This window comes from Prescottella agglutinans, from assembly GCF_004011865.1.
GTDB classification, from domain to species: domain Bacteria; phylum Actinomycetota; class Actinomycetes; order Mycobacteriales; family Mycobacteriaceae; genus Prescottella; species Prescottella agglutinans.
Genome location: NZ_RKLP01000013.1, coordinates 113,499 through 168,142, shown reverse-complemented (window position 1 = coordinate 168,142; position 54,644 = coordinate 113,499). Strand labels below are relative to the sequence as shown.

General features: G+C 68.7%; 62 protein-coding genes and 1 tRNA gene (2 of these 63 cut by a window edge). 32 read left to right on the top strand and 31 right to left on the bottom strand.

What is annotated here, in order from left to right; genetic code table 11:
- From EGT67_RS22760 to EGT67_RS22740, 5 genes are all read left to right on the top strand, one after another.
- Nucleotides 1-1,347 carry the 3' portion of a catalase gene (locus EGT67_RS22760; RefSeq protein ID WP_127918359.1) on the top strand. The gene continues 105 nt to the left of window position 1, outside the view, so the window shows 1,347 of its 1,452 coding nt (coding positions 106-1,452); its start codon lies off the left edge, out of view; the stop codon is at nucleotides 1,345-1,347.
- A 198-nt stretch (nucleotides 1,348-1,545) separates the two neighbouring features.
- A complete protein-coding gene (locus EGT67_RS22755; protein ID WP_241566194.1) occupies nucleotides 1,546-4,116 on the top strand; it encodes a sensor histidine kinase in 2,571 nt (856 codons plus the stop codon).
- 2 nt (nucleotides 4,117-4,118) lie between these two features.
- Nucleotides 4,119-4,532, top strand: a complete 414-nt coding sequence (locus EGT67_RS22750; RefSeq protein ID WP_127918413.1) for a roadblock/LC7 domain-containing protein — start codon at nucleotides 4,119-4,121, stop codon at nucleotides 4,530-4,532.
- 6 nt (nucleotides 4,533-4,538) lie between these two features.
- The gene (locus EGT67_RS22745) at nucleotides 4,539-4,928 is read left to right on the top strand and encodes a DUF742 domain-containing protein (RefSeq protein WP_127918358.1); all 390 of its coding nucleotides are present in this window, start codon (nucleotides 4,539-4,541) and stop codon (nucleotides 4,926-4,928) included.
- Nucleotides 4,929-4,935: 7 nt separating this feature from the next.
- Complete coding sequence (locus tag EGT67_RS22740; protein ID WP_127918412.1) at nucleotides 4,936-5,517, top strand: GTP-binding protein; 582 nt, start codon at nucleotides 4,936-4,938, stop codon at nucleotides 5,515-5,517.
- A 48-nt stretch (nucleotides 5,518-5,565) separates the two neighbouring features.
- Here EGT67_RS22740 and EGT67_RS22735 read toward each other — a convergent pair whose 3' ends face one another.
- From EGT67_RS22735 to EGT67_RS22705, 7 genes are read right to left on the bottom strand one after another with little or no spacing between them, the layout of a single operon-like run.
- Nucleotides 5,566-6,432 carry a DNA-3-methyladenine glycosylase family protein gene (locus EGT67_RS22735; RefSeq protein ID WP_127918357.1) on the bottom strand — a complete coding sequence of 289 codons (867 nt, stop codon included), beginning with the start codon at nucleotides 6,430-6,432 and terminating at the stop codon, nucleotides 5,566-5,568.
- Nucleotides 6,429-7,094: an alpha-ketoglutarate-dependent dioxygenase AlkB family protein gene (locus tag EGT67_RS22730; protein WP_127918356.1), complete on the bottom strand. Its 666-nt coding sequence runs from the start codon at nucleotides 7,092-7,094 to the stop codon at nucleotides 6,429-6,431. Before EGT67_RS22730 ends, EGT67_RS22735 begins: the two co-directional genes overlap by 4 nt.
- Nucleotides 7,095-7,358: an Ada metal-binding domain-containing protein gene (locus EGT67_RS22725; RefSeq protein WP_127918355.1), complete on the bottom strand. Its 264-nt coding sequence runs from the start codon at nucleotides 7,356-7,358 to the stop codon at nucleotides 7,095-7,097.
- 6 nt (nucleotides 7,359-7,364) lie between these two features.
- Nucleotides 7,365-8,078 carry a 2OG-Fe(II) oxygenase gene (locus EGT67_RS22720; protein WP_127918354.1) on the bottom strand — a complete coding sequence of 238 codons (714 nt, stop codon included), beginning with the start codon at nucleotides 8,076-8,078 and terminating at the stop codon, nucleotides 7,365-7,367.
- On the bottom strand, nucleotides 8,075-8,662 hold the full coding sequence (locus EGT67_RS22715) for a methylated-DNA--[protein]-cysteine S-methyltransferase (protein WP_127918353.1): 588 nt from the start codon (nucleotides 8,660-8,662) through the stop codon (nucleotides 8,075-8,077). Before EGT67_RS22715 ends, EGT67_RS22720 begins: the two co-directional genes overlap by 4 nt.
- Nucleotides 8,659-9,165, bottom strand: coding sequence for an RNA polymerase sigma factor (locus tag EGT67_RS22710; protein ID WP_127918352.1), 507 nt, complete (start codon nucleotides 9,163-9,165; stop codon nucleotides 8,659-8,661). The genes EGT67_RS22715 and EGT67_RS22710 overlap by 4 nt, the downstream gene beginning before the upstream one ends.
- Nucleotides 9,166-9,211: 46 nt before the next feature.
- Nucleotides 9,212-9,715 carry a methylated-DNA--[protein]-cysteine S-methyltransferase gene (locus tag EGT67_RS22705; protein ID WP_127918351.1) on the bottom strand — a complete coding sequence of 168 codons (504 nt, stop codon included), beginning with the start codon at nucleotides 9,713-9,715 and terminating at the stop codon, nucleotides 9,212-9,214.
- A gap of 151 nt (nucleotides 9,716-9,866) precedes the next feature.
- Here EGT67_RS22705 and EGT67_RS22700 point away from each other — a divergent pair, with 151 nt between their 5' ends.
- Nucleotides 9,867-10,013: a hypothetical protein gene (locus EGT67_RS22700; RefSeq protein ID WP_421958157.1), complete on the top strand. Its 147-nt coding sequence runs from the start codon at nucleotides 9,867-9,869 to the stop codon at nucleotides 10,011-10,013.
- 43 nt (nucleotides 10,014-10,056) lie between these two features.
- Nucleotides 10,057-10,560: an SRPBCC family protein gene (locus EGT67_RS22695; protein ID WP_127918350.1), complete on the top strand. Its 504-nt coding sequence runs from the start codon at nucleotides 10,057-10,059 to the stop codon at nucleotides 10,558-10,560.
- Here EGT67_RS22695 and EGT67_RS22690 read toward each other — a convergent pair.
- The 5 genes from EGT67_RS22690 to EGT67_RS22675 form a co-directional block, all read right to left on the bottom strand.
- Nucleotides 10,557-11,039, bottom strand: a complete 483-nt coding sequence (locus EGT67_RS22690; protein WP_127918349.1) for an Lrp/AsnC family transcriptional regulator — start codon at nucleotides 11,037-11,039, stop codon at nucleotides 10,557-10,559. The two genes, EGT67_RS22695 and EGT67_RS22690, sit on opposite strands and share 4 nt — an antisense overlap.
- 11 nt (nucleotides 11,040-11,050) lie before the next feature.
- A complete protein-coding gene (locus EGT67_RS22685; protein WP_127918348.1) occupies nucleotides 11,051-11,902 on the bottom strand; it encodes a universal stress protein in 852 nt (283 codons plus the stop codon).
- 113 nt (nucleotides 11,903-12,015) lie between these two features.
- Entirely contained in the window at nucleotides 12,016-13,473 is a 1,458-nt protein-coding gene (locus EGT67_RS22680; protein ID WP_127918347.1) for a wax ester/triacylglycerol synthase domain-containing protein, read from the bottom strand.
- 309 nt (nucleotides 13,474-13,782) lie between these two features.
- The gene (locus EGT67_RS25510) at nucleotides 13,783-13,908 is read right to left on the bottom strand and encodes a hypothetical protein (RefSeq protein ID WP_277750169.1); all 126 of its coding nucleotides are present in this window, start codon (nucleotides 13,906-13,908) and stop codon (nucleotides 13,783-13,785) included.
- A gap of 15 nt (nucleotides 13,909-13,923) precedes the next feature.
- Nucleotides 13,924-14,142: a hypothetical protein gene (locus EGT67_RS22675; protein WP_127918346.1), complete on the bottom strand. Its 219-nt coding sequence runs from the start codon at nucleotides 14,140-14,142 to the stop codon at nucleotides 13,924-13,926.
- Between the two features lie 885 nt (nucleotides 14,143-15,027).
- Between EGT67_RS22675 and hppD the strand changes: the two genes are divergently transcribed.
- Complete coding sequence (gene hppD / locus EGT67_RS22670) at nucleotides 15,028-16,203, top strand: 4-hydroxyphenylpyruvate dioxygenase (protein ID WP_127918345.1); 1,176 nt, start codon at nucleotides 15,028-15,030, stop codon at nucleotides 16,201-16,203.
- 68 nt (nucleotides 16,204-16,271) lie between these two features.
- Here the strand turns inward: hppD and EGT67_RS22665 are convergent, their stop codons facing one another.
- Nucleotides 16,272-17,084, bottom strand: a complete 813-nt coding sequence (locus EGT67_RS22665) for a mycofactocin-coupled SDR family oxidoreductase (RefSeq protein ID WP_127918344.1) — start codon at nucleotides 17,082-17,084, stop codon at nucleotides 16,272-16,274.
- Between the two features lie 163 nt (nucleotides 17,085-17,247).
- Between EGT67_RS22665 and EGT67_RS22660 the strand changes: the two genes are divergently transcribed.
- From EGT67_RS22660 to EGT67_RS22645, 4 genes are all read left to right on the top strand, one after another.
- Nucleotides 17,248-17,321, top strand: a tRNA-Met gene (locus EGT67_RS22660).
- 110 nt (nucleotides 17,322-17,431) lie between these two features.
- Nucleotides 17,432-17,905, top strand: a complete 474-nt coding sequence (locus tag EGT67_RS22655; RefSeq protein ID WP_127918343.1) for a DUF309 domain-containing protein — start codon at nucleotides 17,432-17,434, stop codon at nucleotides 17,903-17,905.
- Nucleotides 17,906-17,922: 17 nt separating this feature from the next.
- The gene (locus EGT67_RS22650) at nucleotides 17,923-18,567 is read left to right on the top strand and encodes an LON peptidase substrate-binding domain-containing protein (protein WP_127918342.1); all 645 of its coding nucleotides are present in this window, start codon (nucleotides 17,923-17,925) and stop codon (nucleotides 18,565-18,567) included.
- A gap of 64 nt (nucleotides 18,568-18,631) precedes the next feature.
- Complete coding sequence (locus tag EGT67_RS22645) at nucleotides 18,632-19,078, top strand: SRPBCC family protein (RefSeq protein WP_127918341.1); 447 nt, start codon at nucleotides 18,632-18,634, stop codon at nucleotides 19,076-19,078.
- 6 nt (nucleotides 19,079-19,084) lie between these two features.
- Here the strand turns inward: EGT67_RS22645 and EGT67_RS22640 are convergent, their stop codons facing one another.
- Together EGT67_RS22640 and EGT67_RS22635 are read right to left on the bottom strand one after the other, a co-directional pair.
- A complete protein-coding gene (locus EGT67_RS22640; RefSeq protein WP_127918340.1) occupies nucleotides 19,085-20,059 on the bottom strand; it encodes an alpha/beta hydrolase in 975 nt (324 codons plus the stop codon).
- Between the two features lie 92 nt (nucleotides 20,060-20,151).
- Nucleotides 20,152-20,793 carry a TetR/AcrR family transcriptional regulator gene (locus EGT67_RS22635; RefSeq protein WP_127918339.1) on the bottom strand — a complete coding sequence of 214 codons (642 nt, stop codon included), beginning with the start codon at nucleotides 20,791-20,793 and terminating at the stop codon, nucleotides 20,152-20,154.
- Between the two features lie 200 nt (nucleotides 20,794-20,993).
- On the opposite strand from EGT67_RS22635, the gene EGT67_RS22630 reads away from it, so the two are divergent.
- Nucleotides 20,994-22,184, top strand: a complete 1,191-nt coding sequence (locus tag EGT67_RS22630; RefSeq protein ID WP_127918338.1) for a phosphotransferase family protein — start codon at nucleotides 20,994-20,996, stop codon at nucleotides 22,182-22,184.
- Nucleotides 22,185-22,462: 278 nt separating this feature from the next.
- A complete protein-coding gene (locus EGT67_RS22620; protein ID WP_127918337.1) occupies nucleotides 22,463-23,443 on the top strand; it encodes a tyrosine-protein phosphatase in 981 nt (326 codons plus the stop codon).
- A gap of 60 nt (nucleotides 23,444-23,503) precedes the next feature.
- Here EGT67_RS22620 and EGT67_RS22615 read toward each other — a convergent pair whose 3' ends face one another.
- Nucleotides 23,504-24,649 (bottom strand): alkaline phosphatase family protein, encoded by a 1,146-nt coding sequence (locus EGT67_RS22615; protein WP_127918336.1) that lies wholly within the window; start codon nucleotides 24,647-24,649, stop codon nucleotides 23,504-23,506.
- Between the two features lie 118 nt (nucleotides 24,650-24,767).
- Between EGT67_RS22615 and EGT67_RS22610 the strand changes: the two genes are divergently transcribed.
- From EGT67_RS22610 to EGT67_RS22590, 5 genes are all read left to right on the top strand, one after another.
- Nucleotides 24,768-25,775 carry an NAD(P)H-dependent glycerol-3-phosphate dehydrogenase gene (locus EGT67_RS22610; RefSeq protein ID WP_127918335.1) on the top strand — a complete coding sequence of 336 codons (1,008 nt, stop codon included), beginning with the start codon at nucleotides 24,768-24,770 and terminating at the stop codon, nucleotides 25,773-25,775.
- A gap of 98 nt (nucleotides 25,776-25,873) precedes the next feature.
- Nucleotides 25,874-27,358 (top strand): flavin-containing monooxygenase, encoded by a 1,485-nt coding sequence (locus EGT67_RS22605; protein ID WP_241566193.1) that lies wholly within the window; start codon nucleotides 25,874-25,876, stop codon nucleotides 27,356-27,358.
- 62 nt (nucleotides 27,359-27,420) lie between these two features.
- On the top strand, nucleotides 27,421-28,683 hold the full coding sequence (gene aztD, locus EGT67_RS22600) for a zinc metallochaperone AztD (protein WP_127918334.1): 1,263 nt from the start codon (nucleotides 27,421-27,423) through the stop codon (nucleotides 28,681-28,683).
- 186 nt (nucleotides 28,684-28,869) lie between these two features.
- A complete protein-coding gene (locus EGT67_RS22595) occupies nucleotides 28,870-29,349 on the top strand; it encodes an alpha-isopropylmalate synthase regulatory domain-containing protein (RefSeq protein WP_127918333.1) in 480 nt (159 codons plus the stop codon).
- A 16-nt stretch (nucleotides 29,350-29,365) separates the two neighbouring features.
- The gene (locus tag EGT67_RS22590) at nucleotides 29,366-29,986 is read left to right on the top strand and encodes a lipocalin family protein (protein WP_127918332.1); all 621 of its coding nucleotides are present in this window, start codon (nucleotides 29,366-29,368) and stop codon (nucleotides 29,984-29,986) included.
- 40 nt (nucleotides 29,987-30,026) lie between these two features.
- Here EGT67_RS22590 and EGT67_RS22585 read toward each other — a convergent pair whose 3' ends face one another.
- Both EGT67_RS22585 and EGT67_RS22580 read right to left on the bottom strand, forming a co-directional pair.
- A complete protein-coding gene (locus EGT67_RS22585) occupies nucleotides 30,027-30,527 on the bottom strand; it encodes a hypothetical protein (protein WP_127918331.1) in 501 nt (166 codons plus the stop codon).
- Between the two features lie 97 nt (nucleotides 30,528-30,624).
- Complete coding sequence (locus EGT67_RS22580) at nucleotides 30,625-32,184, bottom strand: SDR family oxidoreductase (protein WP_421958156.1); 1,560 nt, start codon at nucleotides 32,182-32,184, stop codon at nucleotides 30,625-30,627.
- On the opposite strand from EGT67_RS22580, the gene EGT67_RS22575 reads away from it, so the two are divergent.
- Nucleotides 32,158-32,811, top strand: coding sequence for an alpha/beta hydrolase family protein (locus EGT67_RS22575; RefSeq protein ID WP_127918329.1), 654 nt, complete (start codon nucleotides 32,158-32,160; stop codon nucleotides 32,809-32,811). The two genes, EGT67_RS22580 and EGT67_RS22575, sit on opposite strands and share 27 nt — an antisense overlap.
- Here the strand turns inward: EGT67_RS22575 and EGT67_RS22570 are convergent.
- Both EGT67_RS22570 and EGT67_RS22565 read right to left on the bottom strand, forming a co-directional pair.
- On the bottom strand, nucleotides 32,801-34,267 hold the full coding sequence (locus EGT67_RS22570; protein WP_127918328.1) for a DUF4185 domain-containing protein: 1,467 nt from the start codon (nucleotides 34,265-34,267) through the stop codon (nucleotides 32,801-32,803). The genes EGT67_RS22575 and EGT67_RS22570 overlap by 11 nt on opposite strands.
- A gap of 111 nt (nucleotides 34,268-34,378) precedes the next feature.
- Nucleotides 34,379-35,212 carry a mycofactocin-coupled SDR family oxidoreductase gene (locus tag EGT67_RS22565; protein ID WP_127918327.1) on the bottom strand — a complete coding sequence of 278 codons (834 nt, stop codon included), beginning with the start codon at nucleotides 35,210-35,212 and terminating at the stop codon, nucleotides 34,379-34,381.
- A gap of 185 nt (nucleotides 35,213-35,397) precedes the next feature.
- Here EGT67_RS22565 and EGT67_RS22560 point away from each other — a divergent pair, with 185 nt between their 5' ends.
- Nucleotides 35,398-36,516: a baeRF11 domain-containing protein gene (locus tag EGT67_RS22560; RefSeq protein ID WP_127918326.1), complete on the top strand. Its 1,119-nt coding sequence runs from the start codon at nucleotides 35,398-35,400 to the stop codon at nucleotides 36,514-36,516.
- Nucleotides 36,517-36,528: 12 nt separating this feature from the next.
- Here the strand turns inward: EGT67_RS22560 and EGT67_RS22555 are convergent, their stop codons facing one another.
- Nucleotides 36,529-37,272 (bottom strand): Clp protease N-terminal domain-containing protein, encoded by a 744-nt coding sequence (locus EGT67_RS22555; protein ID WP_241566192.1) that lies wholly within the window; start codon nucleotides 37,270-37,272, stop codon nucleotides 36,529-36,531.
- A 123-nt stretch (nucleotides 37,273-37,395) separates the two neighbouring features.
- Between EGT67_RS22555 and EGT67_RS22550 the strand changes: the two genes are divergently transcribed.
- Complete coding sequence (locus tag EGT67_RS22550; protein ID WP_127918325.1) at nucleotides 37,396-38,250, top strand: LLM class flavin-dependent oxidoreductase; 855 nt, start codon at nucleotides 37,396-37,398, stop codon at nucleotides 38,248-38,250.
- A gap of 35 nt (nucleotides 38,251-38,285) precedes the next feature.
- On the opposite strand, the gene EGT67_RS22545 is transcribed toward EGT67_RS22550, so the two are convergent.
- From EGT67_RS22545 to EGT67_RS22530, 4 genes are read right to left on the bottom strand one after another with little or no spacing between them, the layout of a single operon-like run.
- Nucleotides 38,286-39,272, bottom strand: a complete 987-nt coding sequence (locus EGT67_RS22545; protein ID WP_127918324.1) for a glycine betaine ABC transporter substrate-binding protein — start codon at nucleotides 39,270-39,272, stop codon at nucleotides 38,286-38,288.
- A gap of 1 nt (nucleotide 39,273) precedes the next feature.
- On the bottom strand, nucleotides 39,274-40,035 hold the full coding sequence (locus EGT67_RS22540) for an ABC transporter permease (protein ID WP_127918323.1): 762 nt from the start codon (nucleotides 40,033-40,035) through the stop codon (nucleotides 39,274-39,276).
- A complete protein-coding gene (locus EGT67_RS22535) occupies nucleotides 40,032-41,246 on the bottom strand; it encodes an ABC transporter ATP-binding protein (RefSeq protein ID WP_127918322.1) in 1,215 nt (404 codons plus the stop codon). Before EGT67_RS22535 ends, EGT67_RS22540 begins: the two co-directional genes overlap by 4 nt.
- A complete protein-coding gene (locus EGT67_RS22530; RefSeq protein ID WP_127918321.1) occupies nucleotides 41,239-41,895 on the bottom strand; it encodes an ABC transporter permease in 657 nt (218 codons plus the stop codon). Before EGT67_RS22530 ends, EGT67_RS22535 begins: the two co-directional genes overlap by 8 nt.
- Before the next feature lie 257 nt (nucleotides 41,896-42,152).
- On the opposite strand from EGT67_RS22530, the gene EGT67_RS22525 reads away from it, so the two are divergent.
- From EGT67_RS22525 to EGT67_RS22515, 3 genes are read left to right on the top strand one after another with little or no spacing between them, the layout of a single operon-like run.
- Complete coding sequence (locus EGT67_RS22525) at nucleotides 42,153-42,620, top strand: SRPBCC family protein (protein WP_127918320.1); 468 nt, start codon at nucleotides 42,153-42,155, stop codon at nucleotides 42,618-42,620.
- The gene (locus tag EGT67_RS22520; protein WP_127918319.1) at nucleotides 42,617-42,955 is read left to right on the top strand and encodes an ArsR/SmtB family transcription factor; all 339 of its coding nucleotides are present in this window, start codon (nucleotides 42,617-42,619) and stop codon (nucleotides 42,953-42,955) included. The genes EGT67_RS22525 and EGT67_RS22520 overlap by 4 nt, the downstream gene beginning before the upstream one ends.
- Nucleotides 42,956-42,966: 11 nt before the next feature.
- On the top strand, nucleotides 42,967-43,422 hold the full coding sequence (locus tag EGT67_RS22515) for an SRPBCC family protein (RefSeq protein ID WP_241566191.1): 456 nt from the start codon (nucleotides 42,967-42,969) through the stop codon (nucleotides 43,420-43,422).
- A 119-nt stretch (nucleotides 43,423-43,541) separates the two neighbouring features.
- Here EGT67_RS22515 and EGT67_RS22510 read toward each other — a convergent pair whose 3' ends face one another.
- From EGT67_RS22510 to EGT67_RS22500, 3 genes are all read right to left on the bottom strand, one after another.
- Nucleotides 43,542-43,934 (bottom strand): RNHCP domain-containing protein, encoded by a 393-nt coding sequence (locus EGT67_RS22510; protein ID WP_206612470.1) that lies wholly within the window; start codon nucleotides 43,932-43,934, stop codon nucleotides 43,542-43,544.
- Nucleotides 43,935-43,953: 19 nt separating this feature from the next.
- Nucleotides 43,954-44,289 (bottom strand): RNHCP domain-containing protein, encoded by a 336-nt coding sequence (locus EGT67_RS22505; protein WP_127918318.1) that lies wholly within the window; start codon nucleotides 44,287-44,289, stop codon nucleotides 43,954-43,956.
- Between the two features lie 284 nt (nucleotides 44,290-44,573).
- Entirely contained in the window at nucleotides 44,574-45,167 is a 594-nt protein-coding gene (locus EGT67_RS22500; RefSeq protein WP_241566190.1) for a TetR/AcrR family transcriptional regulator, read from the bottom strand.
- A 101-nt stretch (nucleotides 45,168-45,268) separates the two neighbouring features.
- Here EGT67_RS22500 and EGT67_RS22495 point away from each other — a divergent pair, with 101 nt between their 5' ends.
- The 4 genes from EGT67_RS22495 (at nucleotide 45,269) to EGT67_RS22480 (ending at nucleotide 49,122) form a co-directional block, all read left to right on the top strand.
- Nucleotides 45,269-46,087 carry an enoyl-CoA hydratase/isomerase family protein gene (locus EGT67_RS22495; protein WP_127918317.1) on the top strand — a complete coding sequence of 273 codons (819 nt, stop codon included), beginning with the start codon at nucleotides 45,269-45,271 and terminating at the stop codon, nucleotides 46,085-46,087.
- Entirely contained in the window at nucleotides 46,084-46,854 is a 771-nt protein-coding gene (locus EGT67_RS22490; RefSeq protein WP_127918316.1) for an SDR family NAD(P)-dependent oxidoreductase, read from the top strand. Before EGT67_RS22495 ends, EGT67_RS22490 begins: the two co-directional genes overlap by 4 nt.
- A 113-nt stretch (nucleotides 46,855-46,967) precedes the next feature.
- The gene (locus tag EGT67_RS22485; protein ID WP_127918315.1) at nucleotides 46,968-47,759 is read left to right on the top strand and encodes an SDR family NAD(P)-dependent oxidoreductase; all 792 of its coding nucleotides are present in this window, start codon (nucleotides 46,968-46,970) and stop codon (nucleotides 47,757-47,759) included.
- 52 nt (nucleotides 47,760-47,811) lie between these two features.
- Nucleotides 47,812-49,122 (top strand): MFS transporter, encoded by a 1,311-nt coding sequence (locus EGT67_RS22480; protein WP_206612469.1) that lies wholly within the window; start codon nucleotides 47,812-47,814, stop codon nucleotides 49,120-49,122.
- Here EGT67_RS22480 and EGT67_RS22475 read toward each other — a convergent pair.
- On the bottom strand, nucleotides 49,119-50,048 hold the full coding sequence (locus tag EGT67_RS22475; RefSeq protein ID WP_127918313.1) for an NADP-dependent oxidoreductase: 930 nt from the start codon (nucleotides 50,046-50,048) through the stop codon (nucleotides 49,119-49,121). The two genes, EGT67_RS22480 and EGT67_RS22475, sit on opposite strands and share 4 nt — an antisense overlap.
- A 54-nt stretch (nucleotides 50,049-50,102) precedes the next feature.
- Nucleotides 50,103-51,254 carry a 3-ketosteroid-9-alpha-monooxygenase, oxygenase component gene (locus tag EGT67_RS22470; RefSeq protein ID WP_127918312.1) on the bottom strand — a complete coding sequence of 384 codons (1,152 nt, stop codon included), beginning with the start codon at nucleotides 51,252-51,254 and terminating at the stop codon, nucleotides 50,103-50,105.
- 279 nt (nucleotides 51,255-51,533) lie between these two features.
- Between EGT67_RS22470 and EGT67_RS22465 the strand changes: the two genes are divergently transcribed.
- Entirely contained in the window at nucleotides 51,534-52,346 is an 813-nt protein-coding gene (locus tag EGT67_RS22465) for an alpha/beta fold hydrolase (protein WP_127918311.1), read from the top strand.
- Between the two features lie 11 nt (nucleotides 52,347-52,357).
- Here EGT67_RS22465 and EGT67_RS22460 read toward each other — a convergent pair whose 3' ends face one another.
- Nucleotides 52,358-53,248, bottom strand: a complete 891-nt coding sequence (locus EGT67_RS22460) for a D-alanyl-D-alanine carboxypeptidase family protein (protein ID WP_127918310.1) — start codon at nucleotides 53,246-53,248, stop codon at nucleotides 52,358-52,360.
- Between the two features lie 111 nt (nucleotides 53,249-53,359).
- Between EGT67_RS22460 and EGT67_RS22455 the strand changes: the two genes are divergently transcribed.
- Entirely contained in the window at nucleotides 53,360-54,043 is a 684-nt protein-coding gene (locus EGT67_RS22455; protein ID WP_164877641.1) for a response regulator transcription factor, read from the top strand.
- Nucleotides 54,040-54,644: the start of a sensor histidine kinase gene (locus tag EGT67_RS22450; protein WP_127918309.1), read on the top strand. The gene runs 808 nt beyond the window's last position; the window shows 605 of its 1,413 coding nt (coding positions 1-605); its start codon is at nucleotides 54,040-54,042; its stop codon lies off the right edge, out of view. Before EGT67_RS22455 ends, EGT67_RS22450 begins: the two co-directional genes overlap by 4 nt.

Sequence of the window (54,644 nt, the reverse complement as noted above, 5' to 3'; positions counted from 1 at the left end):
ATCGAGAAGATGGCCCAGTTCAACCGCGAGCGCGTGCCCGAGCGTCAGCCACACGCCAAGGGCGGCGGCGCGTTCGGCACCTTCGAGGTGACGAACGACGTGAGCGCCTACACCAAGGCCGACCTGTTCCAGCCCGGCAAGAAGGTCGAGATGCTGGCGCGCTTCTCCACGGTCGCCGGCGAGCGGGGCAGCCCGGACACGTGGCGCGACCCCCGGGGCTTCGCGCTGAAGTTCTACACCGAGCAGGGCAACTTCGACATGGTCGGCAACAACACCCCGATCTTCTTCGTCCGCGACCCGATGAAGTTCCAGGACTTCATCCGGTCCCAGAAACGGCGGGCCGACAACAACCTGCGCGACCACGACATGCAGTGGGACTTCTGGACGCTCTCCCCCGAGTCGGCGCACCAGGTGACGTGGCTGATGGGTGATCGCGGCATCCCCCGCTCCTGGAGGCACATGAACGGCTACTCGAGCCACACGTACATGTGGGTCAACGCCGCGGGTGAACGATTCTGGGTGAAGTACCACTTCAAGACCGACCAGGGCGTCGATTTCCTCACCCAGGAGGAGGCCGACCGGATCGCGGCGACGGACGCCGACTTCCACATGCGCGACCTGTGGCAGTCGATCGAGCGGGGCGAGTACCCGACGTGGACGCTGAAGATGCAGATCATGCCGTACGAGGAGGCGAAGACCTACCGGTTCAACCCGTTCGACCTGACGAAGGTGTGGCCGCACGGCGACTACCCGCTGATCGATGTCGGCACCATGAAACTCGATCGCAACCCCACCGACTACCACTGCGAGATCGAGCAGGCCGCGTTCGAGCCCAGCAACTCGGTGCCCGGCACCGGGCCGAGCCCGGACAAGATGCTGCTGGGCCGGTGGTTCTCGTACCCGGACGCGCACCGGTACCGTATCGGCTCCAATTACAAGGAGCTGCCGGTCAATTCGCCGCATGCGGCGCCGCTGGCGTCGTACACCAAGGACGGTCAGTTGCGGCACCACAACCGCGGCGATCCGGTGTACGTGCCGAACTCGAAGGGCGGGCCTCACGCCGACGTCGCGGTGTCCGGCGAGTCCGCGGGCTGGTACAGCGACGGCGAGATGGTGCACCAGGCGTACACGCTCCGCAAGGACGACGACGACTGGGGGCAGGCCGGCACGATGGTGCGCAAGGTGCTCGACGACGCGGCCCGGGACCGGTTGGTGTCCAACATCGTCGGGCATCTGCTCGACGGCGTCACCGAACCGGTGCTGGTGCGGGCGTTCGACTACTGGCGCAACGTCGACAAGGACCTCGGCGACCGGGTCGAGGAGGGGGTGCGCGCCGGGCAGGAGTGATCTACAGGAACGCCGGACTCGCCCACAGATGGAAGAGGGCGGACGGAACAGCAGACGTCGCGTCACCGATTTCGCCGTTCCGCCCCTCCCGAGATCCATCTTGTGGTAGTTCCCAACAGAGCGCCGATGTCCCGAACAGGGATGTCGGCGCTGCGAGTTCCTGGGCGAGGGGCTGCGAGTCGACACCACCACCCCTAGGTGTCAAAAACCAAGGGGCCGACCGGATCGAGCGAAAATCGGGGCGGTGAGGCCGAGGTATACATCCGAAATTCGGTCAGCTATATTGCCCCGATGTTGAAAGTGCGCCTCGGCATCCGAGCCCGGATCCTGGCCATCGCATTGGTGCCTAGCGTGGCATTGCTCGGAATCGGTGTAGGAACCGCGGGTTACCTGATTCGTGAGGGTCGCGAGTCCAAGCAATGGGCGGAAGTGAACCAAGAAGCGGTGAGCCACGCTCGCGATGTGGTTGCCTTGGTAGAACAGGAGCGGATGCTGTCGCTGTGGCAGCTGTCCGGTGAACAGAGCGATCCGGCCGCGCTCGACGCAACACGGAAGAAACTCGACGCCGCGTTTGTCGAGCTGGCTCGCTACTCATCGGAGCTGCAGACCCGGTCGAAGGGCGCCATGGGTGCCGACACGGGTGGGTTCGACACCTTGAGCGCCAGCATGCCTCAGATTCGCGGTCAGATCGACGCAGGACGAATGCCGATCGAGCAAACATACGGCATCTACAACCAAATTCTCGATGCGGTTGCGCTCGGCAGCAACCAGATCACCTCCAACGCGCCCACCGCCCAGGTCGGCGTCGCACTCCTCAATGCCGTGCGCACCCTCCACGCGATGGAGGATATGTCACGGTCCGCCGCGCTCACCGCTGCCGAACTGAACGGACGGCTCAGCGGCGGTCCACTGCGTAACGACTATCGAAATCTGGTCGGGTCCTATCGGACCGCACTTCCGCAGCTCGTCGCCGATCTGGGCGCCGATCCAGCAGCTGAGAAGATCCGGGCAGCACTCGAATCTCCCGGCTGGCAGCAGGTGGCCGCGATGGAGGACTACCTCATCAATCCGCCGGAGCTGGACAAAAACGGTGACGTCCCGCCACCGCCAATGACCTTCGCCGAGTGGAGTTCCGCGCAGGAACAGTTGTCCGCGCCCGTGATCGACGCATGGAAGAGCCTGAACGACCATGCGAACCAGATCGCTGCCGACGAGGGCGAACGCACGGCGGAGAACTCACTGTGGGCGGGTGCGGCTGTGCTCGCCCTTGCGCTCGTGGCCTTCCTACTCTCGCTGTGGCTGGCCAACCGGCTGATCGGGCGGCTCAAGCGCCTACGCACGGAAACGCTGGACCTGGCGGAGGTCGAACTGCCCGAGACCATGCGCAAGCTGGCCGCGGGCGAGCAGATCGATCCCCAGGCTGCGCACCTGGACTTCGGTGACGACGAGATCGGCTCGGTGGCGAACGCATTCAACCGCGCACACACGGCCGCCGTGTCTGCCGCGGTCACCGAGGCCCGCACCCGCGAGGGTGTGCGCGCGGTGTTCCTCAATCTCGCCCACCGCAGCCAGATGGTGGTGCATCAGCAACTCGAGGTCCTCGACGAGGCGGAACAACGCCAGGAGGATCCCGCCATGCTCGACGCATTCTTCCGACTCGACCACCTGGCGACCCGTCAACGCCGCAACGCCGAGAACCTCGTCATCCTCGGTGGCAGCCAGCCCGGCCGCCAGTGGCGGAGTCCGGTGCCGCTGGTCGATCTGGTGCGTAGCGCGATCGGCGAGAGCCTCGACTACAAGCGGGTGCACAACCGCCGCATGCCTCAGGTGTTCATCGTCGGCAACGTGGTTGCCGACCTCATCCACCTGCTCGCCGAACTGCTCGACAACGCAACGGCGTTCTCCCCGCCGCAGTCGCGCGTCGAAGTGAGCGGCAACGTGGTCGGCAAGGGTGTCGTGATCGAGATCAGCGATCAGGGCATGGGAATGCCCGCCGAGGAACTCGACCGCGTCAACGAGATGCTGCGCAATCCACCGGATTTCGGAGTCGAAACACTTTCGGAAACGTCACGCCTGGGCTTGTTCATCGTTTCGCAGCTGGGGGTGCGGCACGGAATCAGTGTGCAGCTGAGCGAATCCGAGTACGGCGGCATTCGCGCCATCGTGCTGGTGCCGAACTCGGTGGTCGCCTCCGATACGACACCTGTGGTCGGCGATGTGCCGGATCGGTTCGCCGACCATCGGCCAGAGGTGCGGACTGCCGGCGTGCTGCCGGATCTCGACTCTGCCGAATCAGCTTCGACTGCGGTGGGTGTCGCAACACTGGCACCCACCACCCCGGCGCCTCCCATCGAACAGCCAGTGCAGTCGGTTGCCCCGGAGCGGGCGTGGTCACACCTCGACCGCGTCGACAGCTCGCCACAGGCCGAGTACACGGAATATTCCGCGACAACCGCATGGGACGAGGTGCCGACCCCGGCTGCCGAACCGGCGGCCTCCACCCCGCAACCGTTGCTCGACAACGGCGGTGACGGTCGCCCGAACCTGCCTCGCCGTCGCCGGCAGGCCAGTCTGGCACCGGAGTTGGCGCATGATCCTCAACCCGAGCCCGAGCCCGAGACCGAGACGCAAGCGCTGCAGCTGCAACGATCGGCGGAGCAAGCACGAGATCTGATGTCCGCCATCACGTACGGTACCCAGCAGGCTCGACACTCGGCACCCCCGCCCGAGTATGCAATCTGGGACGAAATGAAAGGTGATGGAAGGTGAACGTGACGACTTCGAACTCAGCTGATCTGAACTGGCTTCTCGACGATCTAGTCAATCGTCTCGCCGGGGTGCGCTATGCAGTCGTGCTTTCCACCGACGGGCTGCTGCTGGGCCGATGCACGACCATGAGCCGTGAGGATGCCGAGCACTTCGGTGCCATGTCGGCCACTCTGTACGGGCTGGCACGCAGCGCGGGACATCGCTTTCAAGGCGGCAGCGTTCGCCAGGCCGTCATCGAACTCGAGAAGGCGGTGCTGTTCGTGACGGCGGCCGGACGCAACGCATGTATCGCATTGCAGGCCAACGACACCGCAAATCTGGGTATGGTCGCGTACGAAATGAACATGACTGTGCAGCGTGTAGGTAGCTATCTGTCCACCGATCCTCGCCACAGCGCGACGCAGCGGGGAGCATAGGTTGCCGTGACAGGTATTGGTCAACCGTTGTTCGACGATGCGGCCGGACCTCTGGTCCGCCCGTACACCGTCACGCGGGGCCGCACGATGGGCGCGGGACACGATCTCGACATGCTCACGCTTGTCGTGACCGTGTCCCCCACTCCGCGACTGCGGCACATGGAATCGGAGTACGCGGAGATCGTTCAGCTGTGCCGTCTCGCGCAGTCGGTGGCCGAAGTCTCGGCGCACCTGAATCTGCCTCTGGCGGTGACCAAGATCCTGGTCGGCGATCTCATCGCCGAGGGAGTACTGAACTTCCGGGCTCCCGCCAGCGCTGACTCCTACAACGACATTAGCGGGATCGGCGACGTGAAAATTCTGCAAGCCGTACTCGATGGAATCCGAAAGCTGTAGACAACACATGCATGACAATGCGTCCTCAGCCGACCTGGCTGCTTCGGTCAAGATCCTCGTAGCCGGCGGATTCGGAGTCGGTAAGACCACGATGGTGTCCTCCGTCAGCGAGATCGCACCACTGCGCACCGAAGAGACGATTTCCGAATTGTCCACCGGCATCGACGATTTGTCGGGCGTAGAAGGTAAGACCACGACCACCGTGGCCCTGGACTTCGGTCGTATCACGATCGATGACAGCCTCGTGCTGTACCTGTTCGGCACGCCTGGACAGGACCGATTCTGGTTCCTTTGGGACGAACTGGTGCGTGGGGCCCTCGGCGCCGTTGTTCTCGCAGATACCCGCCGGCTCGAGAACTCGTTCGCTGCCATCGACTACTTCGAACGGCGCGGTGTCTCGTTCGCGATCGCGGTGAACTGCTTCGACAGCTCCCAGGCCTACACGATCGACGAGGTTCGCGACGCACTCGACCTCGATGCCAAGACCCCCATCGTGCTGTGCGACGCGCGTGACCGCGAATCGTGCAAGTCCGTATTGATCACGCTCCTCGAACACCTCATCTACCAAGTCAGCACCTCGGTGGCCTGAACCCACCCGACCCCGCGAGTCAACCGGGCAGTACCGGGCAGGGTTGATCTACAGGAACGCCTGACTCGCCCACAGATGGAACACGGCGTACGCCCGCCACGGCCGCCACGGCTCCGATGCCGCGGCGGCCTCGCGCGCAGTCTTCACCCCCAACGCGCGCCGCAGCACGAGGTCGCCGGACGGGTAGGCGTCACGGTCGCCGAGCACCCGCACCGCGAGATAGTCGGCGGTCCACGGGCCGATCCCCGGCAACGCCAGCAGGCGGGCGCGGAATTCGGTCGGGTCGGCGTCGGGACCGAGGTGCAGCCCGTCCGCCGCGGCCTCCGCGAGCGCCTGGACGGTGCGGGCGCGGGCCCCGGTGAGGCCGACGGCCTTCTGGACGACCAGCGGATCGAGTTGGGCGAGTTGCTCCGGATCGGGGAAGCTCACGAACCCGTCGAACTCGGTCGGGGTACCGAACGCTGTCACGAAGCGCGATCCGAATGTCCTTGCCGCCGACAGCGACACCTGCTGGCCTAGGACTGTCAGCACGGCCGTCTCGAAGCCGTCGACCGAACCGAGGATCCGCAGCCCGGGCCGCGCGGCGACGTGATCGGCGAGCAGCGGATGCGCCCCCAGCGCCGCATCGACGGTCTCGGTGTCGGCATCGAGATCCAGCCACCCGCGCACCAGCGCGTCGACATGCGAGACATCGTCCGGATGCGACGCGCGCACGGTCGCCGTGACGTGATCGGTGCCGTCGAACCGCACGCTCACCACCGCCGGCCCGTGCGGGGCCGGGACGACGCGGGTGTGGGTGCCGCTCTCCGGGTCGTGGCGCTCGAGTCCGTCGACGGCGTGCGCGGCCAGGGCGCCGAGCATCGGGGCGGTGGTGAAGGGCGGGCGGAAGGGGAGGCTGAGGGTATGGGCTCTCATCGCGTGTCCTCCAACCCGGTGACCCGCAGCGTGATGTTGAGGCGGCCGCGCGTCAGCCCGCACTCCGGATCCGCGGTGCCCGGAAACGTCTTCGGCACACCGTGGTACGCGAAGCGGGACGGACCACCGAACACGAACAGATCCCCCGAGCACAGTTCGACGTCCGTGTACGGCTTGTTCCGGGTATCGGGGTTGCCGAACCGGAACGTGCACGTGTCGCCGATGCTCAGCGACACCACCGGGGCGTCCGCCCGCTCCTCCTGGTCGCGGTGCATACCCATGCGGGCGGTGTCGTCGTAGAAGTTGATCAGCGCCGCGTCGGGGTCGTAGGACGCTCCGGCGGCGGGATCGCCGTAGGCGTCGGCGACGGCGCGTCTTCCCAACTGCGCCAGCCACTCCGGTACCGGCAGCACCCGTCCGCCGCCGGCGTCGTCGGCGATCCGGCTGTAGCGGTACGGCTGCCAGTGCCAGCCCAGGCAGACCGTCCGCACCGACATCGCGTGTCCGGTCGGCAGTCGGGCCGCCCGCATCGGCACCGGTCCGCGCGCCCACTCGCGGCACGCCCCGACCAGGTGGCGCTGTTCGTCGGTACCGAGCCAGTCCGGAACCAACACGGCACCGGGGGCGACCGCGCGACGGGGCCGGGGAATGAGCGCCGACACCTACCGACTTCCCTTCCGGCTGTAGGCCTTCCACACGTCGTACTTCCGACGCAGGCACACCGCGCACGGCCGGTAGCCGGCGGCGATCGCGGTGTCCTCGTCGGCGAAGAAGACGCGTTGCGTCACGTAGCCACCGCGGGCGATGGCACGGGCCGCGCCGGGGCAGTCCAGCGTGCCGTAGATGCGATCCTTCCGGTGACCGCCGAGCGTGCCGGGAGTGGCGCTCTCGTACGGCTTCCCGTCCCTACCGATCAGTGTGTACATGGCCGGTCACTCCGCGTCGTGCAGGACGAGGCCGAGGGTGCGCCGGGCACCGCTGCGCACCGTACTTACGCCATGCCGCATCGGGGCCGCGGACCATCCTCGCGTCGACTGCACCGGGCGGTCGTTGGTGGTGAAGGCGAAGGCGTGCCCCTGCCGCAGCACGGTCGCGGTGCCGCGGGACTGCGCCCGGGCGCGCTGCTCGACGAGCAGGAACTCGCCGCCCTCGTGGTCGACATCGGGTTCGTCGAGCCCGATCACCACCTGCAGCGGAAACACCAACTCGCCGTACAGGTCTCGGTGCAGGGCGTTCCAGTCGCCCGGTCCGTACCGCAGGATCAGCGGGGTGGGCCGCACCTGCCCGGCAGCGTGACACATCACGAGCCACTCGTCGAGAGTGTCGGGCCACGGCGCCGGGCGACCCAGGCGCCACGCCCACTCCCGCGCCACCGGAAGCAGTTTCACGTAGAACACCGACCGCAGCTCCGCGATCGACGCCGGCAGCGGGTAGTCGAAGTAGCGGTACTGGCCGGAGCCGTAGCGGTGCTGCGCCATGTCGACCGTCGACCGGAACAGGCCCGCGTCGTCGTAGAGGTCGGCGACGGCGCGGCACTCGGCGGCGGTGAGGACCGGACGCACGCTCTGCGCGCCCCCGGACCGGTCGAGTTCGTCGAGGAGGGGTGTCCAGTCGAGCGCCTCGACGCGCTCGGTGAGCGTGGTCATGCCGCCTCCAGGGTCAGCAGGGCGCGCTTGGTGTCGGCGCCGCCCGCGTACTGACCCATGCTGCCGTCGCTGCGCACCACCCGGTGGCACGGCACGAACAGCGGCAGCGGGTTGGTGGCGCACGCCGTGCCGACGGCACGGACGGCGCGGGGGCTGCCGGCGGCCTCGGCCACCTGCGCGTAGCTGGCGGTGCTGCCGTACGCGATGTCGGGCAGTCGGGTGAGCACCGCACGGCGGAAGCCGCTGGACAGCCGCAGGTCCAGCGGGACGTCGAAGCGGGTGCGCCGGTGTTCGAAGTACTCGTCGAGTTGCCGGGCGGCGGCGTCCAGCCGGGCCGGGGCCTCGAGGATGCGCGGGCTCACCCGCTCGGCCAGCATCGCCAGTACCGCGTCGTGGTCCTCGCGCGGGTACGCGACCCGGACCAGTCCGACGTCGGTGGCGGCGAGCAGCAGCCGTCCGACGGGGGTGTCGACGGACCGGTAGGCGAGGTCGAGCAGGCCGTCGCGGTCGGCGGCGGCGGCGAGGCGGGCGTGCAGGCGGCTCAGGTCCGCAGGGTCCACGCTCGGGGTGGGGAGGACACTCATCGGACGGCTCCTTCCTGTGCGAATGGTGCGGTGTCGGCCGGGTAGGTGCGGCGGAGCCGGGCGATGCCGTCGGAAGCGGCGCGGCGGGCCGCGTCGGTGCTGTTGCCGAGGATCGCCGCGACCTCCGCGTACGGGAGTCCGGCCAGGTGGTGGTAGACGACGGCGGCCCGCTGCGTGAACGGCAGGTCGGCCAGCGCGTCCCACAGTTCGTGGTTCCACGTGCCGGGCAGGTCCCGCGGCGACGCCCGGTCCGGCAGGTCGTCGGTCGGGACGGGCGTCCGCTGCCGCACCCGGTGCACGTCGACGGCCTTACGGTGCGCGATGGTCACCAGCCACGCCTCGACATTGGCGGTCGGCGCCAGGTCGGGGTACGCCCGCAGCGCCGCCAGGAACGTCTCGGACCAGGCGTCGTCGGCGTCGACGGGACCGAGCAGTGCGCGGCACACCCGCAACACCACCGGCCCGTGCTCGGTGACGATGTTCTCGAACGGTTTCAGTCCCACACCGGGTAGACGCTCCGGGGCGCCGGAACGTGAGGTTCGATCCGCGTCAGAACAGTCCATCCTGGATTCCCACGGACGCCGGGCTCTCCAGATCCAGCAGGAACTGCTTGCGCTCGAGCCCGCCGGCGTAGCCGGTGAGCGAGCCGTCGCTGCCGACCACGCGGTGGCACGGGACGATGATGCCGATCGGGTTCCGGCCGTTGGCGGCGGCGACGGCGCGGATCGCTGCCGGGTTGCCGAGATGCTCCGCGAGCTGCATATACGTCCAGGTCTCGCCGTACGGAATGGTCCGCAGCGCGGCCCACACCCGCTGCTGGAACTCGGTGCCCCGCGGCGCGAGCGGCACCGTGAACTCGGTCCGATTGCCCGCGAAGTACTCGGCCAACTGCGCGGTGACGTCGTCGAAGCCGGTGTCGACGCGCGGGCCGAACCGCCCGCTGTCGGGCAGGTGCCGCTGCAGGTGCATGTACAGCCCGCACAGGCCCTCGGGGTTGCGGACCAGTGTCAGCGGCCCGACGGGCGAATCGACGACGGTGTGTTCGGCATCCACGATTCCGATCCTCCCAGCAGGCACCGACACTCCGCGATGCTCGGGCACGATGTGCGGATGCTGCCGCGCGTGCCCGCCCCGTCGTCGTTGCTCACCCAGGTGTGGAAGGCGGCGCGGTGGTCCGTCGACACCGCCGAGTTCGTCGACGGAGGTGGTCGTCGGGTCGGCGGCGCGGTCGGCCGCCGTCGCCGACGAACTGCTCGAAGTGGTCAAGGACGTGCGGCAGGCGATCATCGGAGTTCCCGGATTCGGCTTCTTCCGCCGCCGCGGGGAGGACAAGCTGGGTGAGGGCGAGTGAAAAGGCGCGCCCACCCGGCCTCGACGTAGGGAAGGCAGAGCCGATGGATCCACAACCGCAAGGCGCCCTCGACCGCGCACTCGACGGGGTCGACCTGCGCATCACGCGTACGTTCGACGCACCGATCGCCGACGTCTGGGCCAGCATCACCGAATCGGAGAGGACCGCCACCTGGTTCGGCCCGTGGGAGGGAGAGCCGGGCGCCGGCAACACCATCCGCGTCCAGTTGGCGTTCGAGGAGGACAAGCCGTGGAGTGAGATGCTCATCGACGGATGCGAACCGCCGCGGCACCTCGCGCTGTCCGTGACCGATCCGGGCGGGTCCTGGCGCCTGTCCGCCGATCTGCGTGAGGTGGACGGGGCCACCGAGCTGAGCCTCACGCACCACGGCATCCCCGTCGACACAGTCGCCGAGGTGGGGCCCGGATGGGAGTACTACCTGGACATGCTGGTCGCGGCGCGGCAGGAGCGGGCGCTCCCCGAGTTCGGGGACTACTTCCCAGCGCAGAGCGAGTACTACCGGGCGCTGGCCGCCGACCTCGGCTAGCGCTCGACCGACTTCGCGAGCAGCGGCAGCGCCCGGAACGGCACCACCTCCGACAGCACCACCACCGACACCGACCGCGCGACCGTCGCCGAGTGGTGCAGCTCGATCAGCAGGGCCTGCAGGTCGTCGTGCGACGCCGCGGCCACCCGGCACAGGACGTCGCCGACGCCGGTGGTCGCCCACGCCTGGACCACCTCCGGGTACTCCTCGAGTTCCTTCGTGAGCTGCCCCAGCGAGCCCTGCGCGATCTCCAGCGTGACGAACGCCTGGACGGGGTATCCGGCTGTGCGCAAATCGATCTCGGGTCCGTACCCGGTGACGACACCGGCCTCCTCGAGGCGGCGCAGCCGGGCCTGCACCGTGGCCCGCGCGATGCCGGCCTGCCGCGACAGTTCGAGCATCCCGATCCGCGGTTCGGCGCGCAGCCGCGCGATCAGGTCGACGTCGAGCGCGTCGAGTCGGTGCCCACCGCGGTCCATGACACTGCCGGTCAGGGTGCGACGCGGGAGCGGGCGATGATCACCGGGCACTGTGCGTGGTAGAGCAGCGATTGGCTGGTGGACCCCAGCACCGCCGCCTCGAACCCGCCGAGTCCGCGACTGCCGACGACGATCACCCGGGCGGTCGCACTGAGCGACACCAGGTGCTTGGTGGGCCCGGCCTCCGCGATGACGGTTTCGACCTGCACCGACGGGAACTTCGCTCCCCACGTGGCGATCAACCGGTCGATTCGGCCGCGCGCCTCCTCGTCGGCCTCCTTGCTGCCGCGGCGGCGGCGCGCGTGGATCGCCATCATCTCGGCGTGCCGAATGGACGCCTCCTGCATCGCGGTCCCGACGACGATGTCGGCGCTGTCGGAATGGTCGACGCCGGCGATGACCGCGCCGGATGTGGGCGGTACGGGGCTGCCCTCGGCGCCGCGGACCACCGCGACCGTGCACTTGGCGTGGTGCGCGAGCGACAGCGCGGTCGAGCCGAGCACCATGCGGGCGAAGAATCCGGTGCCGACGGAGCCGACGACGAGCAGGCTCGCGTGTTCGGACAGATCGACGAACGCCCGGTTGACGCGGCCGCGGAGAAGTTCGACCTCGACGTCGACGGTGTAGTCCTCGACGGTGGCCGCCTCCCGGGCCGACTTCAGCGCGTCGCGCCCGAACGCCTCTTCCTCTTCGAGATCGTCGGCGACGAACGGGAAGTCGTTCTCGGTGTCGATGACGTGCACCAGTTTGAGCGGCACCTTGCGGGCGTGCGCCTCGACGGCGGCCCACTTCACGGCATGGATCGCGGCGTCGGATCCGTCGACGCCCACGATCACCGGCCTGGTCTCGTTAGCTGGTGACATCGTCCACTCCGATCAGCTCGTGTGGTGCGGCACGTTCGGTATCAGACTAGCGGCGAAGACGCGCGGGCGGCGCGAGCTCGAGCAGGCAGGTTGTGCACCTGTGGTAGATCCGGTCAAGAGGCAACCTCTTCGGACCGACTCGGTTTCGTCGTACCGGCCGCGGCCTCCTCGAGTTCGGCGAGACTCGTACGAACCAGGTCCAGGTAGTGGTCCAGGTCGGGCATCGTCGCCGAGTCGGCGACCACGGTGAGCATCAGGTTGCCACCGGCAGCCGTGACGACGAAGTGACGCAGGCCGTCTCCGTCGACAGGCGGTTGGGCACCGATCACCGCCGCGGCCGGTGCGCCGTTGAGTGTGAAGCCCTCGATCGAGAAGGGCATGTTGCTCACCATCGTGTGCTGATAACGCGGGCGGGTCAGGTCCGGGGTGATCTTCTTGCGCGAGTACGCCATCAGCCTCAGGAGCGGCGGCGGAGCGGTCGCCATCGAGGCCGCCTGTCGTCGGACTGCGATATTGGAGGTGCGGATCTTCTCCGACGTGGACGACCGGGCAACGCGGACAACCCGGTCGAGGGGATCCGTGATGTCGGTGTGCATGTCGACGCCCATGACGGCCAATTGGTTTGCCGACTCCCACGCCTCCACCTTGCGCATGGATCGTGGGACCATCGCGACGAGCGAACCCTCGTGGGGCTCGCCCTTCTCGGCCAGGTATCTCGCCAGAGCGCCCCCGACTACGGCAAGCAGAACATCGTTTGCGGTGACATCTGGAACGGATTCCCTGACAAGGCGAATCGCGCTCGCGGGCAGAGTGATCGGCGCAAGGGAGCCGAACCCGCTCACCGTGCCGTTGAACCGGATGGCGGGATGTTCGACGTTCTCCATCCACTGACCGGACTTCGCGGCGTCGTTCACTGCATGGACGGCGGCGCGGTTGCCTGGAACGTCCTTGGCGAAGCGATACAGCTGGCGGGGAAGTCCCAGCACCGACCTGGCGAACATGCGTCCCCGCAGGAAACGCGTAGCCGGCACACGGCTCGCCGGACACACCTCGTCCGAGAAGATCTTCTCGGCCAGCTCCAAGACCGCGAGCCCGTCACCCGCACTGTGGTGGGCCTTGAGCACCACAGCGGTCAGCCGACCGGGGTGTCGGTCGATCCCGGTGATGCCGGTGAGGAAGTGCAGCTCCCACGGCGGGCGGGTGAGGTCCATCCGCGAGGTCAGCAGGGTGTCGAGATGCTGTTGCACTGGCGCCCAGCCGGATTCGGTGATCACTCGTACCCGGACGTGCTCGTCCAGATCCAGGTTCGCGATCGGCTCCCAGTAGGGGTGCGCGAGGCCCAACGGCACACGGCGGATCCGGTGCGTGAACATGCGGTTGTGACCGAGTCGCGCGGCCACCCAATCGGCGGCGTCGTTCTGTGACAGTTCGGCTGCCGGCTGCTGCGATGTGTCGAAGAGATACACGGCAAGCAGGTGGCCGAGATGTCCGTCCGACTCGTTGTAGACGAAGTCGGCGTCGCGTGGATTGAACTGCTCGATCCCCGCGACCGGCCGTTCGGACGAAGGCATGGACACTCCCATCGGCTGGACTGCAATTTCCGATTTCCCCCACGCCCGGAAGAATCATTCGTTCGACAAACACGAAACCGAGGCGTCCCGCGCCCGCCATAGGGCGCGAGAGCCTCGGTTTCGCAGAGCGAGCACGAGGACACTCACCACCGTCAATGGCGGCATTATGTCTCCTACTCACGCCGATCCGGGCTACTTCTGGGGCGGATTCTTGAGAATCTTGCTTCCCATGCCGACCAATCCCAGCGCGTTGGCAACGTAGCTGAGCATCCCGTTGAGATACGTCTGCAACATATCGAATTCCTTTCGCTAGATCGGGAGGGGCGGGTACGGGTTCAGGGACAGGGCATTCAGGTACTGAGCGAACGTGGCCACGAGGTCGACGGACCCGAAACCGACCAGATCGGAACTGTAGGTGAGAGATAGATCGAACATGTTTTCCCTTCCTTCTTACTGTCCGCCGATGGAGCCGAGGACCGTTCCGACAGAGCCGAGGGCTGCGTCGAGGCTTCCGGCCACAGCCGACGAACCCGCAGGCCACAGGGCGATCACGCCACCGACGACATTGAAGATCGCATTGACGATGCCGTTGAGCCCATTACCGATGGGCGCCGCCAGAGAACCCACGTCAACACTCGTGACGAGGTCAACAAGACTTCCGGTATCCACTACGATTCACTCTCCTTACGAATTTTTCGATTTGCTGTCGTCAGCCGGCTCAGCCGGGCATATTCCAGGCGAAGTCGACCGACAGCTGCAATGGCATGAAAGCAAGATAGCCCGTGATCATCTGTACGAGTTCGTTCGTCAGAACGGGGGCAAGCGATCCCAGCTTCATTCATCCACTCCTATTCTCAGAGATTGGTGCGACGACACGCGCTGCGGTCAGCTCATTTCGAGCAGGCCACCCAGGGAACCGGTGAGGCCTACGACTCCGGGCATCCACGATCCGCTCCACACATCGGTCAGGAGACTGTTCAGCATGGTCGCTGTTGCGTTCAGAAACGACACACTCATTCGAAATCCCACCCTCTCTGTCGGTATTGAAACCATTCCTCGAACATCCGCCCGGCGTCGCCCCCCACCTTCTACAGAGCGATATCGAGCAGCACACAGAACACTCCGGAAGAACCCACACTCGGGATCCTGATCACGCCTCTCGGACCCCCTCGCGGTCGCGATTGAAAGGAAACTAGCGCAGACAGATCCACCTCGGGATGATTTTGACCGAAACATTCCGGCGGTCGCATTTCCGCATCATAACCCCAGGTCAACGGGTCATTGAGGGTCGCTCGAGGTCGCGGAAGGCTTGGCCGGCCGACTCCAGGCTCAAATTGCACTGGCGCTCAATTGGGGAAAGTGGTCGACGGAAGAAAAGAATGTACTGCAGTGCAATATCTAAGATCGACACGATGCTCCCGGTATACAAACTGCGCACTCCACGGGGCCCGTGCTGACACAGATTGCCCAGTCTGGACAGTCGAACCTGCGGATGTTGCCGACACGAGGAGGGCGCGGTGTGATCGAGACACGCCGTCAACGGGAGGTCCAGTCATGACCGTCGACCAGTCCCTCAGCCGCCTCGACGACGCGGCGCTGCGCCAGCTCCTCGGACTCGTCGAACACGATCCGTCCGCGGATCCGTTCCCGGTGGTCGGCTGGGACGCGATCGTGTGGGTGGTGGGCAACGCGACGCAGGCCGCCTCCTACTATCGCGCCGTGTTCGGGATGGACCTCGAGGCGTACTCGGGGCCCGAGACCGGCAACCGCGATCACCGCGCCTTCGTACTGCGCAGCGGCGCCGTCAGATTCGTGCTCACTGGCGGCGTCGACCCGGACAGTCCCCTGCACGACCACCACCACCGGCACGGCGACGGCGTCTACGACGTCGCGCTCGAAGTCACCGACGTCGACCGCTGCATCGCGCACGCCCGCGGCCAGGGGGCGCGCGTCCTAGTCGAACCGCACGACGTCAGCGACGAACACGGCACCGTCCGCACCGCGTCCATCGCCGCCTACGGCGAGACCCGGCACACCCTCGTCGACCGCTCCCGCTACACGGGCCCCTACCTGCCCGGCTATGTCGCGCGCACGGGCACGTCGGGATCGACGCCGCAGGTGATCCAGGCGCTCGACCACGTGGTCGGCAACGTCGAACTCGGCAAGATGAACGAGTGGGTGGACTTCTACCACCGCGTCATGGGGTTCACGGATCTCGCCGAGTTCGTGGGCGACGACATCGCCACCGAGTACTCCGCGCTGATGAGCAAGGTGGTCGCAAACGGTAACCACCGCATCAAGATTCCGCTCAACGAACCGGCCGTGGGCCGCAAGCGATCCCAGATCGACGAATTCCTCGAGTTCTATCGCGGGCCCGGATCGCAGCACCTGGCGCTGGCGACGTCGGACATCCTCGACGCCGTGGACCGGCTGTCGGCGGCGGGCGTCGAGTTCCTACAGACGCCGGCGTCGTACTACGAGGATCCGGCGCTGCGGGCCCGGATCGGGGAGGTGCGCGTGCCGATCGACGAACTCGAGCGGCGCGGCATCCTCGTCGACCGCGACGAGGACGGCTACCTGCTGCAGATCTTCACCAAGCCGATCGGCGACCGGCCGACGGTGTTCTTCGAACTCATCGAGCGGCACGGCTCGCTCGGGTTCGGCAAGGGCAACTTCCAGGCCCTGTTCCTCGCGATCGAACGCGAGCAGGAGCGGCGCGGAAACCTGTAGGCGCTCCGCGCCCGTGCGTCTTTTCGGTAGTTGGGACTACCAGAAGGGCGCACGGGCGGCGCAGCCGCCTAAATGGACGTGATGCCCAGGTCCAGCGACATCTGGGAACCGGTGACGGTGCGCGACCGGTCGCTGGCGAGGTACAGCACCGCCTCGGAGACGTCGTCGACGCTGCACTTGTCCAGCCCGGCGAGCGGCCACTTGTAGTTGTCGAGGTAGCGCGGGTACTGCATGAGGATCTTGCCAACGTTGGCGTCCTGGCCCATCGGGGTGTCCACCGCGCCCGGGTGGATCGAGTTGACGCGAATACCGAACTCGCCCAACTCGATCGCTGCGGTCTTCGTCAGGCCCACCAGGCCGTGCTTGGCGGAGGTGTAGTTCGACGTGCCCGGGCTGGCCTTGATGCCGGCCGCCGAACTGACGACGACGATCGAGCCGCCGCGGCCGCCGTCGATCATCGCGGGCACCGCCGCCTTGAGGGTGCGCCACACACCGTTGAGGTTGATGTCGATCATCGTGGTCCACTGCTCCTCGGGCATCTCCCAGAAGCGGTTCCACGTCGAGATGCCGGCGTTGGCGACCACGATGTCGAGACGACCGAAGCGCTCCACACCGGCGTCGACGGCGGCCTGCAGCGCCGCCTGGTCGCGCACGTCGCCGATCGCGGTGACGATCTCGCGGCCCTCGGCGCGCACCAGGCGGGCGGTCTCCTCGAGATCCTCGGGCGTCGCCGCCGGGTAGCCGACGTCGTCGGACACGGACGCGCAGATGTCGAGCGCGATGATGTCCGCGCCCTCGCGTGCGAAGCGCACCGCGTGGTTGCGCCCCTGTCCGCGTGCCGCGCCTGTGATGAAGGCGACCTTGTTCTCGAGCAGTGCCATGCGAATCCCTCCGGATCCCTCGTCGTGCAGTATCTCCGCAGATTAGGGCCGTGATCGAGCCGGTTCGGGGCGCTTTCCGGTGACCGGGACCACAGACGATCCGACCCCCGAACGGGCACGTGGTCAAGGCGCCCCGAAATGTCGTGTAGGCTGAACGTACCGACGCGGGGTGGAGCAGCTCGGTAGCTCGCTGGGCTCATAACCCAGAGGTCGCAGGTTCAAATCCTGTCCCCGCTACAAATGAGAGACCCGGTATCGCACCAGCGATACCGGGTCTTTTCTTTGCCCCGATGCGGGCGCCGCACTGCCCCTCCCCCGACACCCCTGTCGGCGACTAGATTGCTTCTATGGCCGACCGCGATCGGGACACCCTCGGCAAGCCGCGCAACGCCCGGCCCCGGGACCGTCTGGGCCGGCCGCTGGAGTGGGGCGAGGAAGGGTTTCCGACGATGCCCGACGACCTGGACCTGGATCCGAACGAGGCGATCACCGAGGCGCAGCGCCTGCTCGACCACGACCTGCCGTTCCACGCCCACGAGGTGCTCGAGTCCGCGTGGAAGAAGGCGCCGCAGGAGGAGCGCGGGCTGTGGCAGGGCCTGGCGCAGTTGGCGGTCGCGGTGACCCATCAGATGCGCGGCAACCCGGCCGGCGCGGTGTCGCTGCTGCGCCAGGGTCGGCACCGCATCGTCCCGTACGAGGTGGACCCGCCGCACGCCCTCGACATCACCGGCCTGGTGGCGTGGGCCGATCACCTGATCGTGGAACTGGATCGAGACACCCCGCCCGACACGGTCCCGGTTCCCCGTCTCCGGATGCCCTGATGAGCGATCCTGGTCAAATGACCGTTATGCCGATGTTTCCCCTCGGTTCCGCACTGCTGCCCGGGGAACGGCTGCCGCTGCACGTGTTCGAGCCCCGCTACCAGGCGCTCGTGCGCGACTGCCTGTCCGCGACCGCGGGGCCGCGGTTCGGCACCGTCCTCATCGCGCGCGGCCACGAGGTGGGCGGCCACGACGCCCGACACGACATCGGCACCGCGGTGCGCATCGTCTCCCACGTCGGCATCGGCGACGGCCGGTGGGCGCTGGACTGCGTCGGCGAGGAGCGGATCCGGGTGCGGCACTGGCTCGGCGACGATCCGTACCCGCAGGCGGTGGTCGAGCCGTGGCCGGTGGGCGCCGCGGGACGCGTCTCCGACGGCCAACTCCAGCACCTCACCGACAAGATCACCGAGCTGTACATCGTGCTGACCCGCATCCGCGAGCTGCGGGACACGCCGCCGCCCGCGCCGCCGCGCATGTTCGACGTGCTCGAGCAGCCCGGCGACCACCTGTACGCGCTCGCGTCGTGGGTGCCGATGGGCGCGGCCGACAAGTTCGCGGTGCTGGCCGCCGAGACCGCGGACGACCGGCACCGGGCCGTGGCCGACGCGATCGACAACGCCCGCGAGATCGCCGAATTCCGGCTTTCGGGACGCCGGTGACGGGGGTCACATCCGGGGTGTACTAACGTCCGATCTCCGGGGAGTTCACGGGAGGGAGGAACTCATGATCCACGTACGACACAAGGCGGTCGCGGTCGTTCCGGTCGATCTGGCGTTCGCGCACATCGACGACTACCGGAACGTGCCCGACTGGATGTTCGGCATCAGCCGGTTCGACCCGATCGGCGATCTCGACCAGGGGTTGGGGGCGCGCTACGACGCCGCGATGCAGATCGGCCCCAAGGCGCTGAGGTCGACGGTCGAGATCACCGAGTGGGAGCAGGACCGGCTCATCACACTGACGTCGGTCGCCGGCTTCGGCAACCGGTCGAGCTGGATGTTCGCCCCGGTCGACGACGACCGCACCGAACTGTCCGTCGATTTCGGCTACGAGCTGCCCGGCGGGCTGGCGGGCCGCGCGCTCGGCAAGCTGATCGAGCCGTTCGTCGTCACCGCGATCCGGCAGACCGAAGCGAGCCTGCGCGCCCGGATCGAGGCCCTGGGATCGTAGCGGCGCTCACGCCGAGTGCCGGCCGCGATAGCCCAGTGAGCGGCGGACGAAGTCGAGGCTGAACGCGATCGTCATCGACGCCTCGTTCAGCACCGTGCCGAACACCGGGTAGGCGTGGATCTGCCCGCTCCACACGTGGGTCTCGACGGCCTGCCCGGCGTCCTCGAGCATGGCGGTCATCGCCTCGACGTCGGGGCGCATCAGCTCGTACTGCGCGACGCTGAAGAACACCGGCGGATACAGGTGCGGGTCGGCCTCGATGGGCGAGTCGGCCCCGGCGATCGGCTCCGGACCGCCCGCCCACAGATCCTTCAGGTTCGCCACCTGACTCATCGGCAGGTACGCGTCGCGACGCATGTAGTCCGGATCGTGCTTCTCGAGGGCCAGGTTGAGCAGCGGCGAGTAGCCGATCACCGCGGCGGGCGTCACCATGCCGCGCGTCGCGGCCAGCTCGGCGACCTTCATCGCGAGGTACCCGCCGGCCGAGTCCCCGGCCAGGATGATCTTCGTCGGGTCGTCGCACTTGCCGAGCAGCTCGGTGTACGCGGCCATCGCGTCGTGGATCGAGGTGCCGATGCCGCCGTACGGCAGCTGCCGGTACTCGACCGAGACCACGGGGACCCCTGCCCGCGCGGCCAGCACCGAGCAGAGGCTCCGGTGACTGGCCAAGCCGCAGAACACGAAGGCGCCGCCGTGGAAGTAGAGGATCGTGGCACCGGCCAGCGAGTCCGCCGCCCTGCGGGGATGGGTGATTCGCTCGCTCGGAACCCCGCCCAGCGTCATGGGTTCGACGACGACGCCATTCGGCCGCGGCAGCCGATCCACCACCTTCTCGAGCCGTCCCAGCACGGCGAGCCCGCGATCGGTCATGGGCCACGTGGCAAACAAGGGTTTGACGAAGATGCGGGCGAACCAGAACACCAGCCAGGCCCGCAGGCTCACCTTCCAGTGCCGGATGATCGTCGTCTCGCGCGTTCGCATACTGCCCCCAGTCGTCCTCCGCACAGGGATGGCCTGGTCCACCCCGTCCGCCACGATAGAGTCCGACGCCTCCCGGCGCAGCGACTCGCTCGTCACACTTGGCGGAGCGGTTCCCGCTCGCTCGAGGTCGTCGGCCCCGCCGCAGGTAGGACACCGTTCAGCACGATGTCGACGAGCGTCGACGCGAGCCGCTCCTGGTCCTGAACATCCCGGGCCGACTGCGCGAAGATCGCGGCGCCGGCGATGACGTCGAGGAGGGTGTCCGCGTCGATGCCCTCGCGCACTTCGCCGGCGTCGACCGCCCGGGCGATCCGGTTGCCGAGTTCCTCACGGACCACCTCGAGTTGGTCCGTGGTCAGTGCCTTGCGCAGTTCCGGGTCGCTGCGGCCCTCGCTCATCAGCCCCGGCACGGCCTCCCGCGCCGCCGCATCGCCGAACAGCGCGACCGCGCCGTACGTCAGTCGGCCGATCTCCTCGGCGATCTCGACGTCGTCGGACACGGTCTCCGACTCCATCACCGGATACACCGCGTCGTGCACGATGTGCGCCTTCGACGGCCAGCGCCGGTAGATGGCGGGCCGCCCGGCACCGGCGCGTGTGGAGATCGCGTCGATCGTGGTCCCGGCGTAGCCGTTCTCGATCAGCAGCTCCCGCGTCGCCCGCAACACCGCCTCGTCGATCGCAGGATCTCGTTGCGGCCCAAGCCGATGCTGCGCCTGCCGCTTCCTGGACATTCCACCGAACCCCTTGCGTCGCGTTGTGACGGCCGTTACATTATTTAACAACCCAGCCGTTACAGGTTGTAACGACTAGAGCCTACCGCGCCCGTCGACACTCCGGGAAAGCGGAACGAAAGACCTCTGTACCTGCTCTGCTGCAACGCTTTTCAACGCCTGAGGGGCCCGCGGGCTCCTCCGACCGTCCAAGGGGCGCTATGAGTTCCGAGTACACGACCGACGATCAGGACTTCTCCGAGATGTCCCGACCCGTCGCCTCCCGCACCGACCCCGGCGAACTCGCCGCCCGCCTGCAGACCTGGCTGGGCACCAAGCTCCCCGCCGGCGCGGACCCCGAGGTCACCGACGTGCAGGTCCCGGCCGCGAACGGGATGTCGAACGAGACGATCCTGTTCGACGCGCTGTGGAACGAGGACGACGAACGACGCCACCACTACCTGGTCGCCCGCATCGCGCCCGCGCCGTCGGGGGTGCCGATCTTCCCCACCTACGACCTGGACCAGCAGTACCAGGTGATCAAGGCGGTCGGCGCGCACTCGTCGGTGCCGGTGCCGCGCGTGTACTGGTCCGAAACCTCCCCGGACGCACTCGGCGGCGAGTTCTTCGTCATGGAACGACTCGACGGGCAGGTCCCACCCGACGTGATGCCCTACAACTTCGGCGGGTCCTGGCTGTCCGAGGGCTCGCCGGAGGAGCGCCGGCGCCTGCAGGATTCGTCGGTCCGGGTGCTCGCCGACCTGCACGCGATACCCGCACCCGCCCAGGTGTTTCCGAGCCTGTCGCCGGTGGAGGGCGCTGGCGAGGTCACCGCTGACGTCACGCTGCGCGCGCATGTGGACGGCCAGCGCCGCTACTACGAATGGGCCACCGAGACCGGCCCGCGTTCACCGCTCATCGAACGCGGGCTCGACTGGCTCGACAACAACTGGCCCACCGTCGCCGGGCCGGCCGTGCTGTGCTGGGGCGATTCGCGGATCGGGAACATCATCTACCGCGACTTCGAACCGGTCGCGGTCCTCGACTGGGAGATGGCCACCCTCGGCCCCCGCGAACTGGATCTCGGTTGGATGATCTTCATCCACAGGTTCTTCGAGGACCTCGCCGGTGTCGCCGGGCTGCCCGGCCTCCCGGGCTTCCTGCGCCGCGACGACGTCGTGGGCACCTACCGCGACCTCACCGGCCATCGTGCAACCGATCTCGCCTTCTACACCCTCTACGCCGCCCTGCGGCACGCGATCATCATGTTCCGCGTCCAGAGCCGGGCCGTCGCGTTCGGTCAGGCCGAAGCCCCCGCCGACCCCGACGACATGATCCTGCACCGCAAGACGGTCGAGGAGATGCTCGACGGCTCGTACTGGGCCCGCGTCGCCGGGCAGGAGGTCGCGTGATGCTCTCGCCCACGCCACCGGCGCCTGAACCGACCGCTCGCGCGAACCGGAATGGCTCGGCCGGCCCGAGCACGACCTGACGTTCGTCCCGGCGGCAACGGCAAACCCGACGAGATCCTCACCGTCACACGCGAACCGGCACTCCCCCACTACCTCGGCCTCCGCTCCGGCCCCTCGAGGTCGGAATCATCGGTCCCTGCGACCGATACGGATTCACCGGCGCCGCCGACGTCACCCCCCTGAAACACACACCGCTCCACACAACGAAAGGAACCGAAATGAAGGCAGGCTCCAGCCCGTTACACGTGCGGACCACGCGATCCGCCACCGCCCTGCTCCTCGCCGGAGGAATGCTCCTCTCCGCCAACACGATCGCCTCAGCACTCGATCTCGGTTCGGCTGGCACCGGTTCGCTCGGCTCGCTCGGCACCGGTTCGCTCGGGTCGCTCGGCACGGGATCCGCTGAGACACCGCTGGATCCGACTGCGAAGCTGACCTCGATCGCCAACTTCCGGGACGTCGCCGGGAACGACGGTCCCGGGTACGCCGCCACGGGCGGTGACCACCTGAGGCGCGGTGTCATCTACCGCTCGAACGCACTGTCGTCTGCCAGTGACGCCGACCTGGCGACACTGTCGTCGCTGAACATCAAGCACATCTACGACCTGCGCGGTCCCACCGAGATCAGCAATCCGCTCGTAGGTGGTCCCGACAAGGTCCCGGCGGGCGCCATCTACAAGAACATCCCGATCGAGTTCGGCGACCTGGTCACGCTGGCTTCGACGATCAAGTCGCCCGAGCAGGGCCGGCAGTTCATGATCGACGCCAACCGCAGCTACGTCACCGATCCGGCGAAGCGCGCGGGCTTCAAGCAGGTGCTCACCGACATCGCGAACAGCGACGGGCCGGTGATCTTCCACTGCAGCGCCGGCAAGGACCGCACCGGCTGGACCGCCGCGATCCTGCAGAGCCTGGCCGGGGCGGCGCCCGCGACGGTCATGGACGACTACCTGCTCAGCAACGAGTACCTGGCCGAGACCACTGCCGCCACGCTCGCACAGATCCGCGCGGCGATGGGGCCAGCTGGTGAGCAGGTCGCGCTCAACCTCACGCCCGTCCTGGCCGTCGACAAGAGCTACCTCGAAGCCGGACTCGCGCAGATGCACACCACCTACGGCGACGTGAACGGGTACCTCACCAAGGGCCTCGGCCTCGACGACACGACCATCGCGAAGCTCACGCACAAGCTATCGGCGTAGATCACCCACCGGGCCGTGGTTCGGACGGTCACGAACGATCTTCCGTCCGAACCACGCTCGTCACACCTGCAGTAGCGGAACCAGCAGTTCGTCGTCGGTGAGCGCACCGTGCTGACCGCTGAGCATCGACATCCTCGGCTCCACCTCGGTGCGCACCACGGCCGTCCCGCCGCGGGCGATCGCCACCACGTCACCGATCCGGCGCAGCGCGGCCGGCGTCGGGTCCGGCCCGATCAGCCCGGCCGCCACGACGTCGTCGCGGGTCCCGACCCAGGCTCGCTCTCCGAGCACCTCGCGCCAGCGGCGCAGCACCGCGACGGCCCGACCGGGTTCGGCGTGGACGTACCGGCAGCGGGCCTCGCCGGTGAGCGCGGCGACCCCCTCGGACAGGTCGGGCGTGGTGTCGAAGTCGATCCGGTCCGACGGGTCGACGACGGCCATGCCGTGGTCGGCGGTCACCAGCAGTTCGACGTCGGGGCCGAGTCGGGCGACGAGGTCCTCGACGAACCGGTCGACGATCGTCAACTGCGCCACCCAGCCCTCGGTCCCGGGCCCGTACACGTGCCCGAGGGTGTCCATCTGGCTCAGGTAGCAGTAGACGAGCGTCCGCTCGCCGGCCGTCGCGGCGTGCACGGTCGAGTGCAACAGGTCGCCGTACGCGACGGTCCCGACGAATCGGGCGCCGCGCAGCGTGGCGCGGGTGAGGCCACTGCCCGCGAACTCGCGCGGCAGCACCGTCGTCGCGACCACCCCCGCGGCCGTGGCCCGCTCGAAGACGGTGGGGTACGGCTGGATCCGCTCCGGCACCACCCGCGCCGACGCGTCGCGCCGATCGCCCACGCGCTGCCAGCGCAGCCAGTTGAACGGCCCGCCCGCCTCGGCGACGTCGGAGACGTAGCCGGTGACGCCGTGCCGGCCCGGTGGCAGACCGGTCCCGAACGACGCCAGCGACGACGCGGTGGTGGTCGGGAATCCGGCCCGGATCGGACGCCCCTCCACGCCGTTGAGGAAGGGTGCGGCATCGACGTTGCGGCGCAGCAGGTTCCAACCGAGACCGTCGATCAGCAGCACCACCGTCCGATCGGTCTCCGGCAGCCCGAGGCGGTTGCGCTCGCCCGGGACACCGCACGACGCGAGCGCCGACGGCAGCACGTCGGCGAGCGCGGGCTCGGCGTACACGTCGTGTAGCGGCAGGTCGTCCGACACGTACCCGACTGTAGGCGCGGACCGGTGTCGAGTTCGGGGAATCGGCACCGCGAATCCGCCCGGAGTGCCAACCTGAAGTCATGACCTGCCACGACGTCCGCGCACGAGGTGATCGCTGATGGCCCGACCAGTCCGCGTGGTGGTGCTCGGCTCCGGGTCGTGGGGGACGACGGTGGCCGGACTCGCGTCCCGGAACACGCCCACGCTGGTGTGGGCGCGGCGCCCCGAGACGGCCGACGAGATCAACACCGTGCACCGCAATTCGCAGTACCTCGGCGATCACGTCCTGCCGGACGGCCTGCGCGCGACGTCCGACATCGTCGAGGCCGCGAACGAGGCCGACGTGCTGGTGGTGGGGGTGCCGTCGCACGCGATCCGCAGCACGCTCTCCGAGATCTCCAACGAGGTCCGGGCGTGGGTGCCGGTGCTCTCGCTCGCGAAGGGCCTCGAGCCCGGCACCCGGCAGCGGCCCACCGAGGTGATCTCCGAATGCCTGCCGGGCCACCCGGTCGGGCTGCTGGCCGGGCCGAACATCGCCACCGAGATCGCCGACGGTATGGCGGCCGCGGCCGTGGTGGCCACGCAGGACGAGGACGTCGCGACCGCGCTGCAACCATTGTTCGCGTCCAAGGTCTTCCGCGTGTACCGCAACACCGACGTCCTGGGCTGCGAACTCGGCGGTGTCCTCAAGAACATCGTGGCGATCGCGTCGGGCATGGCGGACGGCCTCGGGGTCGGCGACAACACCCGCGCGATGGTCCTGGCCCGCGGGCTCGCGGAGATGACCCGCCTGGGCGAGGCGATGGGCGCGAATCCGCGCACGTTCGCCGGGCTCACCGGGGTGGGCGACCTGATCGCGACGTGCATGAGCCCGAGGTCGCGCAACCGGCGCGTCGGCGAGGCCATCGCGCGCGGGCTCACCGTGGAGCAGGCGGTGGTGGAACTCGGACAGGTCGCCGAGGGCGTCAAGACCGCCCCGACGGTGATGGAACTGGCCCGCGACTACCGCGTCCCGATGCCCATCGCGGCGGAGGTGGAGGCGGTCGTGGCCGGTCGGCACACGCCCGCCGAGGCCTACCGTGGCCTGCGGAAAGTCCAGCCGGGGGGCGAGGACGAGGTCGCGTGAGCCGCCCGACCGATTTGTCTTGAACATCGTTCAAGTTGCACACTGCTGACGTCAGGCGGTGAGGGAGGCGCTGCGCAGATCTCGAGGCAGGAAGCAGTGTGTCCCAGCAGGCGTCACAGCAGCAGGTACGTCACACCCGGGTGCTCGTAGTGGGCGCCGGATTCGCCGGACTCGGGATGGCCCTGGAACTGACCCGCCGCGGCGAGCACGACTTCCTGATCCTCGAGAAGGCCGACGCCGTCGGCGGCACGTGGCGGCAGAACACCTACCCGGGCTGCGAGTGCGATGTCCCGTCGGTGCTGTACTCGTACTCCTTTGCCCCCAAACGGGATTGGTCCAGTTCGCACGCTGCACAGCCGGAGATCCTGGACTACCTGTCCGAGCTCACGCAGAACCACGGCCTCGACGACCGCATCGAGTTCGGCACCGAGGTGGCCGGCGCGCGCTGGAACGAGACCGATTGCCGCTGGCACGTTTTCGACCGGTCCGGACGCGAGTTCGTGGCGCGGTACCTCGTGATCGCGTCGGGCGCGCTGAACGTGCCGCGCCTGCCCCGCATCCCGGGCGCCGAGACGTTCGCCGGGCAGGCCGTGCACTCGGCGGCGTGGCCCGACGACGCGAATCTCGCCGGCAAGCGGGTGGCGGTGATCGGCACCGGCGCCAGCGGGGTGCAGGTGGTGCCCCGGATCGCCCGCGAGGCCGCGAGCCTGCACGTGTTCCAGCGGACCCCCGCCTGGGTGCTGCCGCGCCGACGGTTCCGGGCGGCGATGGCCGTCAGCCGTCGGAGCACGCTGGCCCGCAAGGCCTTCCGCGCCGCCACCTACTGGGGCGCGGAAACGCTCGCGATCGGGCTCGGCCGCAGCCCCCGACTGCTCGGCGTCACCGAGGCGCGCGCCCGCCGGCACCTGCGCCGCCAGGTGCCCGACGCCGACCTGCGCGCGGACCTCACCCCGGACTACCGGATCGGCTGCAAGCGCATCCTGCGGTCCAACGACTTCTACCCGGCACTCGGCCGCGAGAACACGACACTCGTCACCGACGCGATCACCGAGATCCGCCCCGACGGCATCGTCACCGCCGACGGCACCCACCGCGCAGTCGACGTCATCGTCCACGCGACCGGCTTCCGGGTCGCCGGCGCACTGAACCGCATGCACCTGGTCGGGCGGGACGGGGTGAGCCTGCTCGAGCGCTGGCAGCGCGGCGGCGTGAACACCCATCTGGGCATCACGGTCTCCGGGCTGCCCAACGCGTTCTTCCTCTCCGGCCCCAACACCGGGCTGGGACACAACTCGGTGATCGTCATGATCGAGGCGCAGATCGCGTACGCGCTCGACGCGATGCGCCTGGCCGACACCAGCGGCGCGGACGCCCTCGACGTCCGCGCCGACGCCCAGGAGGCGTTCGGCTCGATCCTGCGGGAACGGCTCTCGCGCGGCGTGTGGAGCACGGGCGGGTGCAGCAGTTGGTATCTGGACAGGTCCGGGTCGAACCACGCGCTCTGGCCCGGCTCGTCCTGGGGGTACCGCCGACGCACCCGGCGCGTCGACGCCGACGACTTCGAACTGCTGCATGCCGCGTGACATGCACGAATGCATATTTCAGCCTTTGACAATCATTTTCATTAGGCGATAGACCTTGCGGCATGATCCGCATCGATCCCACTCCCCGGCGACTCACCCTCGCCGCGTCCGTCGCGACGTGCGCGGCCCTGCTCGCCGGATGCTCGGCCACCGACGACGGCACGACCACCGAGATCGCGGCCGCCGCGTCGGGACCGCAGTCCACCTCGGCCAAGCCGTTCCAAGCCCGGTCCGCGACCCCACGCCTGGCCCTCACCTACGACGGCGGCATCCTCGTGCTCGACGCCGAAACCCTCTCGGTGGTGGGCGAATCCGAGCTGGGCGGCTTCAACCGCATCAATCCGGCGGGCGACGAGCGGCACGTCGTCGTCACGACCGAGGACGGCTTCCGGGTGCTCGACACCGGCACCTGGTCCGAGGCGCACGGCGACCACGCCCACCACTACGTCACCGCCCCGAGCCTCACCGACGTCACGTTCGAGGCCGACAAGCCCGGACACGTCGTCCACCACGCGGGACGCACCGTGCTGTTCGACGACGGCACCGGCCGCGCCGAGTCGTTCGACACCGCCGCCCTCGCCGACGGCAAGCCGGAGACGGCGACGTTCACGACCCCGGTCGCGCACCACGGCGTCGCGGTGGAACTGGCCGACGGCCGCCTGATCACCACGATCGGCGACGCGAAGACCCGCACCGGCATCGTCGTCCACGACGCGGCCCGCACCGAGATCGCCCGCAGCGAGCAGTGCCCGGGCGTGCACGGGGAGGCGGTCGCCGCCGACGAGACGGTGGTCTTCGGCTGCCAGGACGGGCTGCTGATCTACCGCGACGGCGCGATCACCAAGGTGACCAGCCCCGACCCGTACGGGCGGATCGGCAACCAGGCCGGCTCGGAGTCGTCCGCCGTTGTCCTGGGCGACTACAAGAGCGACCCGGACGCCGAACTCGAGCGTCCGCAGCGCGTGTCCCTCACCGACACGGCGACCGGGGAACTGCGCCTGGTCGACCTCGGGACCAGCTACACGTTCCGGTCGCTCGGCCGCGGACCGTTCGGTGAAGCACTGGTCCTCGGCACCGACGGCGCGCTGCACGTGATCGACCCGGCGACCGGCGCGGTGGTGCGCCGTGTGCCCGTCATCGACCCGTGGACCGAACCCGAGAAGTGGCAGTCGCCGCGGCCGGCGCTGTTCGTGCAGGGGTTCACGGCGTACGTGACCGATCCCGCCACCAATCGGATCCACGCCGTCGACGTCGAGAAGGGCGAGGTCACGGCCACTGCCGAGCTGCCGCACACACCGGACGAGATCACCGGGGTCCGCGGCTGAGGGTTGCGGGTGCCCCCAGCCGGAGGTTGCGTGTACCGAGGAGTCGCGCCTAGACTCCTCGGTCATGCAGCGCATCGAGGTAGTAGTTCACCGCCGTAGCGGGGTCTGAATCGGACCGACCCCTCGCTGCGGGTCGTTGAGCTATTCACCGTCGGTCCTTCCTTCACTTCAGGAAGACCTCGAACAATGCGCACCTCCCAGGCTCTCGCCACCACCACCGCTTCGTTCTCCGACGATCCGTTCTCCCGCCGTTTCGGCTCCCAGCTGCCGCGCGACATGCGTGCACAGGCCCAGGGCCTGAACTGGACCGAGTTCACCCAGCGCTTCGGCCCCACCGGCGGCCCCGTCCGGCTCGGCAGCTGGGAGTCGGCCGGCCACGGCGCCGGACGCACCACCTACACCGCGACGCTCGGCCTCGGCGACACCATCACCTCGGCGTCCGCCACCGCGACCGGCCCGATCGCCGCGCTCACGTCGATGCTGTACGACGCCGGCTTCCAGATCGAGATCCTCTCGTTCCACCAGCAGCGCACGTCGGCCGGCACCGCCACGTTCGTCCTGTGCGACCACGACGGCGAGCGTCGCTGGGCGATGGCCATCGGCGACGATTGCATCTCGTCGTCGCTGAACGCGATCATTGCAGGAGCGAACCTGCTGCACCGCTGAGAACGGGAGGGTCGTCATGCCGGCCACCAGGATGCTCACGGCCGTACTGATCGCCGCGATGACGGCGGCGACCCTGGCCACTGCGACACCCTCCTCGGCGCAGCCGACCGGCTCCGCGGACCGGTGGCAGCCACTGCCACCGGTCCCGTCGCTGGACGTCGCCCGGTACGCCGGCACGTGGCACCAACTGGCGGCCGTCCCCCAGCCCTTCAACCTGAACTGTGCCCGCGACACGCGCGCCACGTACGCGGTGCTCGACGCGTCGAACATCAGCGTCGACAACACGTGCACCACGTGGACGGGCGCCGCCGACGGCATCACGGGCAACGCGCGCGTCAACGACCCCACGACGAACGCTCAACTGCACGTGAGCTTTCCGTCGGCGCCGATGCAGGACTCTCCCGACGGGCCCACCAACTACGTCGTCACGTACATCGCCGACGACTACTCGTGGGCCCTGGTCGGGGATCCGGCCCGGATCTCCGGGTTCGTGCTGTCCCGCACCCCGGCCGTGACCGCGGACCGGTGGCGGGAGATCCGCGGCGTCGTCGAGGCGCGCGGTTACAACGCGTGCCTGCTGCTGACCTCGCCCACCACGGGCGGACGCTCCGACATCGCCCCGCTCTGCACGGTCTGATCGGGCGCAGGGGTTTGGTCGCGCCGAAGGAACTCGGAGCCTAGGGAACCTCGAGCACCCCGAACCCGGCATGGAGCTGCACCTGCGGCCAGAGGTCGCTCTGCGGTGGATGGACCGAGCCGGAGACGTCCGCGGACGCGACGACCGTGCCGCTTCCGGTGGCCGCCATCGCGGGCACGTACCGGCACAGCTCGTCGGGCGTGGGACGTCGACCGGACCCGTCGGCCGTCAGTGCACGAAGAACGGTGTCGCCGGTAGCACCCGTCGCCAGGTTCCGCCACGCGATCGACACATCGATGCAATCGAGCGTGGAGTAGGTGGTGACTACCGTCGCCGACGGCGCCGCCGCGAAGGTCACCACCCCCGGTGCCACCGCCGTCGACGACGGCGTCACCGCCGCGATCTTGTTCGGCACCCAGCAGATGAAACCCACGGTGCTGCAGGCCGATACGAACGTCACCGGAACCTGGAACGGCACGGGCGGAACCGGGGCCGCGGTCGCCACACCGGACGAGCCGAGCGGAATCGCCAAGGAGGCCATCACTATCGCGGAACGGACGAACGGGCGACAAGCGGCGGAACAGCGCATGGCAGCACCTCCGACGAGGCAGACTTCCGGAGTCCGGGCGAGTGCCAGCCTACGCGTCGGGATGCGGCCGGGTGCCGGGTTTCGCCGCCGCGTACTCACGCGCCGCCGCCCCGGTGATGTTGGTGAGCATGCCCTTGAAGATGATCCCGTGGAACGGCAGGATCGAATACCAGTAGAGCCGCCCGGCAAGACCTTTCGGGAAGAAGATCGCGCGCTGGTCCAGCCGCGAGCGGTACGGCCCGTACGCGCTCACCCGCCATTCGAGCCACGCCCCGCCGGGCGTGCGCATCTCGGCCCGCAGCCGCAGCAACGAGCCGCGGTCGATCCACTCCACCCGCCAGAAGTCCAGCGGGTCGCCGGTGTTGAGCCGGCGAGCGTCCCGCCGACCGCGGGTGAGCCCGACACCGCCGACGATCCGGTCGAGCCACCCGCGAATCGCCCACGCGAGCGGGAAGGAATACCAACCGTTCTCGCCGCCGATGCTCTCGACGACCCGCCACAGCGTGTCGGCATCCGCGTCGCAGCCGGCGCTGCGCTCGTCGGTGTAGACCACTTCGCCCGCCCAGTCCGGGTCGGACGGCAGCGGGTCCGACGGTGCACCGACGGGTGACGCGTTGGCCCAGTTGGTCTCCACCTCGCCGTCCCGGATGCGCCGCAGCGCGAGTCGCACCGCCTGCAGATACGGCGTGAGACCCTCCGGTGGCGGCGGGATGACGTCGTCGATGTCGTGGTCGGCCGCCACGGCGTCGTCGTGCAGGGACTCGATGAGCGCCCGCCCCAGCGCGCTCGGGATGGGGGTGACCAGCCCGATCCACAGGCCCGCGAGACGCGGCGTGAGCACCGGCAGCACCAGCACCCGCCGGCGGCGCAACCCCGCGACCTCGGCGTACTCCTTCATCATGTCGCCGTAGGTGAGGACGTCGGGGCCGCCGATGTCGTAGGCGCGGCTGCGCGGCAGCGGCGCGTCGGCCGCCCGCACCAGGTAGTACAGGACGTCGCGCACCGCGATCGGCTGGATCCGGTTGTTCACCCATCTCGGGGTGGTCATCACCGGCAGCCGATTGGCCAGGTGCCGGATCATCTCGAACGACGCCGACCCCGACCCGATCACCACCCCCGCCTGCAACACCATCGTCGGCACGCCGGACTCGGTCAGGATGCGGCCGACCTGCGCGCGGGACCGCATGTGCGGGGACAGTTCGGTGTTCTCCGGATGCAGGCCGCCGAGGTAGACGAATCGGCCCACACCGGTCTCGCAGGCGGCGGCCGCCATGTTCGACGCCTCCACCCGCTCGGTCTCCACGAACTCCCGCGCCCCGCCCATCGAGTGCACCAGGTAGTAAACGACGTCGATCCCGGCGGTCGCGGCGCGGAGGGAGTCCGGGTCGCCCAGATCACCGCGGACGACCTCGACCTGATGCGCCCACGGGATGTCGCGCAGTTTGTCGGGAGAGCGCACCAGGACACGCACGTCGTGCCCGGCCGCGAGCAGGCGCGGGGCGAGACGGCCACCGATGTACCCGGTGGCCCCGGTGACCAGCACCCGCAGCCGCTGCACCACCCCACGGTAACCTCGATGTTCATGAGTGCGCTTGGCGAACCGTTCCATCTCGACGACGAAGGCGTGCAGGGCTACCTGCACCGACCCGACGCGGATCCGGTCGGAAAGCTGGTTCTGGCGCACGGTGCCGGCGGCGACTGTGACGCAAAGTTGTTGCAGGCCATGGCGTCCGGCTTCGCCGAGCGCGGACTGCTGGTGCTGCGCTACAACCTGCCGTTCCGGCAGCGACGCGCGTCCGGTCCGCCGAACCAGGCCCACGCCGGGGAGGACCGGGACGGCATCGTCGCCGCCGCCGACGCGATCCGCGGCCTGGCCGACGGCCCGATGATCCTCGCCGGTCACTCGTACGGTGGACGTCAGTCGACGATGCTGGCCGCCGAACGCCCCGACGTCGCGGACGGTCTGGTGCTGCTGTCGTATCCGCTGCACTCCCCGGGCAAACCGGAGAAGCAGCGCACCGAGCACCTGCCACAACTGCGGACGCCGTCGCTGTTCGTCCACGGAGACCGGGACCCGTTCGGCACGCCCGACGAGATGGTCGCCGCGCTCGACCTGATTCCGGCCGAGCACCGGTTGATCCTGATCGAGGGCGGCCGCCACGGCCTCGACCCGGACCGTGCCGACGTCGTCGCGCGGACCGTCGAGACGGCGGCCGACCTGTTCGCTATTCGTTGATCCGGGCGCGCACCAGGAAGACGTTGTAGTCCGACCATGTCGAGATCGTGAAGTACAGGTCGTTGCCGCGCGACCACGGATGGATGAAGCCGCCGTACAGTTCCGGGTAGTCCAGCACCGACACCATCGGTGCGCCGTCCGACCACTCGCCCTGCGGCGAATCCGCCTCGCGCAGAACGATTGCCGTCTTCGCGGTGTCGAGGTACGACATCTGCCACTTGCCGGTGGACTCGTCGTAGCGCACCGACAGTTCCGCGACCGGGCCGTGCACGATCGGCGTCGCTGCGGTGTACCCGCCGACGGGCGTCCAGTTACCGTTGCTCCAGTACTGGTACGCCGACTTGTTCAGGACCTGGTCCTTGGGCACCCGCGCCAGGCCCACCGCCGCGAGTCGGGTGTTGGGGGTGCCGAACATGTACACGTAGTCCCCGGCCGGCACCATCGCCGCCACCTGGAAGTTGGTGACACCGAAGATGTTGTCCCACTTGGCGTACGGATCCTTCACCCACGTGGAGCCGCCGTCGTCGGAGTAGGCGATGCCGCCGTGGTTGGTCCACCACGTGCCGGGGATGCTGTTCCACGTGCGGATCGACATGTAGCTCATGTACTGCCGGTCGCCGATGGCGAACCCCGACGTGGGGATGGTGGTGATCTCGACGTTGTCCATCTTGCGGCTGCTGAGCAGTTCGGCGGCGTGGCACCGGCTGTCCTGCACCATCGAGTCGAAGCTCATCCCGTCCGACAGGTCCCGGTCGGTGCTGAAGGCGAGGACGTTGCTGCGCCAGTCGTCGCCCTGGCCGCCCGGCGGGTGGAACCCCTTGCCGATGGTGTCGCCGAACGCGATCGCGACCTGGCCGGGCGCGCTCTCCCACATGATCCCCAGGTCGGTGCCCTGCACCTGCCAGCGCTTGTCCGTCCGGTTGACCGAGCCCGCGCCGGTCAGCTTGGCGACCCGGTCGACGGCGCCGATCCGCGGGGTCGGCGGGGCCGGCGTGCGCGGGGCCGGTTCGACGGCCGGATCCGCCGGCGCGGGCGGCGCCGGGAGCGGGCCGGGGTCCGGCCCCGGGATCGGGATGCCGAGGTGGAACGGCGCCGGCTTCAGTCCGATCTGCGGGATCCCGAGGTCGGTCGACAGCGACGACGGCGGCGGCGCCTCGTCCGTTAGGTCCGGGCACGGGTCCGCGCAGGGATCGGCCGGCAGCGGTTCGGACGCGATCCGCGTCGTCGGCGGTTCCGGTGCGGGGTAGGGCACCGGCGTGATCACCGGATACGGGACGGGGACTTCGACGCGTTCGGGGATGATCGACTCGAGATCGTGGGACAACTCGGACGCGCACGGCCCACTGCCCGGCGCGCCGGTCGGCAGCGGCTCGGCCGGCGCCGGCCCCGCGGTGCCCGCCACCATCGCGGATCCGAGCAGCGCGACCGCCGCCATCGCCGTCAGCCTGGTCGACATGGATCCCCCGATCCGCTCGCATCGTCCGCCGGGCGCGAACCCGCCTGTGTCCGACCGGAACATAACACCAAGATCATCGGGTGCGGGAGCGGCGGCGGCGCGGGGCCGGGGTCAGGGCATGAGCGCGGAACTGCCGGCGCCGATGTCCATCGATGTCCCGGTGACGTAGCGCGCCCGCTCCGACACCAGATAGAGGACCGCGGCGGAGACATCTTCCGGCTCGATCCACGGCACCCGCATCGGGGTGATGGACGCGTACCGCGACGCGACGGTCTCCTTGGTCGGGTTCTCGATGTCCGGAGCGAACAACCCGTAGAAGGCCTCGTTGTGGACCATCGGGGTGTCGACCGAGCCCGGGCACACCGCGTTGACGGTGATCCCGGACCGGGCCAGTTCGAGGGCGAGGGACTTCACCAACCCGATCACGCCCCACTTGGCGGCCACGTAGTGCGACAGGTTCGGGGTGCCGATGTGTCCGCCCATCGACGACGTCGCGACGATGCGTCCGTATCCCTGTTCGATCATGTGCGGCGCGACCGCGCGCAGGGTCTTGAAGACACCGGTCAGGTTGGTGTCGACGACCGTGTCCCACATCTCGTCGGTGAGCTCCCACGTCTTCGCGAACGCACACACCCCGGCGTTCGCGACACAGATGTCGATCTTGCCCAGCTCCGCGATCGCCGCCGCGACGGCCGCGTCCACCGCGGCCCCGTCGCGGACATCCACCACCGAGGTCCGGCACCGGACGCCGAGCGCCTCGACCATCCGGCGGGTCTCGTCGAGTTCGTCGACGGTCGCCAACGGGTACGGCACGGTCGCCACGTCGGCGCAGATGTCGATGCCGAAGATGTCGGCGCCCTCGGCGGCGAGGGCGAGCGCGTGCGCCCGACCCTGCCCGCGCGCCGCACCGGTCACGAATGCCGTCCTGCCTTCGAGCTGCCCCATATTGCCTCCAAGTCTCAACTGCCCCAGATCATTACCGATCGAAAGCGGCTGCGGGCCAGGACCTCTTCCATTGAGCGGGCAGAAGAGCGCGACGCGCCGAGGCGACCGGGGCCGGGAACAAACCCCTGCCGGGACGTCGCAGTCCTGGGTACGCTGAAAACGACCAACTACCGGGAGGTCGAGGAATGCTCTACAGCGATATTCCGAGTCATGCCGAGGTTCGACGGCTCGCCGGGGTGGAGGGCCAGACCTGTATCTCGATCTACACGCCCACCGAGGACGACATCCAGGATCCGGGAAAGAGCCGGATCGAATTCACGAACCAGGTCAAGTCCGCGCTCGAACAGGTCGACGACCACAAGGAACGAGTGGCGTTCGAGCAAGCGTTCGACGACCTGATCGACGACGAGGCGTTCTGGCGGTACCAGGCGCGTACCCTCGTCGTCCTCGCCACCCCGGACCGGCTACGGCGCTACCGGCTACCCAATCGACTCGGATCGACCGTCATCGTCAGCGACCGCCTCTACATCAAGCCGCTGTTGCGGACGGTGACCTTCCCGCAGACCGCGTACGTGCTGGCCCTGGCCGAGGGCTCCGTGCGGATGATCGAGGTCACGGCCGATCAGCCGCCGACGAAGATCGACGTCCCCGGCCTGCCCACGGATGCCGCCAGCTACGCGGGGGTGTCCTCGCTCGGGCGCACCGCCCCGGGCCGCGTGCACGGTCGGGTGCAGGGCGACGAGGGCCGCAAACTGCGCGTCCACGAGTACGTGCGCGCGATCGACCACGCGCTGCGGAGCGTGCTGACGGGCCGGGACATCCCCCTGATCCTGGCGGCCGCGGAACCGACCGCCTCGCAGTACCGCTCGGTGAACAACTACCACAAGCTGCTCGACGAGGGGATTCCCGGCAATCCGGAGGAGATGACCGACGGTCAGATCGCGGAGGTCAGCCGGAAGGTGCTCGACAGCTACTACGCCCAGCAACTCGCCGACACCCGCAAGCAGTTCGACGATCTTCGGTCCAAGGGACGGGCGCAGGTCGAGATCTCCGACGTGGCCCGGTCTGCGACGTTCGGGCGGATCGAGACGCTGATGGTCGACATCGAAGGCATCGTGCCCGGCACGATCGACCCCGACAGCGGAACGGTCACGCTGGCCGAACTCGACGGCAACCACTCGTACGGTGTGGTGGACGAGATCGCCCGGCGGGCGCTGCTGACCGGAGCGCGGGTCCTCGCACTCCGGTCCGGCGACGTACCGGACGAGGTACCCGCCGCAGCGATCCTGCGGTTCGCCGAATAGCCTTCGGGGAAACTACTTTTCTTGCTGCTGGGCGTCGAGGATCAGGGCCAGGGCCTCTTCGACGAAGGTGTCGACGGCGGCCTTCTCGACGCCCAGTTCGGCAAGGACACCCGCCCGGTCCTCGAGTTCGAGGAGCGCGAGGAGGATGTGCTCGGTGCCGACGTAGTTGTGTCCCAGCCGCAGCGCCTCCCGGAACGTGAGTTCGAGTGCCTTGCGGGCGCCGGCGTCGAACGGAATGAGATCGGGCACCTCGTCCACGCGAGGCGGCAGTACGGCGGTGGCGGCCGCGCGGATCGACTGGGAATCGATACCCTGCGCAGCAAGCGCTTTCACCGCGAACGACTCCGGCTCCGACAGGAGTCCCAGCACCACGTGCTCCGGCGTGATCTGGTCGTTCCCCGCCGCCCGCGCCTCTTTCTGCGCCGCCACCACGACCTTGCGGGCACGCGGGGTGAATCGACTGAACCCCTGGCTCGCATCCAGATCGGACGGTTCCCCGGGCCCCTTGGGCACGAAGCGCTTCTGGGCGGCCTGCTTCGTCACGCCCATGCTGCGCCCGATGTCGGTCCAGGAGGCGCCCGAGCGTCGGGCCTGATCCACGAAGTGGCCGATGAGGTGGTCGGCCACTTCGTCGAGATGTTCCGCGGCGAGGACCGCGTCGGTCAACTGTTCGAGGGCATCGGTGTGCACCTTCTTGATGGCTTCGATGAGATCGTCGAGCCGCACGGGGTTCGACATGCGCGTCGGATCGGTCATGCGACAACCGTAGGTTGACGCACGCCGAACGTCAACCCCAGGTTGTCGATTCTTTCGGTACCCGAGCCGACGACGGGGCACCTATCGTGGGGAGACCGATCGTCACCGACGAAGGAGTCCGCAATGCCCGACTACGGCAACGAGATCCGATTCGGTTGGTTCTTGATCCCGGACGCGCACATGCCCGAGGCCGCGCTCGACACCGCCGCAGTCCTCGACCGGGCGGGCTTCGATCTCGTCGGCGTCCAGGACCACCCGTACCAGCGGGGATTCCTCGATGCCTGGACCCTGCTGTCCGCGATCGCCTCGCGCACCGAGCAACTGTCCGTGTTCCCCGATGTCGCGAGCCTCCCCCTGCGCCCGCCGGCGGTGCTCGCGAAGGCGGCAGCCAGCCTCGATCTCCTGTCCGACGGTCGGGTCGAGCTGGGTCTGGGTGCCGGCGCGTTCTGGGATGCGATCGCCGCGATGGGCGGCCCGCGCCGCACCCCCGGCGAGTCCGTACAGGCGCTGAGGGAAGCCGTCTCGGTGATCCGGCTGATGTGGAGTGGCGAGCGTTCGATCCGGTTCGACGGCGACTTCTACTCCGTGAACGGGGTACACCCGGGACCCGCTCCCGCCCACCCGATCGGGGTCTGGATCGGCGGTTACAAACCCCGCATGCTCCGACTGGTCGGCGAGATCGGCGACGGCTGGCTGCCGTCACTCGGCTACATCGACGACGACGGAATCGCCACGGCGAGCGCGACTATCGACGCCGCCGCCAGTGCGGCGGGCCGGGACCCGGCGAGCATCCGACGGGTCCTCAACGTCGGCGGCGACATCCCCCTCGAGGACCTCCCGAGGCGCCTGGCCTCGCTCGCACTCGACCACGGCATCGACACGTTCGTCCTGAGCGGGCACCCCACCGAGGAGTCGTTGACCTACCTGGCGCAGGAGGTGTTCCCGCGGGTGCGTGACGGCGTCGCCGCCGGACGCTGAGGACATCGACCGCCTGACGGGACTCCTCCGAGACCTCACGGCTCGGCGGTGACGAACCCCTGATCGACCAGCCACTGGCGTGCGACCGCCGCGGGATCCTTGCCGTCCACGTCCACCTGACGGTTCAGTTCGGTGATCGCCTCGTTGGTCAGAACCGCCGAGATCGGTGCCATGACCTCCGCGACCTGCGGATGGTCCTGCGCGAAGTCCTCACGCATCGTCAAGGCCGGGTTGTACTTCGGGAAGAACTGCCGGTCGTCCTCGAGCACCACCAGGTCCAGCGCCGCGATCCGGCCGTCGGTGGTGAACACCTCACCGAACTTGCACTGGCCGCCGTCGGCCGTGGCCTGATAGATGATGCCGGTCTGCAGGATTCGGCGTTCGACGCGGGCCGGGTCGAACCCGTAGGCCACGGCCATGCCGGGGAACCCGTCCTGCCGGACGTTGAACTCGGTCTCGACGCACGTCACCGCGGCCCCGGGATCGCGTTGCACCAACGCGGCGTAGTCCGAGAGGGTGCGCACCCCGGTCTCCGCCGCGGTCTTCTGGCTGGTCGCCAGCGCGTACGTGTTGTTCATCGGCGCCGGATCGGTCCACACCATGCCGTTGCGTTCGAGATCCTCGTCGCGGACCGCCTCGAACTGCGCGCGCGAATCCGGGATCGGGTGCTCGTGGCCCAGGTAGTTGATCCAGCCCGTACCGGTGTACTCGTAGCTCACGTCGATCTGCCCGGCCAACTGTGCGTCGCGAGTGCTGTTGGAACCCTGGATGTTGGTGAGGTCCCGGACGTCGGCACCGGCGGCGGACAGGGCGAACTCGATGATGTAGCCGAGGATGACCTGCTCGGTGAAGTCCTTGGAGCCGACCGTGATCCGCGCCCCCTCGAGCTCGGAAACGGGCTGAATGCTGCCGGGACCGACCTTCAGCGGCACGGCGCCACCGGATTCGAGTCCGCACGACGCGAGCAGCGCGCTCGCGAGCACCACCGCCGTCCCGGCCAGGACTCGTCGCATCACCTTCATGTCAGCGCAGTCCCTTCGGCCCGAGGTACGTCTCGGCGAGCGCGCCCAGCCAGTCGACGAGCAGCGCGAGCGCCACCGCCAGGACGGCGCCGACGATGAGGGTCACGTTGTCGCGCAGCTTGTATCCGGTGTCGATGAGGATGCCGAGTCCGCCCGCACTGACCAGGAAGCAGAGCGTCGCGGTGCCGACGGCGAGCACCAGCGAGGTGCGCAGTCCCGCCAGGATGTACGGAACGGCGAGCGGGAACTCGACCCGGCGCAGGACCGTCAGCGCCGACATCCCCTGTCCGCGACCGGCGTCGACCAGCGCGGGATCGACCTCCTGGTAGCCCAGGATCGTGTTCCGTAGCACCGGCAGCAGCGAGTAGAACGCGATCGGCAGGACGCCGATCCAGAATCCCGTCGTCCGTGTCGCCAGGTAGAACAACACCAGCAGGCCGATCGCCGGCGCCGCCGCGCCGACGTTCGCGATGCCGACGAAAAACGGTGCCAGAAAGGTGAATCCGGGCCGGGTCAGCAACGTGCCCAGTGGCACGGCGAGCACGAGCACGATCAGCACCACGACGACCGTGATGAGCACGTGCTGCCACGTCAGCGTCGCGATGTTGCCGACACTGATGCTCGCCTTCTGGGTCGCGGTGAGGTCCCGGGTGAACGCCCAGCCCAGCACACCCCCGACCAGCAGGAGCACCAGCAACGGCTGCACCAGTAGCCGCAGGCGTTCCGCCCGCCGCTCCGCCTGCTGCCCGGTCGGTGTCGTCATTTCGACGGTTCCTCGGTGACCTGCCCCGGCGGGGTGTCGGCGGCGTGATCGTCCGCGTGTTCCTCACGGACCTCCTGCAGCGTGTGGACCAGCGTGTCGATCGTGACCAGTCCGACGTACCCGCCGCGTCGGTCCGTCACGGCGGCCGACGCGCTGGCCTGCACCAGCAGCGCCTCGAGCGCGTCCTGCAGTGTCGAACTCACCGAGACGTTCTCGCCGACCGGATCGCCGATGTCCTCGAGTGATCCGGCAGACGCCAGATGCTCGGGCGACACCCACCGCAGCGGCCGGTCGCGGTGGTCGAGGATCAAGCCCCAGTGGGCGTCCTGTTCGGTGAGTTCGCGGCGCAGATCGGCGACCGAGCCGTCGCGGCGAGCGGTGGGACACTGCGCCAACTCGATGTCACTCACCCGGGCCAGGGTGAGCTGCTTCAGCGATGCATCCGCACCGATGAATCCGGCGACCATGTCGTTGGCGGGATTCGCCAGGATCGCCTCCGGGGTGTCGTACTGCATGATGTGGGACTGACTGCCCAGCACCGCGATCCGGTCGCCGAGCTTGACGGCCTCGTTGAAGTCGTGGGTGACGAACACGATGGTCTTGCCGAGTTCGGACTGCAACCGCATCAGCTCGTCCTGCAACAACCCGCGGGTGATGGGGTCGACCGCCCCGAACGGCTCGTCCATGAGCAGCACCGGCGGGTCCGCGGCGAGCGCTCGGGCGACACCGACGCGCTGCTGCTGGCCGCCCGACAACTGCCGCGGATAGCGGTCGCGATAGGTGTCCGGGTCCAGCCCGACCAGGTCGAGCATCTCGTCGACCCGCTCGGTGGTGCGCTTCTTGTCCCAGCCGACCAGACCGGGCACCGTCGCGACGTTCTTCGCGACCGTGAGGTGCGGGAACAACCCGGCCTGCTGGATCGAGTAGCCGATGCCGCGGCGCAGACGGTCCGCGTCGATCGAGTGGGTGTCCCGTCCGGCGATCGTGATCTTGCCCGACGTCGGCTCGATGAGCCGGTTGATCATCCGCATCGTGGTGGTCTTGCCGCACCCCGACGGCCCCACGAACACGACGGTCTCGCCGGCGGGAATGGTCATCGACACGTGGTCGACGGCCGGGTCGTCCTGTCCGGCGTACTGCTTGACGACGTCGTCGAGCACGATCTCGACTCCGGTGCCGGTGCGTTCTTCGGCGGGTAGAAGGTCAGTCACGAAGCCCCCTCGAGGTGGTGAGGCGCCCGAGCAGGACGAGCAGGCCGTCGAGGACGAGCGCCAGGATGACGATGAGAACGGTGCCGGTGAGGGCCTGCGGAACGGCGGTGGGACTGCCGACGCGGGACAGCCCCGAGAAGATGAGGTTGCCCAGGCCGGGCCCCTTCGCATACGCGGCGATCGCGAGGATGCCCATCAGCATCTGCGTGCTGATCCGGATCCCGGCGAGGATCGACGGCCAGGCGAGCGGCAACTCGATGCGGCCGAGCACGCGGAGACGGTTCATCCCGACGCCCCGGGCGGCATCGGTGATCGCCGGATCCACCGAGGCCAGCCCGATGATCGTGTTCCGGATGATCGGCAGCAGGCCGTACAGCACCAGGGCGGTCACGGTGGGTGCGACGCCGAGGCCGAGGATCGGGATGAGCAGGCCCAGTAGGGCGAACGACGGCAGCGTGAGGATCGTGCTCGCGAGACCCGTCGCGACGGCCGATCCGATGGGGCTGCGGTACACCGCGATCCCGATCAGGACCGCGATGACGCCGGCGATGATCACCGACTGCACGACCGCGCTGACATGCAGATACGAGTCCGTGAGCAGCTGCTGCCGCCGCTCGGACACGAAATCCCACAAGGTCTGGAAGTCCAATCCAGCCCCTCCCTTCAGCCGCGTCAGACCCCCACGAACAGGGCGTCCGCTCACTGCGGACAGGCCTTCACAGGGCAGCGCGGCGCTGCGCTCGCTGTCCACATTGCCCGGGATCGGACCGTTCTGCACGGGAACTGCGAATCGGATGAGGCGTGGGCGGCGATCCAGCCATCACAAAAGCGCAACGTTTGGTTGCGCATACGGCTCCCCTCGGATAGCGTCATACGCAACCAAGAGTTGCGAAATATGGAGCCGACGTGGAATACGGACGAATCGAGCGCTCGCTGTACATCGAAGCCACACCGGACGTGGTTTACGAAGTCATCAGCAGTCCCGAGCACCTGCAGGAGTGGTGGCCCGACGAGGTCGTCGACCTGGAACCGGTCCCCGGCTCCGTCGGCGAACTCGTGTGGGGCGACAGGACCTCGCCCGATGGGCACGTCGCCCGGATCACGGTGGTCGACGCTCAGCCACCCCGATTGTTCGCCTTCCGCTGGGCTCACCTGACCGACGAAGCCGCGGTCCCCGACAACTCCCTGTTGGTGACGTTCGAGCTCACCCCTTCGGGAGAGGGCACGACGGTCCGGATGACGGAAACCGGGTTCCGCGAGATGGGTTGGGAGATCGCCGTTCTCGAGGAACAGTTCAACTCGCACATCGAGGGGTGGCACCGGTATCTACCGCGACTCGTCGAGTACGCCGGCCGACTGGGTGCGAGCCGATGAACTCCGGAGTCGACGACGACCTCTGGTCCGCGATCGGGGACCCGACACGGCGACGAATGCTCGACCTGCTGCTGGCCGACGGCGAGGGGACGGCGACCACCCTCAGCGAGCAGCTACCCGTGACCCGTCAAGCTGTCGCGAAGCACCTCGGCGTTCTCGACCGCGTCGGCCTGGTGCATGCGACGCCCGTGGGCCGCGAGAGGCTCTACCGGGTCGACGATGAACAACTCGCCCGCGCCGTGGCACAACTCAATTCGGTGGGGTCGACGTGGGACGCCAGGCTCCAGCGCATCAAGCGGATCGCAGAAGCAATCCAACGCAACAGTCAGACGTGAGAGAAGAGAGGGTGGAAATCGAGATGGTCGACATTCTGCACAGGGTCGGAATCGAGTCGTCTTCCGTCGACGACGTCTACGCGGCGTTGACGACGGTCGACGGTCTCGCAGGCTGGTGGGCCAGCGACACGGACGGCGACCCGAACGTCGGGGGAACACTCCGGTTCCGCTTCGGGGAAGGCGGATTCGATATGAAGGTGACCGAGCTCCAGCCCGCGAAACGAGTGGCGTGGGAGGTGACCGACGGCCCCGCGGAATGGGTCGGCACCCGGGTGGTGTGGGATCTCCGACGCGACGGCGACTACACGGTCGTCCTCTTCGCGCACGAGGGATGGAAGGAACCCGTGGAGTTCATGCACCACTGCAGCACCAAATGGGCGCTCTTCCTGATGAGCCTGAAATCGATGATCGAAACCGGCACGGGCGCACCGGATCCCCGAGACGTCAAGATCGACGACTGGAACTAGGGCGTGCCCCCAGGGGTCGGTAGGACCGAGGCCGGTGGAAGGCCCATCCGCTCACCGCGGACGGGCCTTCCACCGGCCGCACGGCACTGCGCGAGCCCTCCGCGCCGCCCCCGAACTCGTCAGTGAATACGGCCGAGGCGCGACAGCGGGCGCACCGCGATGCGCACCAGTGCGAGCGGATTGTCGTCGCCGGCGGTCCGGTTGGCGCCCATCGCACCGCACGCACTGCAACGGTGGATGATCACCCATTCGCCATCACCGCGCACCGAGATCGAGATCGGGTCCATCCGACCCCCGCACGACGACGCACGGTCGCCGGGCAGGTCCCGGTCGACGTGCCTGCTGCACAGGCACGTCGGACAGTGGTTGCGGTGCGCGGTGCCGGGGGCCCACATCGGCACGTCCAAACCGCAACCGAGACAACGAAACGACGTCCTGCGGCGCGCGGGTCCGTCTCGATGAACGGGCTTCGCGCGCTGCGGACGCTCGATTCGGCCGTTCCTGCGTGACACGTCGATCACCCCGGCCGCGTCAGAGTTGCGCGAGGTGTTCGAGCGGGAACGGCGGCTGCGCCAACGGTTTCACCGCAATGCGAATCAACAGCAGTTGGTTGTCGTCGTCGACGACCGGATGAGCCGCGAGATGATCGCAGCCCGTACACCGATGAATCAGCATCCAGTCGCCGTCGCGCAGGACGGCCACAGCGATGGGATGTGTGCGGGCACGGCACTGCCCGTGCGTACCGGTCAGGCAGTTGGGACAGTGAGTCCGGGGCTCCGCGCTCGGAGCGGCCACGGACACCGCGAGTCCGCACCGGATGCACGTGAAGGTGGACAGGTGTGAAATTGGTGTGCCACTGCTGGACACGAGAGTTCTCCTCTGTGAGATCGATCGGTCGGCAAGGTCGGCCGAGCGCACTCGATCCCGCGGAAGACTCACACCGGACAGGAGATCCGATGTCGGGTACGGATCACCGGTCCGAGCGGTTCGCGGGATCGCGAAGGAGCTCGGCGGCTGTCCGGGGCATAGTTCACCACTTCCATGTGCGTAGTTGCCGGCCCGGGGCCGGATGCGCTGAACGATAGGCGGCGCCCCGGGCGACGCGCAATCGAATTACCGCGCCGCACCGTCCGCGCGGTGATCGCGGCGGGTCAGGATGCGGTGATTCCGTCGAGCACCAGCCGGACGAGGTAGTCGACGAAGTCGTCCTCGCTCCAATCGGACCGCACGAGAGTCAGCGTCGTGAGCGCTCCGCGGAGCGTGTCCAGCACGAGCGCGCCGTCCACGTCCGGCCTGATGTCGCCGGCTTCGATCGCCCGGTCGAACACCGCGGCGTATCGCGCCCGCACCGGTGCGATGAACCGTCGCTCGGCCTCGTGCTGGAGCGTGGGATCGGCGACCATGTCCGCGATCAGTCCTGGCATGCCACGCCGGTACTCGGGCAACAACTGGAGTGCGACCATGTCCCGCACCATCGCGGTGAAGGTCTCGACGAACGGTGCACCCTCCGGAATCGCGCTCGCCGACAGCGGCTCCCGCCGGAACAGGGCCTCCTGCACGAGTGCCGCCTTGCTCCCCCACCACTGGTACAACAGCGGGCGCCCGACGTCGGCCCGGCGAGCCACCGCAGCGAAGGTGAGCGCCTCGTAGCCGGCCTCGATCAGCAGCGCCGCGGTCGCGTCGAGCACCGCCCGATGGCGGGCGGGATCGCGCGGCCTGCCCCGCGTGGGGCCGTTCCCATCCAAGACGACTCCGTTCTCGAGAACTACTGACAAATTACCTTACATCGTGTAAGCGTAATAGTCGGACGAATCGACGCGAACGTTCCGAACGATGCGGAGCCCGAATGACTTTGATCGACATTGCACGACCGGACCCGGCCGTCGCCACCATCACCCTCAACCGACCCGAGCGGCTCAACGCCCTGAGCTTCGCACTGGTCGAGGAACTGCACGCGGCACTCACCGCTCTCGAGAACGACAACACCTGCCGCGTGGTGATCCTCACCGGGGCGGGTCGGGGGTTCAGCGCCGGCCTCGACCTGAAGGACCCGACGCGCACGGCACCGACCGCGGCAGGCCTCACCGGACCCGCGGCCGGGATGCGCACCCAGGAGTACATCGCCTCGCTCGTCCCCCGCCTGCAACGACTCCCACAGACGGTGATCGCCGCGATCAACGGTCCGGCGTTCGGCGGCGGACTGGCGCTGGCGGCCGCGTGCGACCTGCGGATCGCGGCGACCTCGGCGCGATTCGGCGTGCAGTTCATCAAGATCGGCATCTCCGGATGCGACATCGGGATCAGCTATACCCTGCCCCGGCTGGTCGGCGCGGGACGTGCCACCGAGCTGATCACCACCGCCCGGGAGTTCGACACCGCCGAGGCCGAGCGGATCGGGTTCGTCACCCGCGTCGTGCCCGACGCCGAACTGCTGGACACGGCACGGGAGCTCGCGGCCACCCTGTGCGGTCACAGCCCGTTCGCGCTGGCGATGACCAAGCAGGTCCTCACCGCGAACGCCTACGCCGGCGGCATCGATGGCGCGATCGCCCTCGAGAACCGCACCCAGATCCTGGCCGGCACCGGCGGCGAGTTCGCGGAAGCCGCCGCAGCATTCATCGAACGCAGACCGCCCGCGTGGGCGCAGACGGGAGAACGAGCATGAACCGACGAGAACTGCACCGCCTCTTCGACCTCACCGGGCGCACCGCGGTCGTCACCGGCGGCACCCGAGGAATCGGACTGGCGATCGCAGAGGGGTTCGCGGCCGCCGGCGCCGACGTCGTCGTCGCCAGCCGCAAGCCCGACGCATGCACCGAGGCGTCCCGCCACCTCCGGGAGCTCGGCGGCAACGCGATCGGGATCGCCACGCACATGGGTGAACTCGACGACCTCACGGCACTCGCCGAGGGCACCGCGGACGAGTTCGGCGGCATCGACATCCTGGTCAATGCCGCGGCGAACCCGCTCACCCTGCCGCTCGGCAAGTTCACCCCGGAGGCGTGGTCCAAGTCGTACGACGTGAACCTGCGCGGTCCGGTGTTCCTGACCCAGGCGGCACTGCCCTACCTCGAGGCCAGTGAGCACGCCGCCGTCATCAATGTCATCTCGGTGGGCGCGTTCATGTTCTCGCCGAAGGTCGCCATGTACGCGGCGGGCAAGAACGCGCTGTTGTCGTACACCCGCTCGATGGCCGCGGAGTTCGCGTCGCGCGGGATCCGCGTCAACGCACTCGCTCCGGGCTCGGTCGACACCGACATGGTGCGCAACAACCCGCCCGAAGCGATCGAGGCCATGCGGCAGATGTCGCTGCAGCAACGCATCGCCTCCCCGTCCGAGATGGTCGGCCCCGCGCTGCTGCTCGCGTCCGATGCCGGCAGCTACATCACCGGACAGGTGATCGTCGCCGACGGCGGATCGGTGGTGCACTGACCACGGTGTGACGCGTACCACTGAGCGAGAAACGCCCTTCCCTTCCGCCGTCGATCGCGCGATGGTCCGTCGTGGGCCGGACAGTCCGGCCTGCAACGGATTTCGGAGGACGCATGGCACGGCTCGACGGCAAGGTCGCGATCATCACCGGAGCAGCGCAGGGCATGGGAGCAGCCACGGCCCGGTTGTTCGTCGCCGAGGGTGCGCGCGTGGCACTCGGCGACGTCCTGGAGGAGCAGGGCCGCGCCCTCGCCGAGGAACTGGGCGACGCGGCGTTCTTCGCCCCGCTGGACGTGAGCAGCGAGAACTCGTGGACGGCGTTCACCGCGCAGACCGCCGAGCGGTTCGGCGCGATCGACATCCTCGTCAACAACGCCGGCGTGATGCACTGGGCGCCGATCGAGGACATCGACGTCGCCAGGACCGAACGTCTGCTCGACGTCAATGTTCTCGGAAACCTGCTGGGCGCCAAGGCCGTCGTGCCGACCATGAAGAAGGCCGGGCGCGGCGTGATCGTCAACATCTCCTCGGTCGACGGACTGCGCGGCGTCAACGGGCTCGCCGCCTACACCGCGAGCAAGTGGGCGGTGCGCGGCCTCACCAAGGCCCTCGCCTACGAGTTGGGGCCGGCGGGTATCCGCGTGTGCTCGGTCCATCCCGGCGGCGTGGACACCACGCTCGGCAATCCGGGCGGCCTGGTCGGCGACGACCTGCAGAGCAAGTACGTGGGTGTGCCGCTCCAGCGGATCGGCGAATCGGAGGACATCGCGCGCGCCACGCTGTTCGTCGCCAGTGACGAGGCGTCGTACATCTCGGGCGCCGAACTGGCCGTGGACGGCGGCTGGTCGGCCGGCACCTACTACCCGGGTCTGCCGGGCACGCCGCCGGCGCTGCTGCCGAACTAGTTCCGTCGGGCCGACCAGCGCGGTCCCGAGGGCGAACGCCACAATGTACGCCGTGAGTTCCGAGATCGCCCCGCCCCGTTCCACCCCCAGCTCGACCCCCTCCGGGCGCGGCCCTCGGATCCACCCGGCGTGGCTGGCCGCCGCCGTCGCGTTCCTGGCGCTGGTCGGTGCCGCCAGTTTCCGGGCCGCGCCGTCCGTGCTGATCGACCCCCTGCACGACGACTTCGGATGGTCGCGGGCGAGCATCTCGGCGGCCGTGTCGGTCAACCTCGTGCTCTACGGGCTCACCGCCCCGTTCGCCGCCGCCCTGATGGAGCGGTTCGGCATGCGCCGGATCGTGGCCTCGGCGTTGGCCCTCGTCGCCCTGGGCAGCGGCCTCACGGTGTTCATGACCACGACGTGGCAGTTGATCCTGCTGTGGGGCGTGCTGGTGGGTCTCGGGACCGGGTCGATGGCGCTCGCGTTCGTCGCGACCGTCACCGACCGCTGGTTCGTCGCCCGCCGCGGCCTGGTCACCGGCATCCTCACCGCGGGCGGCGCGGCCGGACAATTGGTGTTCCTCCCGGTCCTCGCCATGCTCGCCGAGCGCTACGACTGGCAGACGGTGTCGCTCACCGTGGCGGCCGCCGCCCTCGCCGTGGTGCCCCTGGTGCTGATGTTCCTCCGCGACCGCCCCGAGGACGTCGGGACGACACCCTATGGGGCACCGGCCGACTACGTCCGCCCGGCGGTCCCGGACGCGCCCGGCGGCGCGGTCGGACGCGCGCTCGGGGTGCTGCGGTCGGCCGCGCGGACCCGCGTGTTCTGGTTGCTCGCAGGCACGTTCGCGATCTGCGGCGCCAGCACCAACGGACTGGTCGGCACGCACTTCGTTCCGGCCGCGCACGACCACGGCATGCCGGTCACCGCGGCGGCGAGCCTGCTGGCGGTGATCGGCATCTTCGACCTGGTCGGCACCATCGCGTCGGGATGGTTCACGGACCGGTTCGACGCCCGCAAACTGCTCGGGATCTACTACCTGCTGCGCGGTCTGTCCCTGATGGTGCTGCCGCTGCTGTTCGCCGAGACGGTGCACCCGCCGATGATCGCGTTCATCATCTTCTACGGCCTCGACTGGGTCGCGACGGTTCCACCCACGGTCGCGCTGTGCCGCAAACACTTCGGCGCCGACGGCCCGATCGTCTTCGGCTGGGTGCTGGCGTCGCACCAGATCGGCGCGGGCCTGGTGGCGTTCCTTGCGGGACTCGTGCGCGATCGGTTCGGCGGCTACGACGCGGCGTTCTACGTGGCCGGCGGGCTGTGTGCGATCGCGGCCGTGATGTCGTTGGCGATCGCGAAGTCGCCGCGGGTCCGGGCGGGCTAGGGAATCAGCACGAACTTTCCGCGCGCGTGAGGCTCGCGGAGGGCGCGATGGGCATCGGCGGCCTGGGCGAGCGGGAACCGGGTGCCGACCACCACGTTCAGGCCACCGTTGCCCGCCATGTCGATGAGGAGTGGGCGCGCCTCCCTGCGGATCCGATCGCTGTTCTCGTTGCCCGCACCGATCGCGAGGAAGCCGTCCCGCGCCGCCCGTTCGAACGCGACGATCGTGACGATGCGGTCGAGGGGGGCACCCAGGGCGAGCGAGGCGTCGACGACGTCGTCGGTGCCGACCGTGTCGATCACCGCGTCGACGCCGTCCGGGGCGACAGCCCGGATCCGCTCCGGCAGGCCGTCACCGGGCAACACCGGCGCCGCGCCGAGTGTCCGCAGAAAGTCGTGGTGTTTCTCCCAGGCCACACCGACGACGATCGCGCCCCGCGCCACGGCGAGCTGCACCACCAGCTCGCCGACACCACCGGCGGCGCCCTGGACGACGACGACATCTCCCTCCCCGACCCGGGTCACGGTCAGGGCGTCGACCGCGGTGCCGCCCGCGACGAGCAGACACGCCGCGGACTCCCACGGCACGGGCTCCGGTTTGGGCAGAACGTCCGCCGCGGACACCAGCACCCGCTCGGAATAGGCGCCGGCACCCGCGTAGACGACCACTTCCTCCCCGACCCGGACGTCCGTTTCCTCGTCTCCGACGGCGACGACGACACCCGCCCCCTCGACGCCCGGGCGGACCGGCAGCCGCGCGGGGTCCCGCCCGAACTCGCCGCTGTAGAGCTTGTAGTCGATGGGATTGACGCCGATCGCGCGCATCTCCACGACGACCTGGCCGGGGCCGGGCGACGGGAGGTCCTCGTCGATCACTTCGAGGACCTCCGGCCCACCATATGCGTTGGCCACAACGGTTTTCGCCATGACCGGACAACCCCGGGACACCGCCGGGTATTCCCGGCGGCCTCGGTTCGATCGCTAGTTCGAAGCGGCGATCTCGGCGGCCCGGCGCTCCAGGTTCTCGGCGACCTCGCGCCGCCAGGCCGCGACCGGCTTGGTGGTGTCCATCTCGAACTCGAAGCGGGCCACCATGTCGGGCGTGATGTCGGCGACGTCGACGTAGAACTGCTCGTACCAGCGGCGCAGCTGGTAGACCGGGCCGTCCTCCTCGCACAGCAGCGGGTTCTCGATCCGGGTCTTGTTCTTCCAGATCGCGACGTCCTGCTCGAAACCGATCGTGATGTACGACGCCATCGTCGTCGCGAGATCCTGTGCCTTCTCGCCCTGGATCGCGTCGGTCTGCTTGACCTTGATGCCGTACATGAGCACGAACTTGTCCGGCGCGATCGGGTAGTGGCAGTTGATGAGGATCGAGTCGATCGAGAAATCGGGGTAGTGGTAGGCGAGCTCGTCGATCATGAACGAGGGGCCGTAGTAGGACGCCACCGAATCGTTGCCGGTCGCGGCCGGCTGCGTGCTGGTCGGGCGGACCATGTCGTCACGGCCGACGCCCTCGTAGTACTGGGTCGCGATGTGGCCCTCGAAGACGTTCTTGAACTTGATCGGGAAGCCGTAGTGCACGTAGAAGAAGTGCGCCATGTCGACGACGTTGTCGATGATCTCGCGACAGTTGGTGTCGATGGTGATCTGCTTCCACACCCAGTCGGTCCACTCCTCACCCGGCTGACTCATGTCCGGGATCGTGACCTCCGCCGGCGGCGGGTTGCCCTCCGGGTCGTGCCAGACGAACAGCAGGCCGTCCTTCTCCATCGTGGTCCACGCGCGGGTCTTCGCGAGCGGCGGAACCCGGCGGGCATACGGGATGTCGGTGCACTTGCCGTTGCCGTTCCAGCGCCAGTCGTGGAACGGGCACGCGACCGAATCGCCCTTGATCTCACCCTGGCTCAGGTCGCCACCCATGTGCCGGCAGTACGCGTCGAGCACCTTCAGATCGCCCTGGCTGTCGGCGAACACCACCAGCTTGGTGCCGAAGGCGTGGATCGAGTGCGGCTTCCCGTCGCGCAGTTCACGCGTCAGACCCACACAGTGCCAACCCCGGGCGAACCGAGCCGGAGCCTCACCGGCGTCGATCATCCGAACTTCCTCGTTGTCCGTCTCCATCGTCGTCATGTCAGCTCCCCGAACCCTTTCCAGTGAAAACGTCCGATTACTCGGATCAACCACTCGTTTGATCAAATGTGTCCCGCTTCACACTGGAACACGTGTCAGTCGAGGGTTGCACGAATCTCACTGAACGGGACCGAATCGGACCGTTTGTCCTTGATTGGTGACCAAAGTCCATATCGTTACGGCCCGCCACGGCGTTTGTCGGCCGACGACGCCGCGGGGAAGGGCATGGTGAGAAACGAGTACTGGGTACCCGTTCCACGATCCGGAAGGACGCGAACCATGCCCGACACCCCGCCTGTCATGTTCATCCACGGCCTCTGGCTCGCCGCGTCGTCCTGGGACCCGTGGCGCGCGAAGTTCGGAGCGGCCGGATTCCGGACCGTCGCACCCACGTGGCCCGGCGAGGCGCCGAGCATCTCCGACACCCGCGCGCACGCCGAGGACCAGGCCGGCAACGGCATCGACGAGATCACCGCACACTTCGCGGAGGCGATCGCCCCGCTCGGCCGCAAACCGATCGTCATCGGCCATTCGTTCGGCGGCCTGATCGCGCAGAAGCTCCTCGCCGCCGACGTCGCCGCGGCCGCCGTCGCGATCGACCCCGCACAGATCCAGGGTGTGAAGGCGCTGCCGTTCGCCCAGTTGAGGACCTCGTTCCCCGTGCTCGGCAATCCCGCGAACGCGAAACGGAGCGTGACCCTCACCCCGGACGCGTTCGCGTACAGGTTCGGCAACGCCCTCGACCGCAGCGAGTCCGACGCGCTGTACGAGCACTGGTCCATCCCGTCCCCGGGCCGCCCGCTGTTCCAGGCGGCGTTCGCGAACGTCCTGCCCGGTTCGCCCGCGCACGTCGACACGAACGTCGAACGGGGTCCGCTGCTGATCCTCGGCGGCGGCCAGGACCACTCGGTGCCCGAATCGGTGAGCCGGTCGGCGCATCACCGCTACCGCAAGGCCCACACGGACAACGACTACGTCGTGTTCGCCGACCGTGGGCACTCGCTCACCATCGACCACGGCTGGCCGGAGGTCGCCGACACCGTCCTCGAGTGGTTGGCGGAGAAGGGGTTCGACGCCCCCGTCGGTCACTGAGCGTCACGACGTCAACTCTCGGTACCCCCGATCTCGTCGAGCAGCCGGGACGCCCGGTCGATGGCGTCGTCCGCCGAGCGGCCCTCGCCCTGCACCGCCCCCACCACGAGCCGGCCCGGGACACCGACCCTCGCGGCGAACAGGAACACCCCGCCCGCCTCGCCGGTCGTGCCGGTCTTGAGGCCCACGACACCCTGCCGGCCGAGAAGCCGGTTCGTGTTGCGGACAACCCCGACGCCCGAAAGCACCGCCTCCTCCTGCGCGACGATCTCGGCGATCACCGGATTTCGCACGGCCGCCGCCGCGAGCAGGGTCAGGTCCCGCGCGGTGCTCGTCGTCGTCGGCGAGAAGCCGCTCGCGTCCGTACCCACGGTCGTCGAGGTCATCCCCAGCGCGCGGACCAACTCGTTTGCCGCCGTCCGATATTCGGACAGGGAACCGAACGCCCACACGGCGAGGCTGTCCGCGAGATTGTTCGCCGACGGCAGCAGCATGCCGACGAGCATCTCGTACTCGGACAACTCCTGTCCGTCTCCCACGGCGACCGCCGAACCGCCCCGTCCGGCGTAGCTGCTGTAGAGATCGGTGTCGGCGCCCGTCATCGTCAGTACCGGCCCGTCCTCACCCGGCGCCAGCGGCCTCCGCTCGAGCACCGTCAGAGCGGTGATGAGCTTTGCGGTGCTCGCGGTGGGCCGGGGACGTTGCTCGCGAGCCCCACCCACCCGGATCTCGCCGTTCGGATCGTCGACGAAGGTGTACGCGGTCGTGGCACCGTGCCGGGACAGGCCGACGGGTCCGCTCGATCCCGGCCGGGCCATGACATCGACGAACCACAGCGTCACTCCGACCAGCAGGATCACGACGGCGATGGGGAAGGCGACTCCCCTGCGAATGATGTGCATGACGTCCACCGTCGCGGCCGGGTGTCCGAATCCTGCGGGTGTTGCGTCACCGTTCTGCTACAAGGTGTGGCGCCCATCCTGCCGCCGCCGGTGGCCGGGAGGATGGGCGCCATGACTGCGGTGCTGCTGATCGAGGACGACGACAACCTGCGCGACGCGCTGAGCCTCGCCCTGCACCGCTACGGGCACACGGTGGCGCCGGCCCCGAGCGGCGAGGCCGGCCTGTCCGCGCTGGCGGACCGGCCCGTGGACATCGTCGTGCTGGACGTGATGCTGCCCGGTATCGACGGGTTCGAGGTGTGCCGGCGGATCCGCGCCCGCAGCACGGTCCCGATCATCATGCTCACCGCGCGCGGCGAGGACTTCGATGTCGTGTCGGGGCTCGAGACAGGCGCCGACGACTACGTCGTCAAACCCGTGCAGCCCCGCATTCTCGACGCCCGCATCAAGGCGGTGTTGCGCCGCGCCCCGGCGGTGGCCGCCCCCGCCGCGCGCGAGGTGCACGGTGACCTCGTCATCGACCGAGCCGCGCTGACGATCACCGAGGGCGCCCGGCAGCCCGAGCTCACCCGTACCGAATGGCAGCTGTTGCTGGCCCTCTCCGAGCGCCCCGGCCAGGTGTTCTCGCGCGAGCAGCTACTCGAAAGGGTGTGGGGCTTCGACCACCTCGGCGGCTCTCGGCTGGTCGACGCGTGCGTGCAGCGGCTGCGCGCGAAGCTCGAGAAGGAGCCGTCGAATCCCCGGTACGTGCAGACGGTTCGCGGCTTCGGCTACCGGTTCGGACCTGTCGCATGAACATTCGCCCGCCGGGACTGCAGGCCCGGCTCACCGCACTCGTCGCGTCGGTCGCCTTCATCGCCGCGGTCGCGACGTCCGCCGCCGTGTATCTGCAGGCACGCGCCAACATCTTCTCGACCGCGCAGGACCAGATGCTGACCGCGTTCACCGACACCCTCGATTCCGCGGTTCCCTGGTTCGACGCGCACCCCACGCGCCGAGACCTGTACGAGTTCACCGGCATCGGCGACGGCAGCACGGCGTGGTCCGGCGACGTCCGCACCGACACGTGGCCCGCGGATGTGCCCGGGCCGCCGCCGGAGTTGCTCGCGCGCCTGGAGCGGTCGGAGCTGCCGGTCTTCCAGCGCGTCGACAACGCCGGCAAACCGCTCTTCTACGTGGGCGGTCGTGTCGGAGAACGCGACCTGCCGCTGTCGACGCCGACGTATGTCACAGCCGTGTTCGACCTGGCAGAGGCCCAGTCCCAGATCGATTCGCTCGAGCGTCGCGCGGCGGCGGTCGCCGTCGTCGTGTCGGTCCTGGCCGCAGTGATCGGGCTGTGGACCGCGCGTCGACTCGTGCTTCCCTTGCGTCGGCTCAGTGCTGCCGCGGCCGAACT

Excerpts from the sequence above, each read along its gene's own strand:
- EGT67_RS22740 (WP_127918412.1), top strand. The coding sequence starts at position 4,936 with ATGCATGACAATGCGTCCTCAGCCGACCTGGCTGCTTCGGTCAAGATC.
- EGT67_RS22735 (WP_127918357.1), bottom strand. The coding sequence starts at position 6,432 with ATGAGAGCCCATACCCTCAGCCTCCCCTTCCGCCCGCCCTTCACCACC.
- EGT67_RS22725 (WP_127918355.1), bottom strand. The coding sequence starts at position 7,358 with ATGTACACACTGATCGGTAGGGACGGGAAGCCGTACGAGAGCGCCACT.
- EGT67_RS22720 (WP_127918354.1), bottom strand. The coding sequence starts at position 8,078 with ATGACCACGCTCACCGAGCGCGTCGAGGCGCTCGACTGGACACCCCTC.
- EGT67_RS22715 (WP_127918353.1), bottom strand. The coding sequence starts at position 8,662 with ATGAGTGTCCTCCCCACCCCGAGCGTGGACCCTGCGGACCTGAGCCGC.
- EGT67_RS22695 (WP_127918350.1), top strand. The coding sequence starts at position 10,057 with ATGGATCCACAACCGCAAGGCGCCCTCGACCGCGCACTCGACGGGGTC.
- EGT67_RS22690 (WP_127918349.1), bottom strand. The coding sequence starts at position 11,039 with ATGGACCGCGGTGGGCACCGACTCGACGCGCTCGACGTCGACCTGATC.
- EGT67_RS22685 (WP_127918348.1), bottom strand. The coding sequence starts at position 11,902 with ATGTCACCAGCTAACGAGACCAGGCCGGTGATCGTGGGCGTCGACGGA.
- EGT67_RS22680 (WP_127918347.1), bottom strand. The coding sequence starts at position 13,473 with ATGCCTTCGTCCGAACGGCCGGTCGCGGGGATCGAGCAGTTCAATCCA.
- EGT67_RS25510 (WP_277750169.1), bottom strand. The coding sequence starts at position 13,908 with ATGTTCGATCTATCTCTCACCTACAGTTCCGATCTGGTCGGTTTCGGG.
- hppD (WP_127918345.1), top strand. The coding sequence starts at position 15,028 with ATGACCGTCGACCAGTCCCTCAGCCGCCTCGACGACGCGGCGCTGCGC.
- EGT67_RS22665 (WP_127918344.1), bottom strand. The coding sequence starts at position 17,084 with ATGGCACTGCTCGAGAACAAGGTCGCCTTCATCACAGGCGCGGCACGC.
- EGT67_RS22655 (WP_127918343.1), top strand. The coding sequence starts at position 17,432 with ATGGCCGACCGCGATCGGGACACCCTCGGCAAGCCGCGCAACGCCCGG.
- EGT67_RS22650 (WP_127918342.1), top strand. The coding sequence starts at position 17,923 with ATGACCGTTATGCCGATGTTTCCCCTCGGTTCCGCACTGCTGCCCGGG.
- EGT67_RS22645 (WP_127918341.1), top strand. The coding sequence starts at position 18,632 with ATGATCCACGTACGACACAAGGCGGTCGCGGTCGTTCCGGTCGATCTG.
- EGT67_RS22640 (WP_127918340.1), bottom strand. The coding sequence starts at position 20,059 with ATGCGAACGCGCGAGACGACGATCATCCGGCACTGGAAGGTGAGCCTG.
- EGT67_RS22635 (WP_127918339.1), bottom strand. The coding sequence starts at position 20,793 with ATGTCCAGGAAGCGGCAGGCGCAGCATCGGCTTGGGCCGCAACGAGAT.
- EGT67_RS22630 (WP_127918338.1), top strand. The coding sequence starts at position 20,994 with ATGAGTTCCGAGTACACGACCGACGATCAGGACTTCTCCGAGATGTCC.
- EGT67_RS22620 (WP_127918337.1), top strand. The coding sequence starts at position 22,463 with ATGAAGGCAGGCTCCAGCCCGTTACACGTGCGGACCACGCGATCCGCC.
- EGT67_RS22610 (WP_127918335.1), top strand. The coding sequence starts at position 24,768 with ATGGCCCGACCAGTCCGCGTGGTGGTGCTCGGCTCCGGGTCGTGGGGG.
- aztD (WP_127918334.1), top strand. The coding sequence starts at position 27,421 with ATGATCCGCATCGATCCCACTCCCCGGCGACTCACCCTCGCCGCGTCC.
- EGT67_RS22595 (WP_127918333.1), top strand. The coding sequence starts at position 28,870 with ATGCGCACCTCCCAGGCTCTCGCCACCACCACCGCTTCGTTCTCCGAC.
- EGT67_RS22590 (WP_127918332.1), top strand. The coding sequence starts at position 29,366 with ATGCCGGCCACCAGGATGCTCACGGCCGTACTGATCGCCGCGATGACG.
- EGT67_RS22585 (WP_127918331.1), bottom strand. The coding sequence starts at position 30,527 with ATGGCCTCCTTGGCGATTCCGCTCGGCTCGTCCGGTGTGGCGACCGCG.
- EGT67_RS22575 (WP_127918329.1), top strand. The coding sequence starts at position 32,158 with ATGAGTGCGCTTGGCGAACCGTTCCATCTCGACGACGAAGGCGTGCAG.
- EGT67_RS22580 (WP_421958156.1), bottom strand. The coding sequence starts at position 32,184 with ATGGAACGGTTCGCCAAGCGCACTCATGAACATCGAGGTTACCGTGGG.
- EGT67_RS22570 (WP_127918328.1), bottom strand. The coding sequence starts at position 34,267 with ATGTCGACCAGGCTGACGGCGATGGCGGCGGTCGCGCTGCTCGGATCC.
- EGT67_RS22565 (WP_127918327.1), bottom strand. The coding sequence starts at position 35,212 with ATGGGGCAGCTCGAAGGCAGGACGGCATTCGTGACCGGTGCGGCGCGC.
- EGT67_RS22560 (WP_127918326.1), top strand. The coding sequence starts at position 35,398 with ATGCTCTACAGCGATATTCCGAGTCATGCCGAGGTTCGACGGCTCGCC.
- EGT67_RS22555 (WP_241566192.1), bottom strand. The coding sequence starts at position 37,272 with ATGACCGATCCGACGCGCATGTCGAACCCCGTGCGGCTCGACGATCTC.
- EGT67_RS22550 (WP_127918325.1), top strand. The coding sequence starts at position 37,396 with ATGCCCGACTACGGCAACGAGATCCGATTCGGTTGGTTCTTGATCCCG.
- EGT67_RS22545 (WP_127918324.1), bottom strand. The coding sequence starts at position 39,272 with ATGAAGGTGATGCGACGAGTCCTGGCCGGGACGGCGGTGGTGCTCGCG.
- EGT67_RS22540 (WP_127918323.1), bottom strand. The coding sequence starts at position 40,035 with ATGACGACACCGACCGGGCAGCAGGCGGAGCGGCGGGCGGAACGCCTG.
- EGT67_RS22520 (WP_127918319.1), top strand. The coding sequence starts at position 42,617 with ATGAACTCCGGAGTCGACGACGACCTCTGGTCCGCGATCGGGGACCCG.
- EGT67_RS22495 (WP_127918317.1), top strand. The coding sequence starts at position 45,269 with ATGACTTTGATCGACATTGCACGACCGGACCCGGCCGTCGCCACCATC.
- EGT67_RS22490 (WP_127918316.1), top strand. The coding sequence starts at position 46,084 with ATGAACCGACGAGAACTGCACCGCCTCTTCGACCTCACCGGGCGCACC.
- EGT67_RS22485 (WP_127918315.1), top strand. The coding sequence starts at position 46,968 with ATGGCACGGCTCGACGGCAAGGTCGCGATCATCACCGGAGCAGCGCAG.
- EGT67_RS22475 (WP_127918313.1), bottom strand. The coding sequence starts at position 50,048 with ATGGCGAAAACCGTTGTGGCCAACGCATATGGTGGGCCGGAGGTCCTC.
- EGT67_RS22470 (WP_127918312.1), bottom strand. The coding sequence starts at position 51,254 with ATGACGACGATGGAGACGGACAACGAGGAAGTTCGGATGATCGACGCC.
- EGT67_RS22465 (WP_127918311.1), top strand. The coding sequence starts at position 51,534 with ATGCCCGACACCCCGCCTGTCATGTTCATCCACGGCCTCTGGCTCGCC.
- EGT67_RS22460 (WP_127918310.1), bottom strand. The coding sequence starts at position 53,248 with ATGCACATCATTCGCAGGGGAGTCGCCTTCCCCATCGCCGTCGTGATC.
- EGT67_RS22455 (WP_164877641.1), top strand. The coding sequence starts at position 53,360 with ATGACTGCGGTGCTGCTGATCGAGGACGACGACAACCTGCGCGACGCG.